This is a genomic window from Phenylobacterium sp. FG114 (genome assembly GCF_057809855.1).
Genome location: NZ_JBMDKU010000024.1, coordinates 1 through 41,232, shown reverse-complemented (window position 1 = coordinate 41,232; position 41,232 = coordinate 1). Strand labels below are relative to the sequence as shown.

The following is a 41,232-nucleotide window of genomic DNA, read 5'->3' as shown; positions in this document are numbered from 1 at the left end:
GCGGTGGCCGCGGCGGCTTCGGCGGCGGCGGCGGCGGCGGCGGCGATCGTCCGCGCGGCGTGGTCTCCGGCTCCGGCACGGGCGAAGTGAAGTGGTTCAACCCCACCAAGGGCTTCGGCTTCATCAAGCCGGAAGGTGGCGGCCAGGACATCTTCGTCCACATCTCGGCGGTCGAGCAGGCCGGCCTGTCGGGCCTGAATGAAGGCCAGCGGGTGAATTTCGACCTCGAGCAGGACCGTCGCAGCGGCAAGACCTCCGCGACCAACCTGAAGGTCAGCGGCTAAGCTTACAGGCGGGCCCATCCCCGGATGGGCCCTCCGAACCTCGGCCGGCGTGAACCGCCCGGCCTCCGACGCGTTGAAGGCGCTCAGTTCGAGGTGATCCTCGCGGAGCGTTGAGAATGCGTGCGTTTTTGCCCTTCGCCGTCAGCACCGCCCTGGTCTTGCCGGGTCTTGCGATCGCGCAGGATGTCCCAAGTCTCGCCCTGCCGCCGGCCGGCGCCGATCCGACCACGGTCGCGCCGGTCGACGTGACCGCCGCGCCGACGCTGGCGCCGCTGCCCGCCGTGCAGCCTACCGTCGAGGCCCCGCCTCCGGTCAGCGCCAAGCCGGCGCCGGCCCCCGTGGCCGATGCGGTCGACCCCGCCCTGCCCGACGAGCCCACGAAGGCCGCCCCGATCATCACGCCCAAGGACGAGGGCAGCGGCCTGGGAGGCAAGGTCGGCACGATCGCGGTCGGTGTCGCCGGCGGGGCGGCGGGCGCTGCCGTGGCCGGCCCGGTCGGCAAGTTCGCCGGCAGCTTCCTCGGCAAGACCATCGGCCGGGGCCTGTTCGGCAAGGACAAGACGCCCGAGGTGACTGTCGCCGAGGCTCCTCCGTCCGCCGACACGGCGGCCACGCCGGCGGTGGCGCAGCCCGCGACCGCGCCGCCGCTGGAGGAGAAAGTGGCCGTCGCGCCCAGCTCCTAGGGCTGGACCGGAGAGAGCCTCGCCACGCCGCCGCCCGGCAGTTTCGCCACGTAGGGCCCGAAGCGAGTGTCGGGCCTCATGTAGTCCGTCGAGACGTACTGCGCGCCCGAGGCGAAGGCCGCCGTCTGGCGGCTGGTGTCGTTGGCGCGGGCTTCCCGCGTGTCCGCGTCGGCTCGCGTGCGCACGAGGAGGCCCGCCTTGATCGCCGCCGCGATCCGCTCGGACAGTTCCTGGGGCTCGTTCAACGTGATGTAGCCGGCGGCCGGCGAGGTCTCCTCGATGTTCACGAAGGCCGCCCGGCCTTCTAGGACCTTGCGCTGGCCGCGATAGATCGCGACCTGGCTCGGCGGGGCGTCCAGGGCGAACATCACCCGCCCGCGGGCCGTCTTCAGCCGGGGCCAGCCGCCGGCGGCGACCGCCTCGCGGAGGCTGGCGTGCTTGCCCTGCACCTGGTCGGGGGTGATCAACTCGGCCTCGGGGAAGACCGAGCGGATTTCGGCGTCGACCTGATCCATCGCCTTGGCGTCGAACACCGGAGCCTTGACGGCGCCCGGGAGGCCGATGCCGCCTTCCTTCAGGTTCATCAGGATCAGCAACGGCACGTGGTCGGGATGCGCCTTCGACCAGGCCCGGACCTCCTTCAGGCAGGCCGTGAAGAGTTGGCAGACCGCGCGGTAGTCCACCGAAGGCTCGTGCAGCACCTTCAGCCCCGGCTGCTTCAGCGCGGAGAAGTCGTAAGGCACGGCGTTGGCGCCAGCCATCTTGAACCCGAGCGGAGTCGCGTAGAGCCCCGTCGCGGGATCGTAGGCCACGTCGATCTCGAGCTGCCGGGCGCCGGCCTCGAGCTGCTGGCTGAGCGGCGGATGGCTGTAGTCGAGGCCGTCGGCCTCCCTGGGGTTCACCGCGCGGATCGCCGCCATCTCGTTGGGCGCGATGGCCATCTTGTAGCTGTTGTGCGTGCCGATGGCCTGCAGGGCGTTCATGGGCAGGGCGTCGACGGCGGCGCGGGTGCATCCCGGCTTGCCCGAGGGCGCCTCCAGATCGCAGGCGGCGGACACGGCGGCGGCGGCGAGCAGGGCGGCGATCATGGCGTGGTCCTAATGAATCGCCGCGACAGTAGCGTGACCGGTCATTTCCAGGGAATGCGCTCCGGCTCCTTGGGCAGTCGCCCGTTGATGATCGGCGGCAGGCGACCGACGAATCCTGGAGGAACCACCCGATCCGCCGTGGTCAGCAGTTCGGGCAACGTCCACCAGCGGATGTCGTCGATCAGTTCGTGCTCGTTCGCCTGCCAGCCGTCGCGCTTCGGATCCGCGCCCTCGCAGCGCGCGACGAAGTACTGCTCCTTGAACAGGGTCGGCTCGGGCATCAGCATCACGCCCTCGCGGAGCCACACCACCGGCCCCAGGATGAAGTCCTCGATGCCCGTTTCCTCGCGTACTTCGCGCGACGCGGCCTGGGCGTAGGTTTCACCCGCCTCCACCCCGCCCCCGACCGTGAACCAGATGCCCGGCCGGTCGCGCGCGCTGGGCAGGCGTCCCTTCATCAGCAGGATGCGATTGTAGGCATCGAACAGGAGAACGCGCGCCGTCGGACGTTCCGGTTGTGTGCGACTCAACTTTTCCGTCATGCTTCCTTAGGCTGCTATCGAAAGCTTAAGCACTCTCTCCCCAATTTGCCGGCCGCCCCACGGCCGGAAAGTCTGGAACCATCGCATGTCGGACGATGTCTCCACCAGCAAGCGGGATCTCGTGGCCCGCGTCGCCACACTAGAACTCCTCGTGGCGGACCTGATCCATGCGCTGTGGCGGGTGGATCCAAAAGGCATGGAGCGGATGGCCGCCGAAGCCGAGCAGGACCTGGAGCTGCCCCACGGCCGCGAGGCCTTGCCGGTTGGCGAGCCGGAACGAGAACGCCTCTACACGGTGCTGGAGACGCGGCGCCGCATGCTCCGGCGGGCCAAGGCCGACGCCTGAGGCCCCCAAATTGGGTGACTCGACCTCTCCGCCTCGCGAGATGTCCATCGGCGAACACGCGATCTTAAGCGCCTGGGCCGCAGCCTAAGTCCTTCCGGGGACTAAAGTTATCTTGTCGACACCGCACCGCTTCCTGGCCTTCGGCTTCGCCGCCGCCGACCTCCTCGTCGAGGTCGGTGTCGACGGCAGCGTGACCTTCGCGCTGGGTGCAGGCGAGGCTGTGCTGGGCGTGGCCGACCGCGCGATGGCGGGGCGACCCTGGCAGTCGCTGTTCTGCCCCGACGACGAGGCGATGGTGCAGGCCCTGTTCTCCGGCCTCAGCGACGGCACGCGCGCCGGTCCGGTGGTGGCCTGCGTGGCCGGCGGCGGCCGCTACGCCAGCCTCACCGCCGTCCGCCTGCCGCAAAACGGCGGCGCCATCTCCTGCGCGCTGTCCCGGGCCACCGCCGGCGGCGCCACCGGCCTGCAGAGCCGCGAGAATTTCGAAAGCCGCGCCACCGAACTCCTGGCAGGTTCGTCCGAAGCCCTGGATCTTGCATTTATCGAGTTCACCGGTCTGTCGCAGTCGCCGATGGCCCGGAGCGACCCCGCCCGGCTGGAGGCGCTGCTGGCGGGCGCCCTGCGCGCCCAGGCCTATCGTGGCGAGGCGGCCACCGCGGTCGGCCCGGACCGCTACGCCCTGGTGCACGCCAGCCACGAGGCGCCCGAGGTCCTGACCGACCGGATCGAACGCGTGCTGGCCAGCGCGGGCGTTGACGGCGTGGCGGCCGAGGCGACCTCGATGCCGCTCACCGGCGTCGCCCGTCCCAAGCAGATGGCGCAGGCCCTGCGCTTCGCCCTCGGTCAGGTGCTCGACGATGGCCTGACCCGCCCGCTGCCCGTCGACCTCGCCCAGGCCCTCGACCGCGCCATGCAGGCGACGCTGGCCAAGGCCGGGCAGCTGGGCGCCGCGATCAAGCACCGGCGCTTCACCCTGGCCTACCAGCCGGTGGTGTCGCTGCATGACGGCGCCCTGCACCATCACGAGGTGCTGGTCCGCTTCGGTTCGACCGGCAGTCCGTTCCCCACCATCCGCATGGCGGAAGAGATGGATCTGATCGAGCCGCTGGACCTGGCGATCCTGGAGGAGACCCTGTCCGCCCTTCAGAAGGATGCGAAGCTGGTGCTGGCGGTCAACGTCTCGGGCCGCAGCCTGATGAGCGACAGCTACGTCTCGGGCGTGCTCGCCATGTTGAAGAGCCGCCCGTGGGCCAAGGGCCGCCTGATGTTCGAACTCACCGAGTCCGCCGCGGTCGAGGACCTGGCCCAGGCCGACCGCCGCATCCAGAGCCTGCGCGCGGCCGGATGCGAGGTCTGCCTCGACGATTTCGGCGCCGGCGCCGCCTCGCTGGCCTACCTTCAGCAACTCACCCTGGACCTGCTGAAGATCGACGGCCGCTATATCCGCGACCTGCAGCACGGCGGGCGCGAGGCCACCTTCGTCAAGCATCTGGTCAACATGTGTGGCGAGCTAGGCGTTCGTACGTTGGCCGAGATGGTGGAAACCACCGACGCCGAGGAAGCGGTGCGCCAGGCCGGCGTCGACTACGCCCAGGGCTGGCTCTACGGCCGCGCCCGCGAGACCCCGGCGGACGAGGGCAGCATCGCCGCCCGCGGCCGGGCCCGCGCCGGCGCGCTGGCCATCCGTTCGGCCCTGGATCGCTGACTTCGGGGCAGACTCTCCTCACCCGTAGGGCGAGGAGAACGCCTCTTCAGCCCTCCGCCCTCACGACTTCTTGAGGCGCGCCCCGCAAAACTTGGGGCGTAGGGTTTCCCCGTAAGGGCGGCGTCGACCGGCCCCACACTGGTCCGCGACCGCTCACAACCGCGCGCATGGGCGCCACGACCTCCCGCATGGCGGGGCGCCCTCGGCGCCTTCGGTGATGGGAGAACGCGACCATGGCAATCCGAGACACGAGGTCGGTTCGAGCGCTGGCGCTCGTCGGCCCCACGAGCGCCGGCAAGACCGCCCTCATGGAGGCCCTGCTGGAAGCCGCGACCGGCCAGGCGGTGCGCCCCGGCGAGGTGGGCGACAGCAGTCCCGAGGCCAAGGCCCGCGGCCATTCCGTCGAGCTGAACCTCGCTGGCTTCGAGTTCATGGGCGACCGCTACGTGGTCGTCGACTGCCCCGGATCGCTGGAGTTCTGCTGCGAGATCGACAAGGCCCTCCCGGCCGTCGACCTGGCCATCGTGGTCGCCGAGCCAGATCCGGCCAAGGCGGTCCTGCTTCAGCCCACGCTGCGCGAACTCGAGCGTCTCGGCGTGCCCCACGCCCTCTTCATCAACAAGACCGACCAAGCCCGCGGCTCGCTGCAGGAGCTCCTGGAAGCCCTGGCCCCGGTGTCGTCCGCGCCCCTGGTGGCGCGCCAGATCCCCACCTGGAGCGGCGACAAGGTCACCGGTTACATCGACCTGGCGCTGGAGCGGTGCTTCGTCTACCGGCCCGGCAAGCCCAGCGAACTGGTCGACATCCCCACCGACCTGCAGCAGCAGGAAGCCGACGCGCGCTTCCACATGCTGGAGCAGATCGCCGACTTCGACGACGAGCTGCTGGAACAGCTCCTGTCCGACGTCCAGCCCAGCCGCGACGCCGTCTTCTCGGACCTGGTCCGCGAAATGAACGACGGCCTGATCGTGCCGGTGTTCTTCGGCTCGGCCCAGAACGGCTTCGGCGTCCGCCGCCTGCTGAAAGCGCTGCGCCACGAGACGCCGCCAGTGGAGAAGGCCGCGGCGCGGATCGGCATCACCAGCGGCGCCTATGTGCTCAAGGCCGCCTACGCCGGCCAGTCCGGCAAGCTCGCCTATGCGCGCGTCTTCGGCGGCAAGCTGGCCGACGGCGCGGACTTCGTCATGACCGATGGCACGAGGAGCCGCGCGGGCGGTCTCAGCCAGGTGCAGGGCTCGTCGCTGAAAAAGATCGCCGAGGCGCCGCTGGGCGACATCTCCGCCATCGGCAAGGTCGACCAGGCGGCCGCGGGCCAGATCCTCTCCACCACCGGCCAGCCGCAGGTGGTGAAGGAAGCCGCCAGGGCCCGGCCGCCGCTGTTCGCCGTGGCCCTGATGGCCAAGAACCGCAACGACGACGTCCGCCTGTCGGGCGCGCTGGGCAAGCTGGTGGAGGAAGACCCGGGCCTGTCGCTCACCCACGACGCCGAGCAGCGGCAGGTGCTGCTGGCCGGCCAGGGCGAAGGCCACGTGCGGCTCGCGCTGGAGCGGCTGAAGCGCCGCTACGGCGTCGAGATCGACACTGTCCAGCCCCGGACGCCCTATCGCGAGACCGTCGCGCGCGGGACAACGCAGCGGGCGCGGCACAAGAAGCAGTCCGGCGGCCATGGCCAGTTCGCCGACGTGACAATCGAGGTGAAGCCGCTGCCTCGCGGTTCCGGCTTCGTCTTCCAGTCGCGCGTGGTCGGCGGCGCGGTGCCCAAGCAGTGGATCCCGGCCGTCGAGACCGGCGTCCGCGACGGCCTCGCCAAGGGTCCGCTGGGGTTCCCGGTCACCGACCTGGAGGTCACGCTCACCGATGGCATGACCCACGCCGTCGACAGCTCGGAAATGGCCTTCCGCACCGCAGGGCGCCTGGGCATCGAAGAGGCGCTGAAGGCGGTGGGCACCGTGCTGCTGGAGCCGATCGAGAAGCTGACGGTCTATTCGCCCTCGAACAGCGCCAGTCACGTGACCTCGGCCCTGACCGCCCGGCGGGGCCAGATTCTGGGGCTCAGCCCTCGCGAGGATTGGCGCGGCTGGGAACGCATCGAGGCCTACTTGCCGCAACGCGAGCGGCAGGACCTGATCGCCGAGCTGCGCGGCCTGACGCAGGGCCTGGGGGCTTTCGAAGCCGACTTCGACCACATGAGCGAGCTGCACGGCCGCCTGGCCGAGGAAGCCGCCCAGGAGGCGCGGGCGGGGGCCTGAGGTGAATCGGGCTAGGCGTGACGCATGCAACGCCTGGCCCTCACCGCCCTCCTCGTTCGCGAGTACGACGAGGCGATCGACTTCTACGTCCGCATGGCCGGCTTCGACCTCGTGGAGGACACCGACATGGGCGGCGGCAAGCGCTGGGTCGTGGTGCGGCCGCCGGGGTCCGACGCCGCCCTCCTGCTGGCCCGCGCCGTGGGGGAGCAGGCGCGGGCCGTGGGCGACCAGGCTGGGGGACGCGTCTTCCTGTTCCTGGAGACCGACGACTTCGCCCGCGACCATGCACGGATGAGCGCCGCCGGCGTCCGCTTCCTCGAGGAGCCCCGCCACGAGCCCTATGGAACCGTGGCGGTGTTCGAGGACCTCTACGGAACCCGGTTCGACCTCATTCAGCGGGCTGCGGCTGCGCCTTCGCGATGAGGTCGTCGTCGATCTGCACCGCGCGCTTCGCCGCCGGCCGGCTGTCGTGCAGCTCGACGTAGCGCTCGAAGTTCGGCCGCTTCTCGATGGTCCCGAACTGCATGCCCCACCCCAGGTGGGAGGCCAGGTAGAGGTCGGCCGCGGTGAACGTGTCGCCGGCCACGTGATCGCGGCCGTCCAGCGCGCCTTCGATGGCGTCCAGCACGTGGTCCATCGACCCGCAGCCCAGCATCCGTTCGCGCTCGGCCGGGATCTCGACGCCCAGAGCCTTGAGCCCCACGGCCTGCTCGATCGGACCGGCCCCGAAGAACAGCCAGCGGTAGTAGGGGCCGCGATCCTTGCTGCCGTGCGCGGGCGCCAGGCCGGCCTCCGGGAACGCGTCGGCGAGATAGGCGCAGATCGCGCCGCATTCGGTGACCACGGTGTCGCCGTGCTTGATGGCCGGCACCTTGCCCATCGGGTTCACCGACAGGAATTCGGGGCTTTTGATCGAATCCTCGAAGCCCAGGATCTTGGTGTCGTAGGGCTGGCCCACTTCCTCCAGCATCCAGCGGATGATGCGGCCGCGGGACATCGGGTGGGTGTAGAAGGTCAGGTCGGTCATTGGGAGCGCCTCCGTTCGCCCCCATTCAACGCCCGGGCTGCTGACAGGGCGATGTCAGCAGTGTGGCGTTAGGCGACGACGGGTGTCGCGCGCGCCAGCCCCCGGCGCAGGTACAGCTCGACCAGCAGCAGGTTGGGGATCCAGCAAAGCCAGGCGATGGCGCGATAGGCCGGCAAGCCGTCCAGCCCCGCCAGATCGCCCAGCGGCATGTAGAGCCTGAGGGTGACCGCCGCGAAGGTCAGGGCGAACGAGCGCATCATCCAGCGGCGATGCTCGTCGAAGCGACCCGCGCGGGCGGTCAGCCAGCCCTGTGCCGTCACATGGATCCAGATGACGGCCAGGAGGCCGAACCCCCAGCCGGCGATGGGACCGGCCGTCGAGCCGAACGCCAGGCCGAGCCCGGCGAATCCGCCGACGATGCAGCCGGTCGCATAGACCCGCCCCAGCCAGCGGTGCAGCGTCCGGTTCCGGCGCAGCGCCGGGATGAACTGGAACCCGCCGACCAGCAGCGCCGTCGCGGCCCCGGCCGCGTGCACCACGAGCCACGGCATGGCGAACGGATTGCCTGTGATGTTCGGCGCCTGCAGCGGGCCATTCGGGCTGAGATAGCGATACGAGAAGATCGCGATCGCCACGCTGAGGAAGATGGCCAGGCCCAACAGGGCGGGAGCGATACGGCGGGTCATGTCGGGGTCCGTCTGTGTCGGTGACGGCCAACGGATGACCTGCGCCTCCCCCTCCGCCCAGGGGCGTTCTCGCGAATGGCGCCAATCCTGCGCGAACGGATGACCCGGAATCGCCAGTCGTGGCAGTGTCGCGCGAACGACTCTGCAGCGAGACGCGATGCCCGCCCTGACCGCCCCGCCCTGGGTCCGCCGACTGACCGCCGACCTGGCGCTATGGACGGCCGTCGGCGTGGTGATGGCGTTCCTGGGGCCGTATGGGACGGCCGAGCACCCGCTTGGCCGGCGGCTGATCTACTGGCTGGCGTGCATGGTGGGCGGGGGCATGATCGGCGTGGCCGTGGACGAGCCGCTGCGCCGCTGGGTCGATCACTTCTGGCTCCGGCTGGTCGCCGCCAGCGTGCTGATGACGCCGCCGGTCACGGTGCTGGTTGGCCTGGTGAACCATTTCATGTTCGGCCAATGGCTCGGCTGGCGGAACCTGTGGCAGCCGACCTTCCAGGTCTTCATCATCTGCATCGCCACCATGTGCCTGCGCCAATTGGCCTGGGCCCAGGCCGAGGCCCCCGCCATCGCGCCGCCTCCCGAGCCGGAGACCGACCCCACCGAGACGTTCCGGCAGCGGTTGTCGGCCAAGCGCCGCGCCGCCAGCCTGTTCGCGGTCGAGGCCGAGGACCACTACCTGCGCGTCCACACCGACGCCGGCGACGAACTGATCACCGCCCGCTTCGGCGACGCCCTGGCGGAACTGGCCGCCGCACCGGGCTTCCAGACACACCGCTCATGGTGGATCGCCGCCGACGCCATCGACGACGTCACTTGGCTGCGCGGCCGCGGCGAGGCGAAGCTGAAGTGCGGCCTCACCGTCCCGATCAGCCGCAGCAACGCAGGGCCGCTGAAGCAGGCGGGGTGGTTCTAGCTCAGAGCCGCGAGGTCGCGATCTGGGTGTCCGCCCGCCGCCAGGCCTCGCCGAACTCGGCGCCCACTTTCTGCATCTCGGCGGTCTTGCCCTGAGCCTGCAGCGCCTTGGCGAGGCCCATCAGCGCCCAGCCGTCGCGGCGGTAGTGGTGCAGGCTTTCGCGGTAGACCGCCTCGGCCTCGGCGGGCTTGCCAGCCTCGAGCAGAGCGGCGCCCAACAGGTGCGCGATCGGCCGATGCCAGTAGGGCGGTTCGTAGTAGGGCAGCGCCCGTTCCAGCTGCATCGCCGTCTGGAAGTGGGCCACCGCGCCGGGCAGGTCGCCCGCCTTCCGCGCGATCTCGCCATCGACCGCCGCCAGCGCCACCTGCACGATCTGGGCGACCGGCATGCCGAAAGCGTCGTAGCGCGTGAAGTTCGCTTTCTGCAGCGCCGCGAGCTTCGCGCGGTCGGCTTGCGCGGCCTTCAGGTCGCCGAGGTTGGCTTCGGCCGAGGCGCGGGCGTAGAGCCACATGGCGCTGTCGAGCACCAGGCGTTTGTCGGGCTGCGGTTCGGCCAGCACCTCGCGGTACCTTCCGAAGCGGAGCTGGGTGACCACCGGCGTGAAGGTGTATACCTCGGCCGGCGGCAGCTGCAGGGCCACCTTGTCGGCATCCACCGCCTTGACTAGTCGTCGCGCGGCGTCGAGCGCGGTCTGGTAGCGGCCCTCCATCTCGGCCGAAGTCCAGAGGAAGTGGATGTTGTGGCCGTAGTAGCCGGCCGGATAGAAGCCCTGCGCCCGGCAGGCGGCGACATAGTCCTCGTCCAGCTTGGCGGCGACCTCGTTGGCCGCAGAGGCGTCGGCATAGCGGCCGACCCGGTAGTAGATGTGGCTGGGCATGTGCACGATGTGCCCCGAACCCGGCATCAGCTTCAGCAGCTTGTCCGCCGCCGGCTCGGCTCGTTCCGGCGTGGTCGAGGCCTCGACCGCGTGAATGTAGAGGTGCAGCGCGCCGGGGTGTTCGGGCGCCTTGGCCATGACCGTCTCCAGCGTCCTGACGATTTCGCCGCCGTTGCCCTTGGGCGTGACCCCGTCGGCCTGCCAGTAGTCCCAGGGCTGCGTATCCATCATCGCCTCGGCCCAGAAGGTCCGGATATCCACGTCGTCCGGATACTTGCGGGAGAGGTCACCCATCGCCGTGGCGAAGGCCGTGTTCAACGCCGCCCGGTCGGCGGACTTCTTCTCGGCGTAGCGGGTGGCGAGCGCGGCGATCCAGTCCTGCTCCTTCTGGGTCGCCTTCGGAGCCAGCGTCTGGGCGTTCCGAATCGCCATCCACGCCGGGATGACCGCGTCGTCCTGCATCGGCAGGTTGATGTTGGGGCCCAGCGCGAAGGCCACGCCCCACCAGCACATGGCGCAGTTCGGATCGAGCCTGGCCGCCTCGCGGAACGAGCGGATCGCCTCGGCGTGGTTGAACCCGAACATCAGGTTCACGCCCTGGTCGAAGAATTTCTGGGCCTCCGCATTCGCGGTGATCGTCATGCGGTGGGCGCCCAGGTCCTTGAACACCGGCGCCCTGGGCTTGTCCGCCTGGCCGCCGTAGATGCTGGGCATGGGCGGCAAGCCCATGCTCATCGGCGCCATCTTCGACATGTCGTGCTGGGCGGCGGCCGGCCCGGCCGTCACGCTAGCGGCGACGAGGCTCAGGGCTCCGATGAAAGCTACGCGCACACGCATCCGGCGTCCCTCCCCGGGCTAGCTTTGCCGGGAGGTTGACCCAGAACGTCACAAGTTACGAGTCCGCGGTCAGGCGGAGAGGTTCACCGCAGCGCCCGGAGCGTAGGGCGCGGGCGGGCTCTGCTGCGAGGTCGGCGACGACAGCTGGCCGCCGAAGGTGACGGCCGGACCGAACTCGGCCCTCGCGCCTTTGGTCTTCGCCTCATCGGTCTTGCCGTCGGCGTAGGCGCCTTGCGGCCCGTCCTTGGGATGGGCCGGGTCCACGCCTTTCTTGGCGTATTCTACGTCCGTGCAGTTCCTGCAGACGTAGCCGTTGACGACTTCCATGGCCATCGCGCCGGCATCCTGCCACGGCCAAGGTTAAGCGCGGGTTCGCAGATCGCCGAGGAAGCCGAGGATCGCCGCGTTGAACGCCTCCGGCCGGTCGATGTTGGCCGCGTGGCCGGCGCCCTCGATCACCGCCTTCTTCGCACCCGGGATCTTCGAGGCCATGTAGTCGCTGGCCGCGAGGAACGGCGTGTCCTCCGAGCCCACCACCACGATCGACGGCGCGCCGATGCCCGGCAGCGAGGTGATCACGCCGGCGTCGCGCTGGGTGAGCATCCCGCGCGCCGCCAGCGCCAAGCCCCTGGCGCTGGTGTGTCGGGCGGTCCGGCGCTCGGCACTGCCGGCCTCCAGCACGCTCAGTCCTTCGGTCTCGTAGCGCTCGGCGGTGCGGATGGCGTTGCGGTTCCAGCCCTCTCGCGCCTCGTCGTTCTTGTACCCCGGGCCGGTGTCGATGATCAGCAGCGCGCGCACCCGCTCGGGATGCACGCGGTTGAAGGCGAGCGACATGTAACCGCCCAGCGACAGGCCGCCGACGATCGCCTGCGTGGCGCCCACCACGTCCAGCAACGCGGCCATGTCGGCCACCGTCGCGGCCTCCGAATAGAGCGTCGGATCTTCCGGACTGTCGGACCGGCCATGGCCCCGCATGTCCCAGGTGACCAGCGTGTGGTCCTGGCTGAGGGGGCCGACCTGCCCCGCCCACATCTGCGAGGTCGCCGAATAGCCGTGGGTCAGCAGGAGCACCGGTCCCTGCCCGTGGACCTCGTAGTAGAGGCTGACCCCGTCGTCGCGCTTCAGCGTCGCCATACCGTCCTCCCGCGCTTCCATTTGGGCAGTATGGAAGTCGCTTTACCCGGGCGTGTCGACCCTAGGCCTGCGAGGCGACCCAGTCCTGTACGTGCCGCTCGAGCACCGTCAGGGGCATGGCGCCCGAGAGCAGGACGGCGTCGTGATAGGCCTTCAGGTCGAACTTGGCGCCCAACTTCTTCCGGGCGTCCTCGCGCACCTTGGCCCACACGGTGTGGCCGACCTTGTAGCTGTTGGCCTGGCCGGGCGAGGAGAAGTAGCGCTCGACCTCGCGCTGCGCGCGGCTCTCGGTGTTGCCGATGGTGTCGACCATGTACTGCGTCGCTTTGGCCCGGCCCCAGCGCTTGTAGTGGATGCCCGTGTCGGTCACGAGGCGCGCGGCGCGGAACAGCAGCGACTGCAGGTATCCCGCCTGGCCCAGGGGATCGCCGTCGTAGGCGCCCAACTCGTCCGAGAGCTGCTCGGCGTACAGCGCCCAACCTTCCGAGAAGGCCGAGAAGCCGAAGCCCGCCCGGCGAATCATGGGGATGCGGCTGCTCTCCTGGGCCAGGGCGATCTGCAGGTGGTGGCCGGGAACCGTCTCGTGCGCCGCGAGGGTCTTGAGGTTGTAGCGCGGCCAGTCGCCCGTCTCTTTGAGGTTGATGTAGAAGGCCGCCGGCCGCGAGCCATCCAGGGCCGCCGACTGATAGTAGCCGTTCGCCGCGCCGTCCTGGATGAAGACCGGCACGCGCCGCACCTCCACCTTGGCCTTGGGCAGGGTGTTGAACGCCTTCGGCAGCAGGCCGTAGAGGTCGGCGACGTCCTTGTTGAGGTCGGCCAGCATCTGCTCGCGGCCGGCGTCGGTGGCCGGATAGACCTGCTTGGGGTCCTCGTTCAGCTTCATGAGCCGCTGGGCGATCGTGCCCTGCGTCAGCCCCTGGGCCTTCAGGATCGCGTCCAGCCGCGCGCCGATCTCGGCCACCTGGGTCAGGCCGAGCTGGTGGACCTCCTCCGGCGAGTAGTTGGTCGTGGTCGAGGCCTTAACCGCGTCCGCGTAGTAGGCCTCGCCGCCCGGCAGGGCCCAGACGCCGGTGTCCGGCTTCGCCTTGGCGCGTACGGCCTGCATGGCGGCGATCTGGCGGTCGAGCGCCGGATAGACCTCCGTCTCGACGATCTTCTGCGCGCGGGCGGCCCAATCACCCTCCAGCTTCGCCGCCGCGACCTTCTTGGCCAGCGAGGTGGTCAGGATCACCTTGTCGGCAGGCTGGTTGCGCAGCGCCTTCATCTGGCCCAGCGACAGGTCGCAGACGAAGTCGGGCGGGATGACGCCGGCGGCCACGTCGGCCGTCTGCCGGGCCACGTCGTTGTCCATCGCCTTGGCGAAGGCCGAGAGGCGCGAAAGATAGGCCTGCGCGTCGTCGGCGTTCGCAACCTTGTGCTGGCTGTCCAGGAAGTCGGGGACGTTGGCATAGGCCCCGCCCCGCTGGCTGATGACATAGGGGCTGAAGTTCCCGCCCACGTCGCCGAACCTGTACTTGTCGCCGTTCCGCACGGCCTGCTCGTTGGCGTAGAGCACGACGTCCAGGTCGATCTTCGAGCCGGCCGAGAGCTTCGCCCGATCGATGGCCTTCAGCTCGCCCACCCATTTGCGGGCGCGCTCCAGCCGCTTGGCCTTGCCCGCGGCGGAGTTGTCGTCCAGCTGGCTTTTCAGCGCTGCGCGGGCGCCCTTGTCGAGCCCCAGCGAGGTGGCGAACCGCGGACTGTCGTCGACCGTCTGCTCGAACATCCTGTCGAGCTGCGCGCGAAGCTTGGCGTCTTCGGAGCCGGCCTGGGCGAACGCGGGCGCGGCGGTCGCAAGCGCGGCCCCCGCAGTGGTGACGAGGAAGCTGCGGCGGTCGATGTGCTTGGTCACGTGGTGCTCAACCCTTGGTCTTCGCGATATAGAGGTCGACGACGTTCTCCAGGGCGGTCAGCGGCATGGAGCCCGACAGCAGGATGGCGTCGTGGAACTTGCGGGGATCGTACTTCGGCCCCAGCGCCTTCTTCGCCTTCTCGCGCAGCTGCAGGATGGTGACCTTGCCCACCATGTAGCTGCAGGCCTGGCCCGGCCAGACGGAGTAGCGCTCGATCTCCTGGGCGGCGAGCGGCTCGGGATCGCCCTCGATGCCGCGCATCTCGGCGATGGCCTTTTCTCGCGTCCACTTCAGGTGATGCAGGCCGCTGTCGGTGACCAGGCGGGCCGAGCGCAGCAGGGCGTCGTGGATGTAGCCCAGCTCGTTCAGCGGCTCGCCCTTGTAGGCGCCCATCTCCTGGACGACCTGCTCGGAATAGAGCGCCCAGCCCTCGGCATAGGCGCCGAAGCCCATGACCCGGCGGATCATCGGCAGGTCGGCCTCACGCTGCAGGGTGATCTGCATGTGATGGCCCGGGATGCCCTCGTGATAGGTGGTCGTGGGCAGGAACCAGTACGGGCTCTCGGCCGTGTCGCGCAGGTTCAGCCAGTAGACGCCGGGCCGCTTGCCGTCGAGGCTGGCGCCCTCGTAGTGGGTCGACGCGCCGCCCTCGGTGGCGGCGGGGATGCGGCGGATCTCGAGCGGCGCCTTGGGCAGCGTGCCGAACTGCTCGGGCAGGCGCTTCTGCATCGCCTGCACCACATGGTTCAGGTCGGCGATGATCTTGGCCTTGCCGGCGTCGGTGTTGGGATAGACGCCCTTCTTGCTCTCATAGAGCGCGATGTAGCGCTCACCCACCGTGCCCTTGGTGAAGCCGACTTGCTTGAAGAGCACATCGGCCCGCGCCGACAGCTCCTTGGTCACGTCCCAGCCCAGCTTGTGCACCTCGTCGGGCGTTATGCGGCTGGTGGTCTGCGACGCCAGCATGTGGGCGTAGTAGGCGTCGCCGTCGGGCAGCTTCCAGCATCCGGCGTCGTGATTGGCCTTCGGCTTCAGGCTCTCCAGCAGCGCCATCTGGCGGTCCAGCGCCGGGACCACCTTGCCGTCGTAAAGCGCGGTGGCCTGGGCGGCCCAGTCGCCTGCGATCCCCTTCGCCTTGGCGCGGCCCGTAAGCGAGCTCACCAGGGTCGACTTGTCGGCCGGCTGCCGCAGCACCTTCATCCCCGCGAGCGCGCCGGTCAGGGCGAAGTCCGGTGGCACCACGCCCAGTCCGACGTCGCGGCGCACGCGTTCGATCTCGGCGTCCATGGTCGCGGCGAAGGCTTCCAGGCGCGAGAGGTAGGCCTGACAGTCCTCGCGGATCTCGATGGTGTGCTGGCTGTCGAGGAAGTCCGGCACCTCCTGCCAGGCGCCGCAGATCTGGGCCAGGACGTAGGGGCTGCCGCCGGACGGATAGGCGAAACGCCTGTTGCCGTCCTCGGTGGTCTGCAGTTCGAACAGCAGGGTGTCGTAGTTCACCGCCGCCATGCCCGAGAGCTTGCTGCGGTCGATGGCCTTCAGCCGGCGGAGCTGGTCCGAGTTGCGCGCCTTTCGCTTCTCCACGCCCGCCAGCGAGGCGTCGTGCAACTGGGCCTTGGCGGCGGCGCGCTCGCCCTTGTCGAGACCCAGCGAGGTGACCAGCTCGGGGCTGTCGTCCAGGGTCTCTTTGAACACCTCGTCCAGGAACGTCGCGAGCTGGGCCTCGGCTCCGCTCGGCTGAGCCAGCGCGCCACTCGACGACAGGGCGGCCAGCGCGCCTGCGGCCAACATCACTTGCCGTCGGTTCTGCACGGCGGACCTCCCCGTTACACGATTGTGACGCGAAGGCTTAGAGGTCGCGGCCCGGACCCGGCAAGCGACGGGGCACGGATCGTCGCATTAATTCCCGGTAATGCGGTTGAACCTGCCCTTCCGCCCTAGCGAAGGGCGGTGGGATCGGCTGAAATGGCGGCGCTCGCACGCAAGGATTCCATCACGATGTTACGCGTCTCGCGGCCTGCCATGGTCGCTATCCTCTCGTTCACCCTGGCCTCCGGCGCCGCCGCGGCGACGAAGTCCTCGCGCGCCGAGCGGGCAGTCGCGGACATCCGAGCGAGCCAGGGCTTCGAGGAAGCCATGAAGACGCTGGACCGCGAGCACGACCGCATCGTCCAGGACACCATCACCCTCACCGAAATTCCCGCGCCGCCGTTCAAGGAACAGAAGCGGGCCGAAGCGTACATGGCCATGCTGAAGGCCCACGGCCTGACCGACGTCGAAATGGACGCCGAGGGCAATGTCATGGGCCTGCGCCGTGGGACCGGGCCGGCCGGCGCCCCGCTGGTCGTCATCGCCGCCCACCTCGACACCGTCTTCCCGGAGGGGACCGACGTGAAGGTTCGGCGCGAGGGGACCAAGCTGCACGCGCCGGGCGTGGGCGACGACACCCACTCGCTGGCCGTCCTGCTAGGCTACATCCGCGCGCTCGAGGCGGGGAAGGTGAAGACCAGGAAGGACATCCTCTTCGTCGGCAACGTGGGCGAAGAAGGGCCCGGTGACCTGCGCGGCGTCCGCTACATCTTCTCGAAGGGCAAGTATAAGGACCGCATCGCAGCGTTCTTCTCGATGGACGGAACCAGCGCCGAACGTGTCACCTTCGGCGCCGTCGGCTCCAAGCGCTACCGTGTCACCTTCAAGGGCCCGGGCGGCCACAGCTACGGCGCCTACGGCCTGGTGAACCCGATGGCCGCCATGGGGACCACGGTAGTCGAGATGAACAAGATCGTCACCCCGACCAACCCCAAGACCACCTACGCCACCAGCGTCGTGGGCGGCGGCACGTCGGTGAATTCGATCCCTGACGCCATCTGGCTCGAGGTCGACATGCGCTCCGAGAGCAAGGAAGAGCTCGCCAAGGTCGACGGCCGATTCCTGCAGATCGTGGAGAACGCGGTAAAGGCGGAAAACGCGGCGCGCTCCACCCATGCCGGGGCGATCACCGCCGACATCAAGCAGATTGGCGAGCGGCCGACGGGCGCGACCAAGGAAGACGCCGAGATCGTGCAGATGACATCGGCCGCCGTCCGGGCCGCGGGGTACACGCCGGTGCTGGGCGCCAGCTCCACCGACAGCAACATCCCGATCAGCCTCGGCATCCCGGCGGTGACGATCGGATCCGGTGGCGTGGGTGGCCGCGCGCACGCCGTGGACGAGTGGATCGACGTCGCCAAGCCCGGCAGCCTGAAGGGGATGTCGGTCGGCCTGGCCGCCCTGCTGGCGATGGCCGGGGCCGACTAGGCCATGGCCGCCGTCGCGGTCATCGGCGGTGGGCCCGCGGGCCTGTTCGCGGCCGAGACCCTGGCGGCGGCGGGCCATGTGGTCACCGTCCACGACCGGATGCCGTCGGTGGGCCGCAAGTTCCTGATGGCCGGCCGGGGCGGGCTGAACCTCACCCACTCCGAGGATTTCGAGGCCTTCGCCGCGCGCTATGGCCCGGCGGCGCATTGGCTGCGACCGACGCTGGACGCCTTCCCACCGTCGGCGCTCATCGCCTGGGCCGAGAGCCTGGGCCAGCCGACGTTCGTGGGCTCGTCGGGCCGCGTGTTTCCCAAGGCCCTGAAGGCCTCGCCGTTGCTCCGCGCCTGGCTCCGCCGGTTGGCCGGCCTGGGCGTGACCATCCGCACGCGCAGCGAGTGGCTGGGCTGGAGCGACGAAGGCGCGCTGCGTTTCCGCACGCCCGACGGCGAGACCACCGAACGTCCCGACGCCGCGATCCTCGCTCTCGGCGGCGCGAGCTGGCCCAAGCTGGGCTCGGACGGCGGCTGGGCGGCCTGGCTGGGCGACGTCGCGCCCTTCCGCCCGGCGAACATGGGCTTCGACGTCGCCTGGAGCCCGGTGATGCAGGGCTTCGCGGGACAGCCGCTCAAGGGGATCGCCCTCACCTTCGGCGATCGCACCGTCCGCGGCGAGGCCATGGTGGCCCGCTACGGCCTGGAAGGCGGCGCCCTCTACGCCCTCTCCGCCCCGCTCCGCGACGCCATCGAGGCCGAAGGGTCGGTAACGGTGACCCTCGACCTGCGGCCCGAAATGACCGCGGGCGCGCTCACCGACCGCCTGAGCCGGGGCCGTGGAAGCCAGTCGCTCGCCAACCACCTGCGCAAGGCGCTCAAGCTCTCACCCATCGAGACGAACCTGCTGCGCGAAGCGCACGGCAAGGACCTGCCGTCGGATCCCGGCCCACTGGCCCGGGCGATCAAGGCCGCGCCCATCCGCCTGACCGGCGTCCAGCCCCTCGCCCGCGCGATCTCGTCGGCAGGGGGCGTGCGCCTCGACGCCGTGGATGAGAACCTGATGCTGAAAGCCCGGCCCGGCGTCTTCGTGGCTGGCGAGATGCTGGACTGGGAAGCCCCCACCGGCGGCTACCTCCTCCAGGCGAGCTTCGCGACGGGGCTGGCGGCGGCGCGGGGAGTCGACGCGTGGCTCGCTACTCCGCCGCGATAGACGCCTTCGCCGCGGGCCACGGATCCACCGTCACGCGGCGCATATGCCGCCGCTGGCCAGGGTAGTCGTTGAGCGCGAAGTGCCAGACCGACCGGTTGTCCCAGAACGCCACCGAGCCCGGCCGCCACGAGAAGCGGCAGGTGAAGGCCTCGTAACGGCAGTGGTTGAACAGGTAGTCGAGCAACGCCTTGGATTCGCTGGTCTTCCACCCTTCGATCTTCAGCGTGAAGGCCGGGTTCACATACAACGCCTTGCGGCCGGTCTCGGGATGGACCAGCACCATCGGGTGGACGTATTCGCCGACATAGCCGTCGGCCTCGGCCACGTTCATCGAGCCGCGCTTCTGCGCCGAATGGCCCTGGGACGAGTACTCGCGGCTGGCGGAGTGCACCGCGTTCAGGCCCTCCAGCGTCTTCTGCAGGCCGGGCGACAGGGCCTCGAACGCCGCTGCCTGGCTGGCGAACAGCGTATCGCCGCCCCAGTCCGGCAGCTCGACCGCATAGAGGATCGAGCCGATGGCCGGAGTCTCCAGGAAGCTCATGTCCGAGTGCCAGCCGCCGCCGAAATTGATCCTGTCGGACGGCTCCTTGATGATCTCCATCACCTCGGGCTGCTCGGCCATGCCGGCGACGTAGGGGTGGATGTTCAGTGGTCCGAACCGCGCCCCGAACGCCACCTGCTGGGCCGGGGTCAGGTCCTGGTCGCGGAAGAAGATTACCTGATGCTCGGTGAGCGCCGCCCTGATCGCGCCGACGGTGTCGTCGGCCAGCGGCTGCGACAGGTCCACGCCCGAGATCTCGGCCCCAAGGGCGCCCGCCACGCGGCGGATGTTCAGGGTCTGGCTCATCGGCGATCCTCGCGTGCTATGCCTGGAGAATAGGGAGGCCGAGCGAGATGGACAAATCCACCGCATTCTTCGACGCCGACGCCCACGCCGCCGAGATCCGCGAGCAGGGCTTCACGGTGATCCGCGACTTCATGGACCAGGCGACGCTGCAGGCCGTGCGCGACGGGCTCGCGCCCTACATGGGCCAGCATCATGGCCGGAACGCCTTCGAAGGTTTCTCCACCGAGCGCATCTACACCCTGGTCGCCCGCGCCAAGGTGTTTGAAGACCTGACCGCCGACGCGCGCGTCCTGGCGGTGCTCGACCGGTTCCTGCAGCCGGGCTACCTACTCACTGCCAGCCAGTCGATCCAGATCAACCCCGGCGAGGCCGCGCAAGACCTCCACACCGACGACGGCTTCTACCGCCAGCCCCGGCCGCGCAAGCCGATCAGCATGACCCTGATCGCCGCCGTCGACGCCTTCACCGCCGAGAACGGCGGCACCGAGGTCATTCCCGGCAGCCACCTGTGGGGCGATCATGGCGACGCGCTGCGCCCCAATGGCCATGACGAGATGGAGAAGCTGCTGGTCCCGATGGAGATCCCGGCCGGCGCCTGCTTCATCATGGCCGGCACGGCCATCCACCGCGGCGGCGCCAACCGCAGCGACAAGCCGCGCCTGGCCTTCACCAACCAGTACTGCGAGCCCTGGGCCCGGACGCAGGAGAACTTCTTCCTCGGCATCCCGCCCGAGCGGGCCCGGACCATGTCGCCCCGCCTGCAGACGCTGCTCGGCTATGAAATCTGGCCGCCGTTCATGGGCATGATCAGCTCCGTCCACCCGAAGAAGGCCCTGGAGCCCGGCTGGGTCCCGCCGGTGGTCGCCCAGGCGCCTACCTGAGATTCCGCCGGAACAGGGCAAACAGCCGCTCCCAATGCCGTTCGGCCGCCGGCTTGTCGTAGACGGCGCGCTGCGGGAAGGCGAAGCCGTGGTGGACGCCGTGGTAGATCTCCACCTCGGCGTTGGCGTTGGCCGCCTTCAGCGACGCGTCGAGCGCCTCCACCATCTCCAGCGGCGCATAGGTGTCGTGCTCGGCGCAGGCGAAGTAGAGCTCGGCGCCGGTCTTCTGCGCGGCCAGGTGAGGGCTGTCGGGCCGATCGGTCACCAACTGCACGCCATAGAGCGAAGCCGCGCAGGTGATCCGCTCGGGATGACGGGCGGCGGCGTTGATCGCGTACTGCCCGCTCATGCAATAGCCGATAGCCCCGGCCGGGCCGCGGCTGGCGGCGGGGTCGCGACCCGCGTAGTCCAGCAGCGCGTCGGCGTCGTCCATCACCATGCCGATATTGATCGAGCCCATCAGGTCGAACATCCGCGCCCGGGCCTCGGCCTCCGGCAGCGGCGGCAGGTCGGCCAGCTCCAGCACGCCCTTGCGGTAGTAGAGGTTGGGCAGCATCACATAGTGGCCGACCGCGGCGATGCGCCGGGCCATGTCTCGCAGCTCCTCGCGGATCGCGGGGGCGTCCATGAAGAACAGGACGACGGGATGCGGCCCGTCCCGCTCCGGGTGGACGATGAAGGTGGTGGCCTTGCCGTCCTTGGTGGCGATGTCGATCGTCTGTTCGATCATGGGTCTCAGGCCAGTTCGGTGGGAGCGATCCCCAATTCTTTCAGCAATGGCTCGGCATAGTCGATACGTCCCGTCATCGTCTTCGGGTCGCCGCTGGCCAGCCGATAGACCGCCTCGGCGATGAACTCGATCGGCTGCACTCTGTCCTTGGTCTGCTCGTTGATCAGCCCGTGCACCGCCACCCCCGGCGTGTCCACCAGGCCGGGCGAGACCACGTTCACCGCGATGCCGTCGTCGAAGACCTCCGACGCCAGGCCGGTGGTAAAGCGCTCCAGCGCCGCCTTGCACATGCCGTAGACCGTCCCGCCGCCGCGGCGGTTGTAGGGCTGCTTGGGATGGATTCCCGCCGGCGAGGAGATGTTGACGATCCAGCCCGCCTTGCGCTCGCGCATCGACGGCAGGACCAGCTGGCTCAGGTGGAAGGGCGCCCAGACCTGTACCTCCATCATCAGGTCGAAGCGCTTCTTCGGGAAGGTCTCGACCGGGATGAAGAACGTCACCGCCGCGTTGTTGACCAGGATGTCGATGGGCCCGAAATGCCCGACGGCCTCATCCACGAGCCGCTCCCGATCCGCCTCGCTGGACAGGTCCGCCTTCACAAACGCGGCCTGCCCGCCCAGGGCGCGGATACGGTCGATCGTGTCGTGCAGCGTGCCGGGCAGCTTGCTCTCGCCGTCCTCGGCCGTGCGCGCCGAGACCACGACCCTCGCGCCCTCCATCGCCAGGCGCACGGCGATCGCCTCGCCGATGCCGCGGCTCGCGCCGGTGACCAGCGCGGTCTTGCCCTTCAGCGTCCCATTGGGGTTCACGCCCGCCATGATCGCCATCCTCCCATACCGTTCTTTCTGATTGACGGCACGGTCGCGCGATGGCGCGCGCGGCGCAAGCCCCGGTGGGCTAGTCGCGCTCTCGGACCACCAGTCGGCCCACGGTCAGTTCGTCGACTTCGAGGCGGCGTATGCGCATCCGCCTGACCGTGAGGCGGCCCACCGCCAGCCGCCCGATGGTCACCGCGCCGACCGCGAATGCGCCGAGGGCCAGCGCGCCCAGCATCGCCGATCCCAGCGCAGAGGTCCCCACGGCGGCAGCGCCGACCGAGACGGCGGGAAGGCGGCGGCGCTCGGCGACCTCGCGCATGGGGATCTCCTGACAGGTCCGTCCCCATCCTGCGCGCCGGGATGGCCGGCGCACAAGCACGCTCAGTGGCCGCGGGCGTCCAGCGCCTTGCGCACCTCGGCCAGGACGCTGGCCCAGTCGCCCGGCGCGGGCTGACGGAACAGGCGCAGCGACGGATACCAGGGGCTGTCGGTGCGGTCGCGCATCCAGCGCCAGTCCGGGTTGAACGGCAGCATGAGGAAGCAGGGCTTGCCCATGGCGCCCGCCAGGTGCGCGACGGCGGTGTCGACCGTCACCACCACGTCCAGGTCCTCGACGATCCGGCGGGTGTCCTCCATGTCGGCGGCGCCGGTGGCTTCCGGCGCCAGGTTCCGCGCCCCACGCCAATCCAGGATCTGCGCCGCCAGTTCCGCCGGCAGCGACCGGCTGCGGTCGTTGACGTGCTCGACCCGGCCGGCGGTCATCACGCCGATCCCGGCCCCGCCCGCCTTGCTGGCCAGATAGGCCCTCGACGGCCGCTCGCCCGAAAGGAAGGGCATCGACGGGCCCATGGCCCAGGCGTCGCAGTTCGGCAGCGCGACCCGGCCCTGCCCCGGGATCACTCGCACGGCCGGGGTGAGGTGTTCGAACAGCCGGGCCAGCAGCGGATGGCAGAGGATCGCCGCCGCGATGCCCCGCTCCTGCGCCCAGGCGGCGTAGCGGGCGAACATGATCTGGTCGCCCATCCCCTGCTCCTGCAGGATCAGCAGCGACGTGATCGGCCGGCCGTCCCACTCCGGGAACGAGAACGATGGCTTGCCGGCCGCGCGGCCCCCCATGTGGATCGGACGGCGCTCCCACAGCGGCAGGCCCTCGTCGAACCGTCCCTCGCGCATCAACAGGACGCCCAGTCGCCAGGCCACCTCATCCTCGCCGGGAAACCGCCCCAGCGCCGCTTCCAGCGCGGCGATGGCGTCGTCGAAACGGCCCTGTTGCTCCAGGCCGTAGGAGGCATTGATGGCCGCGACGACGTCGGGCGGGAGATGGGCGTGAGGGTCGGTCATGAGCCAGTCGGGTCAGCGCGTGTGGGCGTAGAGGGCGGCGCGGACATCGGCGACGACGCTGGTCCAGTCGCCCGCCGCCGGCTGGCGGAAGAGACGCAGGGACGGATACCAGGGCGTGTCGGCACGGTCGCGCAGCCAGCGCCAGTCGGGGTTGAACGGCAGCATCAGGAAGCAGGGCTTGCCCATGGCGCCCGCCAGGTGGGCGACCGCGGTGTCGACCGAGATCACGACTTCCAGGCCTTCGATGATCCGGCGCGTGTCCTCGAAGTCGGCGGCTCCGGTGATCGACGGCGACAGGTCGCGCACACCCGGCCAGCTCCGGATTTCGTCCGCCAGGTCGGTGGGCAAGGAACGGTGGCGGTCGTTCACATGGTCCGCGCTGCCGGCGGCCATGAAGCCGATCCCTGCGCCACCGGGCGCGCTGGGCAGGTACGGCGCGGGCGGAATGGTCTCCAGCGTCGTCCCAAGGCGGTACGGCAGCGAGCCGGCCAGGATCCAGGCGTCGTGGCGAGGGATCGAAACCTCGCCGCTGCCGGTCAGGATATTCACGCCCAGCGACTGGAAGAGCCGCGTCAGGGGCGGCCGCGCCGTCAGCGTCACCTCGATGTCGCGTTCCTTCAGGGGCCGCACATAGCGGGCGAACATGATCTGGTCGCCCAGGCCCTGTTCCTGCAGCACCAGCAGGCTGCCCACTGGCTCGCCCATCCACTCGGGGAAGCTGAGCTGCGGCTTCTTCTGCCCCGGCCGGATGCGGTGTTCGTAGAGCGGCCACCCCTCGGCGTAGCGGCCGCTGCGCAGCAGGATGAACGACAGCCGCCTCAGGAAGGCCGGGTCCGCGGGCCGTTTCGCCAGTTCGCCGCGATAGAACGCCTCGGCCTCGTCGTAGCGGCCCAGGTCCTCCAGCACGAGGCCCAGGTTCAGGATCACCTCGGGCGGAGTCTCTGCGACGATGAGGGCGCGGTACATCCGCTCGGCCTCGGCGAAGCGGCCTTCATGCGCCGCGGCCTTGGCCATCTCGAAGACCTGGGCGTAGGTGAATTTCTGGGGGGCGTTCGGCTCGGACACGCGGGATCAATGCCGAGGTCGCCCTGGAAACACAAGCTTGGCTCGGGGCGGTCGGCCTAAGCGCCCTCGCCCCGCCGCTTCTTGCCACGCGCGACCTCGGTGGCCAGCGCCTCCAGCTTGGGGGTCCAGAACATCCGGAACCTGTCCAGCCACACGTCGACCTCGCGCATCGGCCCGGCCTCCACCGCGTAGATCCGGCGCGGCCCATCGATCCGGACGGTCGCGAAGCCCGCGTCGCGCAGGACCTTCAGGTGCTGCGACACCGCCGGCTGGGTGATGCCGAACTCCGCCTGGACGATGGCGCTCATGTCGCCGGACGACCGCTCGCTCTCCGCCAGCAGCTCCAGGAGCCGGCGGCGAACGGGATCGCCCAGGACGTCGAACGCATGCATCAGCCGCCGGTGTAGAACGACGCGGTCGTCGTCGCCATCCGCCGCGCGGTCTCGGGATCCTCGCCGGACGCGATGTGGGCGTTGGCCCAGGCGTCCGCGCTGCCCCGCATGAACGCCCTGGCCTCGTCCGACGCCCCCCAGGCGGGATCGGTTTCCGGCGGCTTCCCACCTCCCGAGGCGATGTGCAGGCCGAGGCCCAGGAAGCTCAGGTCCCAGCCCACGCCCACGGCGGCTGGCCCGTACTTCCGCCAGTGCTCGCCGTCGAGGTCGCTGGCCGGGATGATGTGCTCCAGCGTCAGCCGCGTGCCCTCGCCCTCCGGCGCCAGGCGCACGGTCACCCAGCTTGTGGCGCCAGCGAACTCCCAGGTGAGGTCCAGCGCCTCGCCGGGATCGCAGCGCAGCACAGTGCCGCCGGCGTTTCCCTGGATCTGGTAGCGCCCGCCCAGCTTCAGGTCGCCGGTGACCGGCGAGAACCACCGCGGCAGCCGCTCGGGGTTGGTCAGGGCGTCCCACAGGTCGTGGGGATCGGCTTCGTAGACCCGCGCGGCGACCACCGCCTTGGCCGGCTGGCCATCCCAGGTCCGGTCGGCGACGTCTCGAAACTCGGCTCCGATTGCGTTCGAAAGCATGCAGCACTCCTCCGCTCGGGAGGTTCTATATCAAGACCGACTTATATAAGTCGAATCTAAAATATCCTAAGCCGCCTTCTGCAGTTCCTGTTTCACGCGTTCGGCGAGGGTCTTGATGTCGATCGGCTTGGGCAGGAACGACACGTTGCGCTCGCCCTCCAGCAGGTCCGAGAACTCGCTCTCGGCATAGCCCGAGATGAACATCACTGGCGCGGCGCCCAGGTACTGGCGGGCCTGTTTCAGGAGGTCCGGCCCCTGCATGCCCGGCATCACCACGTCCGAGATCATCAGGTCGATCTGCCCGGCGTTCTCCTCGGCGATCTCGAGGGCCTCCTCGCCGCTGGCCGCCTCGATGACCTCGTAGCCCCGCGCCCGCAGCAGCTTGGCCGCGACGCCGCGGACGGCGTCCTCGTCCTCGACGAACAGGATGCGGCCGGCGCCCGACAGGTCTCGCGCGGCCGGGCGCTTCGGCGCGGCCGGCTCCGCGGGCGGCGGCGCGGCGGCCTCCGCGGCGCTGGGCACATGCACAGGCAGGAAGATGCGGAACGCCGCGCCCTCGCCGGGCTTGGAGTCCACCGCGATCCATCCGTCGGACTGCTTCACGATGCCATAGACCGTGGCCAGGCCGAGCCCAGTGCCCTCGCCCACCGCCTTGGTGGTGAAGAACGGCTCGAAGATCTTCTCCTTGACCGCCGGAGGAATCCCCGGGCCGTCGTCGGACACCTCGATCATCGCCTGGTCGCCCTGGGCGGTCGGATAGCCCAGGCCGCGAGCCTCCTCCTGGGTGACGCGCGCGGTGCGGATGCGGATGACGCCGCCGCCATGGCTGCGGATCGCGTCCCGGGCGTTGACCACCAGGTTCATCACCGCCGTGTCCAGCTGGCCGCGGTCGGCGCGCACATGCGGCAGGTTGCGGCCATAGTCGGTGACCAGCTTCACGTCCTCGTAGAGCAGGCGGCGCAGCAGCACCTCGGACTCCGAGACCATCTCGCCCACGTCCAGGATCTCGCGCTGGACGGTCTGCTTGCGCGAGAAGGCGAGCAACTTGCGGACCAGGTCCGCGGCGCGCATCGAGGTCTGCTTGATCTCGTTCAGGCCTTCGTACGACGGGTCCCCCACCGGGTGGCGCGTCGACAGCACGTCGAGCTGCATCAGGATCGCGGTCAGCAGGTTGTTGAAGTCGTGCGCCACGCCGCCGGCCAGCTGGCCGATAGCCTGCATCTTCTGGCTCTGCGAGAGCTGCAGCTCGACCTGCTTCTGCTCGGAGACGTCCACCAGATAGGCCACCCACCGGCCCGAGCTCTGCGACAGGTAGAGGTGCGCGATCCGCGTGGGGTCGTGGGCCAGGCGAACCTCGAGCGGCGCATGGCCGTCGCGCGCCTCGCTCAGGCGCATCGCCGCGTCCAACCGGCTGGCGGGTTCGATCAGGTCGCCGAAGGTCTGGCCCGGCTGGCCCCCGTGGGCCACGGCCGCCAGCGCGGGGTTCGCCTCGACGATCTTGGCCTCGAAGGGGTCTTCCCCGTCCAGCAGGGCGGCGCCGAACGGCGAGGCGGCGGCGAAGGCGTCGAGCACCTTGGGCGGCGGCGCCTTGGCGCCTGCCACCGCGTTCAGCACGTCCAGCGCCGACGACGGCAGGGCCAGGGGCCCGTTCCCGCGACCGGTGAGCCGCACCAGGAAGCGGCGCGGCCCCAAGGGCGAGACCAGGGCCTCGCGTTCCTGGCCGCCCGTCTTGACCATCGCCCGGCCCAGGTCGCCCCGGCGCGCCGTCGCCAGGGCGGCGAACAGGCTGGACGCCGCGGCGCCGCTCTTGGGCAGGCGCGGCGCCGTGCCCATGGCTTCGCGCCACGCGGGATTGGTGATCAGCAGCCGCCCGTCCGGCGCGACCACCGCGGCCGGTTCGTCCAACGCCGCGAGGAAGGCCTCCCCGCCCGCCTCCGTCTCGGCCGGCGCCTCGGCAGGGCCCCGCAGCACGAACAGGCCCAGGCAGCACACGCCCGCCAGCCCCACCAGCAGCATCGTGCCGGCCAGGGTCTCGAGCCCCGCGTTTAGCGCCGGCGCGACGGCGAACGCCGTGGCGAGCAGGAAGAAGAACACCGCGAGCGCGGTGAACGGGTCCACGTGGCGGGTCTTGGACGGCGGCTCGGCCATAGCGAGCGTCAGCGCCTCCGGCGAATCGTTGGTCTGCATTGTGTCACAACGGTTTAGAGCGACAGAGGGCCAAAGTCGGCGAGCGAACCTAGCGGTGCGAGGCCCGGCGTTTGCCGGCCCCCAGGATGAAGCCGATGATCTTGGCGACGGCTTCGAAATGGGCGGGCGGGATCATCTCGTCGATGTCGACGGCGGCGTAGAGGGCGCGGGCCAGAGGCGGGTCCTCGATCACCGGAACGCCAGCTTCCTCCGCGATCGCGCGGATCTTGAGCGCCAGGCTGTCCAGCCCCTTGGCGACGCAGGTCGGCGCGGCCGACTGCCCCTGCTCGTACTTCAGCGCCACGGCGTAGTGGGTCGGGTTCATCACCACCACGGTGGCGTCCGGCACCGCCTGCATCATCCGCCGGCGCGCGCGCTCCATGCGGATCTGCTTCTGGCGCGCCTTCACATGCGGATCGCCTTCCGAGTTCTTGTAGTCTTCCTTCACCTCTTCCTTGGTCATCCGCATGCGGATCAGGAAGCGGCGGCGCTGCCACATCCAGTCCGCCCCGGCCACCGCCAGGCTGACGCCGACCACCGAGAACACCAGGCGTTTCAGGACGTCGATGCAGAATGGCAGCAGCGCGCCGACGTCGAGGGCGGACAACGACGAGAACTTCGGAACGACGGGCTTGAGGACCCACCAGACCAGCAGCGAGATCACCGCCACCTTGGCCACCGACTTGAAGAACTGCATGAGGCCATCGACCCCGAACAGCCGCTCCAGGCCCTTCTTGATCGACAGCTTGGAGAAGTCTGGCTTCAGCTTCTCCGCGCTCATGCGCAGGCCGCTCTGCATCAGGCTGGCGCTCGTTCCCGCGAACGCCGCGGTCAGAGCGACCATCACCGTGGCGGGGGCCGCGGCCAGCACGACGTAGCGCATGATCTCCATGCCGCCGTGGCCCTCGAGCGCCATGGAATCGGGATGCGCCAGGAAGGGCGTGAGCTTGACGGCCAGGTTCCGCGCGAGCCAGCCGCCGGCCAGGATCAGGACACCCGATACCGACGCGAGGACCATGGCGGGTCCGAGGTCCATCGTCTTGACGCCGTCGCCCTTTTCCCTCGCCTTCTCAAGCTTCTGGGGTGTGGCTTCTTCTGTCTTGGAGTCTTTTTCGGGCGCTTCGCTCATGTGCCGGTGAACGTCCCGACCAGTTCACGGAAGCGGTCCAGCCAGACGATGCCGATGACGCCCATGCTGAGGGCGAAGATCGACAGGCCCAGCACCACGATGAGCGGCGTGGCCACGAAGAACACCTGGAACTGCGGCATCACCCGCGCCACCAGGCCGATGGCGACGTTGAAGATCAGCGAGAAGACCACCACGGGCGCGGCGAGCTGGAAGCCCAGGGCGAACGACTTGCTCATGGTCTGCACGGCCAGCTGCCCGGCGTCGGCCACCGGCACGTCGCGCGTGAAGGGGAACAGGTCGAAGGAATTGACCACCGCGGCCAGGAACAGGTGGTCGAGATTCGTGGCGAAGATCAGCACCAGGCCCATGGTCCCCAGCAGGGTGCTCAGCGACGTCGACGGCTGGGCCTGCATCGGGTTGGTGGTCTGGGAGAACGACAGGGTCGTGGCCATCGAAACGACCTCGCCCGCGGTCGCCAGAGAGGTCATGAACAGGCGCAGGATCGAGCCGATCAGCAGGCCGATCAGCACCTCCTTGATCACCGCCCCGCCCAGGTCGGCCGCGCCCGCCGGGATGGGCGGCACGCTGCGGCTGATCAGCGGGAACATCATCAGCGTGAAGGCCAGGGCGAAGGACAGGCGGATCCGCGGCGGGACGAACGTCTCGCCGAAGCCGGGGATCACCATGATCACGGCGCCGATGCGCGCGAATACCAGTCCGGCGGCAAACACCTGCTGGGCGGTGGCGTAGGACTCCACGGGGACGGTCCCTCCCCGCCTACATGCCCGCGATGCGGGCCGCGATCTGGCGCATGAAGCCACTCATCAGCGCGCCCATCATCGGCAGGAAGACCAGCAGCGAGACGAAGATGGCGACGATCTTCGGCGCGAAGACCAGGGTCTGTTCCTGGATCTGGGTCAGCGCCTGCAGCAGGCCGATCCCCACGCCCACAACCAGGCCGACCAGCAGCACCGGAGCGCACATCTGGATCGTGAGCCAGATCGCGTCGCGCCCGACGTCCAGAACCTCGGCGCCGCTCATGGAAGACCTCGTGAGAAACGGATTGGGCGGCGCACTCCGCCGACGCCCCAATCTGCCCTGGCATGGTTAACGAAAGGCTAGAGGCCATTAACGAACGAACCCCCGGCGTCGCCGCCGGGGGTCCTTTTCGTCGCAGCCTTGCAGCGGCTGGATCAGGCCAGCGCGGCCTTGCGGCGGCGGATCACCGAACCCAGGCCGAAGACGCCCAGGATCATCATCGCCCAGGTGGAGGGCTCGGGCACGGCGACCGCCACGCCCAGGCCGCCCGCCAAGGAGCCGCTCTGGTTCGAGACCATCATCACGTCGCTCGCGCCCGCCGCCTGCAGCTGGTCCGCGACGCTGGCGTCGCCCAGTCCATAGTAGAAGGTGAAGCTCTTCGTCGCGCCGGCGGCCAACGTGCCGAGGTTCAGGCGGAAGCCCGCGCCGCCGTCGTAGGGATCGGCCTGGCAGCACGGAAAGAACCAGTCGCCCGAGGTCGAGGCATCGTCGAAGCCGACGATCGTCGTCTGGATGCCGGTGCTGTAGGGATTGGTCTCGTACTCCTCGCCGGGCCGGTCGATGTGGAACTCGGCCAGGCGCTGGAACACCGCCAGCAGGTCGCCGCCCGTGATGTTCGTCAGGTCGGTCTCGATCGCCAGGATGTTCGGGGCGACGAAGCTGAAAGTCTGGGTGACCGAGAAGCCGCTGTCCGTGGTGACCGACGCCACCGCGCTGTCGGCCGTCGAGCTGAACGCGCCGGCGGTGACGCCGCTCAGGCCGTAGAAGCCGTCGTCGGCGTAGTCGCCGTTCACGCCCCAGGAGTCCCGCTGCGCATCGGTCGCGATCATGTCGACGCCGTCACTGTCACGGCGGAAGCCCACGCCCGAGGCGTCGTACAGCTGCCCGAAGTCGTTGATGCCGACACTGATCGTGCCGTTGGTGATCACCGCGGCGCCCGCAGACCCCGCGAAGGCCACCGTTCCCAGCGCCGCGAGCGCGGCTCCGGCGACCAAACCCTTGAAGCTCATAACCAATCCCCCAACGACGGGCCCCGGCCCGCGTAAACACTCCGTTTACCCTACAACGGGCGCATGACGCTTCGGCAACAGGGTTCGCGCCTGAGGCGTGGATGTCGCGGGCCGCGCCTCAATTTGCGGCGATGGCGCGCTCCAGCGCCCGCGCCGCGTCCGCCGGCGTGGATTTCCCCTGGTCGCGATCGACGCTGTAGTTCGCCGCCCGCATCGCCTCGACCGAGACCCCGCCCACCAGTGGCCGCAACGCCTCGACCAGCCGCCCGTCGGCCGCCGCCTTGGGCGAGACCAGGATCACCGCATCGTAGGGCGGGATCGCGCCCTTGGGATCGGTGAGCACCACCAGCCGGTCGGCGGCGATGCGTCCATCCGACGAGAAGGCGCTGATGACGTCCGCGTCCCCCGCCGCCAGCGCCCGGTACATGAACGTGGGCTGGTAGGAGCGTTCGGAGCGGAACGCGAACCCGTAGGCGGTGTCCACCGCCTTCCACTCCGGCCGCGACAGGAACTCCAGGTCGGACCCCAGCTTCAGCCGCGGCGCCTCCCGGGCCAGGTCGGCCAGGCTGGCGACGCCCAGCGCCTGGGCGCGGTCCGGGCGCATGACGAAGGCGTAGGCGTTCTCGAACCCCAGCGACCCCAGCACCACCACGCCGTCGCGGCGCTTCAGCTCGGACGTGAGCTGGTCCAGCACCGCCTTGCGGCCGGGGTTGTCGGTGCGCCCGAGCACATTGGTCCAGAGCGTGCCGGAATAGTCGACGTAGACGTCGATCTCGCCGGCCGCGAGCGCCCGATAGGCCACCGCCGAGCCCAGGTCTTCCTTGCGCGAGACGGCGGCGCCCGCCCTTTCCAGTCGCGCCGCCATCAGCTCAGCCAGGATGTACTGCTCGGAGAAGTTCTTGGCTCCAACGGTATAGGCCGCGTGGTGGCCAAACGACGCCAGCGGCGCCAGCGCCGCCCCAGCGCCCACCACGAGGCCTACCAGCCCCGCCGCCACCAGCCCGCGCCGGCGAAGCCGCACGCCGGTCTCCACCAGCCCCAGCAACTGGTCCGCCGCGAGAGCCAGCACCGCCGACGCCGCGCAGCCGAACAGCACGAACACCCAGTTCTCGGTCTGCAGGCCGGCGAAGATGTAGTTGCCCAGGCTGGTCTGGCCGACCGGCGTCGAGAGCGTGGCGGCCCCGATGGTCCAGACCGCCGCCGTCCGCACGCCCGCCATGATCACCGGCGCGGCCAGCGGCAGCTCGACCTGGACCAGCTTCTGGCGCGAGGTCATGCCCACGCCGTCCGCCGCCTCGGAGATCGCCGGATCGACGCCGGTGATCCCGGCCACTCCGTTCCGCAGGATCGGCAGCACCGAATAGAGCGTCAGCGCCAGCAGGGACGGCAGGAAGCCCAGCGCCGAAAAGCCCTTTCCGATCAGCCCCGCGCTGAGCGCCGACAGGGCCAGCAGCAGCGGATAGAACAGCGCCAGCAGCGCCAGGCTCGGAATGGTCTGGATCAGGCTCGCCAGGGCCAACACCGGCCAGCGCAGCCGCGGGCTGCGGCTCGCCGCCACCGCCAGCGGCAGGCTGATGGCCAGGCCCAGCACCAGCGCGCTGAGGCTCAGCAGCACGTGCCAGCCCAGGTATTCCGGCAGCAGCTCGAAGGCGGCGTGAAGGCGCGGGCTCATGCGCCCAGCCTTTCGCGCAGGCGCTCGGCCTGACGGCGCGGGGCCTCGAGCAGGGCGCGCACGTCGGGATCGCTTGTCGCGGCCAGCAAGTCGGCCGGCGCGCCGTCGGCCAGGATCCGCCCGCCCTTCAACACCACGATCCGATCAGCCAGCAGCACGGCCTCGGCCATGTCGTGGGTGACCATCACCGTGGTCAGGCCCAGCCGTTCGTGCAGCGCACGGTAGTCGGCGCCCAGCGCGTCGCGCGTGAGGGGGTCCAGCGCGCCGAACGGTTCGTCCATCAGCATCAGCCGCGGCTCGGCCGCCAGGGCGCGCGCCACGCCGACCCGCTGTCGCTGGCCGCCGGATAGCGCGGACGGCGCACGCCCACCGATGTCCGCCGGCAGCGCGACGAGCTCCAGAAGCGAGGCGACCCGCGCCGCGATCCGGGCCTTGTCCCAGCCCAGCAGCCGCGGGGTGACCCCGATGTTCTCGGCCACCGTCAGGTGCGGGAAGAGCCCCACCTCCTGGAAGACGTAGCCGATGCGTCGGCGCAGCATGTGCGGCTCGGCCCTGGCCACCTCCTCGCCGGCCACCATGACGCGGCCGGCGTCGGCCGGGTTCAGCCCGTTGACGGTCTTCAGGAGCGTCGTCTTGCCCGAGCCCGAGCCGCCAACCAGGGCCACGAACTCGCCTTCCGCCACCCGGAGGTCGACCGCGTCGAGGGCGGCGTGGGCGCCGTAGCGCTTGGAAACGCCTGCCAAGTCGATGATCGGTGCGGCCATCGCCCAGCCGTAGCATCCCGATCGGCCTTGGGGGAGCCGCCAAGCGGGGCTAGACGTTGTCTCACCAAGCCGAACCGAACCGGAGTGTCCCCATGTCCCCCCGCCTGCTCGCTCTAACCGCCGCCCTCGCCGTCATCGCCGCGCCCGCCGTGGCCCAGGCCCCGCAGACCACGGCCGAGCTCAAGAACGGGACCGGCCAGGTGGTCGGTAAGGTGACCCTGGTCGAAGCCCCGAAGGGCGTGCTGCTGAAGGTCGAAGCCAAGGGTCTGACCCCGGGTTGGCACGGGCTGCACTTCCACGAGAAGGCCGATTGCTCGAAGGCCGACTTCACCTCGGCCGGCGGCCACACTCACGGCGGCGGCGACCGCGTGCACGGCCTGCTGAATCCCAAGGCCAACGAGACCGGGGACCTGCCGAACCTCTACGTCGCGGCCGACGGCACGGGCGTGACCGAGGTCTTCTCGTCGCTGACCACTCTGACCGCGCTGAAGGATTCCGATGGCTCGGCGGTGTTGATCCACGCCGGCGCCGACGACCATCAGACCCAGCCCATCGGCGGCGCGGGCGCGCGAGTGGCCTGCGCGGAGATCAAATAGCGCCCCTTCCCTCCCCCTCGTGGGGAGGGAGAGATGCCTCAGATCGGCATCCGCATGATCTCTTGATACGCCGAGATCACCTGGTCGCGGACGGCCATGACCGTCTCCAGGCTGGCCTCGGCGGCCGAGATCGCGGTGACCACGTCGACCAGTTCGGTCTTGCCCGCCACCTGGGCGGCCATCTGGTGTTCGGCGTTCTTCGAGGCGTGGACCGCGTCGGTCATCGCCGACTTCAGGATATCGGCGAACCCGCCGGCCTGGGGCGCGGCCTGGGTCCCCACCGAGCCCATGCCGTCGCCGATCCCCATCCCCTTCTGGGCGGTGGCGTAGGCCTTGGCGGCGGCGAGCGGCGTCATCATCGGTCAGGCCCTACTTCTTCAGGAGGTCCAGCGTGCGCATCTCCATCGCGCGCGCCGTCTCGATGACGTTGAGGTTGGCTTCGTAGGCGCGCTGCGCCTCCTTCATGTCCATCGCCTCGACCAGGCTGTTCACATTGGGCAGCTTCACATAGCCCCTGGCGTCGGCCGACGGATGGCCTGGGTCGTATTCCTGGCGGAAGTCGGACTGGTCGGGCTCGACCTTGCTCATCCGCACGCCCTTGGCGCCGCCGGCCACCTTGGTCGGCTCGAACACGGGGGCCTGCCGGCGGTACGGGTCGCCGCCGGCGGTCTTGGACGTGGAGTCCACGTTGGCCAGGTTCTCGGCGATGATCCGCATCCGCGCCTGCTGGGCGCGCAGGGCCGAGGCGGCGACCGCCTGGGCAATGCCGGACACGGGCTTGATCTCGGGCATCTAGCTTCCCCTACGCGCCGGGCTTGCGCGCGGCCAGGCGCAGCAGCCCCAGCGATTTCTGATAGAAGGTGATGGCGGCGTCGTAGTTCATCCGCGCCTCGCTCATCTTGATCATCTCGTCCTCGAGCACCACGGAATTGCCGTTCATGGTGGTCTCGGAGTCGGGCGACTTCACCGACTTGTACTGCGCGCCCAGGCCCTTGCGCTCGTTCTTCGGCGTCATGTGCCCGGCCTGGGTGGCGGCCATGGTCGAGGCTCCGCCGCCGGCCTGGGCCATCTTCTGCGCCTGCATGGTGGCGTCGAAGCTGAAGGGCTTCAGGTCGTTGGGAGTGAACCGGGCGGTGTCGGTATTGGCGACGTTTTCGGCGATGAGCTTCTGCCGCTCGCTCAGGTAGCCCATCCGGCCCCGGAGCATGTTGAAGAGCGGAATCTGGGCCAGGTCCATGGAGCCGCATCCTTAATCAACAGGGTTAATCCGCGCTTAAGAGACTCAACGGCGAATGGCCCCCACACCCGCAGAAGCGCCGCCGATGGACATTTCCAACTTCCTGCGAGCCGTGTTCGCGCTCGCGCTGACCCTGGGCCTCATCGGCCTCGCCGCCGTGGCGCTGCGCAAGTACGGGCCCGACGCCATGGCCCGCCTGGCGTCGCAGAAGAAGGACCGCCGTCTGCGGGTGGTCGAGACGCTGGTTCTGGACCCGGCCCGCCGGCTGCTGATCGTCGAATGCGACGGACGCGAGCGGCTCGTGCTGCTGGGCGAGGGCAGCGTCGTCGCCGACCTGGCCGCCAAGGACGCCCGCGATGCGTGAGCTCTGGAAGGCGATCCGCCAGATGCCGGCCGAGGACTGGCGCCGCGCGGCCCTGCTCGCGGCGATCACCACCTGCGCGGCGATGATCTTCCCCGCCGCGGCCATCGCCCAGACGCTGAACGTCAACCTCGGCACCGGCGCCGGCCTGACCGAGCGCGTGGTCCAGTTGGTCGGCCTGCTGACCGTGCTGTCCCTGGCTCCGTCCATCGTGATCATGACCACCTCGTTCGTGCGCATCGTGGTGGTGCTGTCGCTGCTGCGCACGGCGCTGGGGCTTCAGCAGAGCCCGCCGAACGCGGTGATCATCTCGCTCAGCCTGTTCCTCACGGCCATCGTCATGGGCCCCACCTTCGAGCGGTCCTACAACGAGGGCGTCCGCCCGCTGCTCGAACAGCAGATGGAGCTGCCAGCCGCCTTCGACGCCGCGGGCGCGCCGGTGAAGCAGTTCATGCTCACCCAGGTGGACCGCGAGGATCTAGCCTTCTTCATCCGCCTGTCCAAAATCCCCCGCCCGGCGAGCCTGCAGGAGACCCCGATCCGGGTCGTCACGCCGGCCTTCATGATCTCGGAGCTGAAGCGCGCCTTCGAGATCGGCTTCCTGCTGTTCATCCCGTTCCTGGTCATCGACCTGGTGGTCGCCAGCGTCCTGATGAGCATGGGCATGATGATGCTGCCGCCCGTGGTGATCAGCATGCCGTTCAAGCTGATCTTCTTCGTCCTCGTGGACGGCTGGCGGTTGGTCTGCGGCAGCCTGGTCGAGAGCTTCCAGCGCGGCGCGGGCGGGGGCTAGGGCTTCCAGCCGCTCGCGGCCAGGATCGCCTTGGCGTCCTTCATGGCGATCAGGTCGGCCAGCGCCTGCCGCTTGTCCTTCGCCCGGTCGTAATAGGCGTGCGCGATCCGCCAGCCCTGCCAGTAGCCCAGGTCGCCCGGCGCCTGCGGCGTCCCGATCCCGTTGTAGAGCCACGCCGACAGGTCGGTCCTGTCGGCGTCGCGCAGGAAGGCCCCGCCCAGCTCCGCTTCCCGGCCCTTCGTCCAGGCGATCAGGTGGTGGTTGGCGATCCGGCCGGTGGTGAGTTCGGCCATCAGCTCGGCTGTGCCCTCGATAAGAGACGCCTGCAGCACCGTGGGCTTCGGGAAGTCGTCCAGCGGCTGCTGCACGTGCCCGTACTCGTGGGCGATCAGGTGCGTGAAGCGGTCGGCCGCCGTCTCGTCGGGCTGCACCGTGGCGCAGACCACCTCCATCCCGATCAGTACGCCGCTGGGGCCTGTCGTGCCGCCCGACGTGTTGCGCCCGATCAGCACCGTCACCGGCGGGAACTGCGCCTTGGGATAGAGCTTCGCCAGCTTGCGGAAGGCCGGCTTGAGCCGCCGGCGCGCGTCCGGCAGGGCCACGGCGCAGGTCCGCGCGCGCTCATAGACTTCCGGCTTCTCCGCAATGCGCTGCGCCAGCCGCTCGGCCGACAGGATTCTTTCCGGGATGAACTCGCGCACGCCCGGCGATCCGGTGTCCAGGTAGTCCCGCTGCAGGACGGTCGCCGTCGGATGACCGTTCGCCGCCTCGTAGACACGGTAGAACAGGTCCACGTCCGAGGTCCGCACCTCGGCCTCGCCGCGCCCCGCGGCCGCCACCGGCGAGGCGGCGAGCGCGATCAGCGTGCCCAGGACGGCGAGTCGAACCATGCCCCACGATGGCCGATCGCCCTCCTCGCGGCTAGGCCAGGCCTGGGCGCTCGTTTGCACCCAGGCCCGGTCTTGATCACGCCGCGGCGGCCGTCCGGCGGCGGCGCAGCATGGCTCCGGATGCGCCGAAGCCCAGGATCATCAACGCCCAGGCGCCCGGCTCGGGAACCTGCGCGACTTCGAAGTCGAAGCTGGTGGTTTGGCCGTTCACGGTGAAGCTGACGTTGTCCACGGCGCCGGCGAAGACGCCGTCCCAGCCCGACCCGATGCCGGTCGAGATGCCGACGATCTTCGCCGCCGGGTTCGACGCCTGCCAAGCCGAAAGCGTGGCGCACTGGCCGCTGGGCGTGCAGCTCTGCAGGCCCGGCGTCGAGATGCCGCCGCCGGTGTTGTTGGCCCACAGGTAGGTGCCCGCGCCGATCGTTGAAGTGACCCAGCTGTCGGTGGTCGCGGTGGCGGCGCCGTTATAGACGCCTTCGAAGATCAGGTAGGTGTTCTGGTCCGTCAGGAACCGCAGCGACGGATGCTGGGCGCCCGGGTTGGTCGAGCTGGAGTCGCGGTACCAGTCGTAGGACGCCCCTTCCAGATCCGAGAGCAGGAACGGCGTGGAGAAGTAGTACTCCATGTCGGCCTTGGAACCGGCGCCGGGGCCGGTCCCGCTGATCCCGTAGAACGAGATCGAGCCGTTGCCGGCGCCGTTGTCGCCGAAGTCCGTCGTGATGCCCACCTCGGCGCCGCCACGCAGGTTGGTCTGCAGCCACTTGTCGGCCACGAGCGTCTCGCTGACGTTGCCGTTGCCGGCCTTCGTCGAGCGCGTCCCGGTGGCGTCGGTCGTCGTCACGCCCGGCGCGCCCACGGACCCCAGCGTGGTGTTGAGCACGGTGTCGGCTTGGGCGGCCGATACGCACGCGAAGGCGAGCGCCGCGGCAGCGGCGAGGTAGGTTGTCTTCATTGTTCGTTTCCCGTCCCTGTGCGGCCACACCCCGCGGCCGCGCGCGAACGTTGAAAGGTTAACGCGCAGTAACCAACCCTTCGCGCTTGAGGGGGGAATAGCACTCTCGCCATGCGCGCAGCCGGCGGGCCGGCCAGTATGAATAGCCGGAAGGGTCTAGCCCTTGGCGGCGGGCGTCGTGGGGGCGGCCTGGGCCTGCTTGGCGGGGGCGGCCGGCTTGGCGGCGCCCGCGGGCGCGGCGCGGGTCTTGAAGCGCCCCTTCATCTTCTCGACCCAGCCCGAGAAGGCCTCGTTGTCGGCCGAGACCCGGCCGAAGTCCGCGACGCTCATGCGGCCCGACGGCAGCCCGGTCAGCGCAATGCGCAGCGCCTCGGGATTGTTGGCCTTGTCGTAGAAGCCGGCATAGCGCTGCTGCAGCCGCGTGAGCGCGGCCTCGTCGCCGGCCAGGCTGTAGGCCACGCCGGCCCGCAGCAGGCGTCCCTCCTCGTCGCTGGAGAGCTGCGTGGGGTTCTTCCAGCGATCGCCCAGCGACTTCTCGAACAGCGGGCCGGCCGCGGCCCAGTTCTTCTGCTTCCAGGTGATCTCGCTGCGCAGCTCGGTCCCGTCCTTCGACGCGTCGTTCCCCAGGATCTCCAGGGCGCTGTCGAACCTGCCGAGGCCCGTCCAGGCGCGGGCTTCGATCAGCCGGCGCTCGGCGTTGAGCGCGCTCGGCAGCACCGTGGTGCGCGAGCTGTTGATCGCCTCCAGCGCCAACTCGGGCTTGCGGTCCATCAGGTAGATCACGGCGAGGTCGGTCGACACCTGGGCCTTGGGCACGCCGTCCAGGCGGTTCTCGGCTTGGTATTTCAGGAGTTCGGCCGCCTGGGGCAAGAGGTCCACGTCGACCAGGCGCCGCACGATCTTGCGCACCATCAGGTCGCCGTCGGCGCCGATCGGAGCCAGCTCGCGGAAGTCGAAGAACAGCGCCAGCGCCTGCAACGGCTCCAGCCCGTCCGCCAGGCCGTCGAGGAAGAGGCCGCGGAACGCCGCGTTCAGGTCGGCCTGGAGCTGCTGGGCCTCGGGCAGGGCGGGCAGGCGCACCCCGGCCGAGCGCAGCGCCTCCAGCGCCTCGCGATACCGCCCCTGGCCCAGGTAGAGCTGGCCCAAGGCCCGAATGGTCTCGAGTTCGGTGGAATCCCCACGCCAGCGATAGCGCAGGCCGTCGAATACGCTGGCCGCCTGGACCGCGTTGATCTGGCCGAGCTGCAGGCGGATCTGAGTCGCGCGCAGCACCGCCGGCGCGGCGACAGAGTCCATCGGGGCCGTGGCGATGGCCTTGTAGACGCGTAATGCCCGGTCCTGGAAACCCCGCAGCTCGATGATGCGCGCCTGGATCAACCGGCTGCGCAGCTGCTCTTCAGCCGGGACCTTTTCCTCGAGCGACATCTTGATGCGGCCCTCGGCGGCGACGAGATCGCCCTGCGCCAAGGCGGCCTGCGCGTCGGCGCGGGCGAAGCGGGCCTTCCACAACGGCGGCATCAGCCCATAGGCCTCGACGCCGCGTACGAACTGGGCGCGGGCCTCGGGATACTGGGCGATCTGGGTGTTGACGTAGGCGCGCCACAGGGCGGTGGACGGATCGTCCGCGAGGGACGGCGAGGAGAAGTCGGCGTCAGCCTCGGCGTAACGGCGCGCCAGGGTGCGGGCCACGCCGCGCAGCGCCCGGAACTCCGGGTCGTCCAGCATCTCCTGATGCTCGCGGGCCAGGGCGTTCAGCACGCCGATCGCCTCGTAGGTCAGCTCCGATGCGACGAGGAAGCGCGCCAGGCCCATGCGCGCGGCGACCGGCGCCTCGCGGTCCTTGTTGCCCCCCTCGATGGTCGCGGCCGACAGCAGGCTGTCGTAGCGGCGCAGGAAGCCGACCGACCCGACGTTGGCCCACTCCGCCGGAATGATCGCCGGCATGATCGCGGGCTGCGGCGCGCCGAGCTGGGCCTCCTCGCGGTCGCGGGTGGCCCAGGCGGGCGAGAGGGTCAGGCCGGCCGCCTGGGCCCGGCTGATCCGCACCAGTTCGCCGTCGCGCTGGACGCTGACATTGTCGGCCAGCGGCTGGACGGCCAACCCCTGGATCGAGGGCAGGAGAACAGCGTCGACGAAGTCGCGGCGACTGGGCACGCCCTTCGGCGGCCCGAGCGCGGTCACCACGGTCAGCGTGTCGCCGACGGCGGGGTCCGGCAGGTTGACGACCCGCGTCGCGCCGGCCACGGGCGCCTTCAGCGTGGCGGGACCGCCGGCGGGGTCACGGCTCACGCGGACGATGGCGGGCTGGGCCTGCGGGCCGGGCCCCAGCGAGATGGTCCAGGTCGATCCCTGCGACGCCACGAAGATCGGCGCGTCGGGGTCGGCCTCGATCCGAAGCGCCGCGTGGTCGGCGCCCTTGAAGGCCTGAATGCTGCGCAGCGGCCGCACGCCCTTTGGCGCGCTGGAGACGTCCAGCGTGGCCGGCGCGTCGAACACGACCCAGATCGCGTCGCCCCGGCGGAACACCGCGGCCCCGGCCGGATTGGCCCAGGTGAAGGCGAGCTGGGTCTGGCCGTTGCCGGTCTTCGACGCCATCCGAACCACGCCGCCGGCCGGCAGCGGGTTTGGACGCGGCGGCTCAGGCTCGGCCACGGCCACCTCGGCGGGCTCGGCCGTCGTCATGCCAGGCGGCGGAGCGGCCTTTTCGAAGAAGTTGGCGAATATGGCGCCGTCGGCCTGGCCGATGAGAGTGTCGGCGTTCTCCGCCAGGGTGATCACGATCTGCGGCTTGCCGGCGACCGGCAGGCGCACGGCGCTCTTCACCCACCGGGGCGGCGAGGTCAGCAGGCGGCCGATATCCGGATCGTCGTCGCGTTCCACCGTCAGCACGACGGTGGAGCCTTCCCTGCGTAGAGTTCCCCCTTTGCCGACTTCGATGCGCGAGAAGGTCTCGGTCGTGGCCACGCGCACGTCGACGCCGCCGCGCTGGGCGGCGGCTTTGACGGCGGGAGCCGCGATGCCCGCGGGGGCGGCGACGCTGGCGATACAGGCCGCGGCGACCCCGGAGCGGAGGACCTTCTTCAGCGCCATCGGCTATCCGGCGGGCGCGGCCGCGGCTGCGGCGGGCGGAGCCGCGG

At 69.9% G+C, this 41,232-nt stretch carries 43 protein-coding genes; 13 read left to right on the top strand and 30 right to left on the bottom strand.

What is annotated here, in order from left to right:
* Both ACODSY_RS25240 and ACODSY_RS25235 read left to right on the top strand, forming a co-directional pair.
* A partial coding sequence (locus ACODSY_RS25240) for a cold-shock protein (RefSeq protein ID WP_488954668.1) occupies window positions 1–284 on the top strand: 284 nt, incomplete at its 5' end.
* 116 nt (window positions 285–400) lie between these two features.
* On the top strand, window positions 401–967 hold the full coding sequence (locus tag ACODSY_RS25235; RefSeq protein WP_488954667.1) for a hypothetical protein: 567 nt from the start codon (window positions 401–403) through the stop codon (window positions 965–967).
* Here ACODSY_RS25235 and ACODSY_RS25230 read toward each other — a convergent pair.
* Complete coding sequence (locus ACODSY_RS25230; RefSeq protein ID WP_488954666.1) at window positions 964–2,055, bottom strand: phosphatidylinositol-specific phospholipase C1-like protein; 1,092 nt, start codon at window positions 2,053–2,055, stop codon at window positions 964–966. The genes ACODSY_RS25235 and ACODSY_RS25230 overlap by 4 nt on opposite strands.
* Before the next feature lie 41 nt (window positions 2,056–2,096).
* The gene (locus ACODSY_RS25225) at window positions 2,097–2,585 is read right to left on the bottom strand and encodes an NUDIX hydrolase (protein ID WP_488954664.1); all 489 of its coding nucleotides are present in this window, start codon (window positions 2,583–2,585) and stop codon (window positions 2,097–2,099) included.
* 97 nt (window positions 2,586–2,682) lie between these two features.
* Here ACODSY_RS25225 and ACODSY_RS25220 point away from each other — a divergent pair, with 97 nt between their 5' ends.
* The 4 genes from ACODSY_RS25220 to ACODSY_RS25205 all read left to right on the top strand — a co-directional run bounded on the left by ACODSY_RS25220 (window position 2,683) and on the right by ACODSY_RS25205 (window position 7,320).
* Entirely contained in the window at window positions 2,683–2,943 is a 261-nt protein-coding gene (locus ACODSY_RS25220) for a hypothetical protein (protein ID WP_488954663.1), read from the top strand.
* 112 nt (window positions 2,944–3,055) lie between these two features.
* Window positions 3,056–4,648: an EAL domain-containing protein gene (locus tag ACODSY_RS25215; protein ID WP_488954662.1), complete on the top strand. Its 1,593-nt coding sequence runs from the start codon at window positions 3,056–3,058 to the stop codon at window positions 4,646–4,648.
* Window positions 4,649–4,881: 233 nt separating this feature from the next.
* Complete coding sequence (locus ACODSY_RS25210; protein WP_488954661.1) at window positions 4,882–6,897, top strand: elongation factor G; 2,016 nt, start codon at window positions 4,882–4,884, stop codon at window positions 6,895–6,897.
* A 24-nt stretch (window positions 6,898–6,921) separates the two neighbouring features.
* Window positions 6,922–7,320: a VOC family protein gene (locus ACODSY_RS25205; RefSeq protein WP_488954660.1), complete on the top strand. Its 399-nt coding sequence runs from the start codon at window positions 6,922–6,924 to the stop codon at window positions 7,318–7,320.
* On the opposite strand, the gene ACODSY_RS25200 is transcribed toward ACODSY_RS25205, so the two are convergent.
* Both ACODSY_RS25200 and ACODSY_RS25195 read right to left on the bottom strand, forming a co-directional pair.
* A complete protein-coding gene (locus ACODSY_RS25200) occupies window positions 7,286–7,924 on the bottom strand; it encodes a glutathione S-transferase family protein (RefSeq protein WP_488954658.1) in 639 nt (212 codons plus the stop codon). The two genes, ACODSY_RS25205 and ACODSY_RS25200, sit on opposite strands and share 35 nt — an antisense overlap.
* Window positions 7,925–7,992: 68 nt before the next feature.
* A complete protein-coding gene (locus tag ACODSY_RS25195) occupies window positions 7,993–8,610 on the bottom strand; it encodes a DUF2306 domain-containing protein (RefSeq protein ID WP_488954657.1) in 618 nt (205 codons plus the stop codon).
* A 157-nt stretch (window positions 8,611–8,767) separates the two neighbouring features.
* Here ACODSY_RS25195 and ACODSY_RS25190 point away from each other — a divergent pair, with 157 nt between their 5' ends.
* On the top strand, window positions 8,768–9,526 hold the full coding sequence (locus ACODSY_RS25190; RefSeq protein ID WP_488954656.1) for a LytTR family DNA-binding domain-containing protein: 759 nt from the start codon (window positions 8,768–8,770) through the stop codon (window positions 9,524–9,526).
* Between the two features lies 1 nt (window position 9,527).
* Here the strand turns inward: ACODSY_RS25190 and ACODSY_RS25185 are convergent, their stop codons facing one another.
* The 5 genes from ACODSY_RS25185 to ACODSY_RS25165 form a co-directional block, all read right to left on the bottom strand.
* Window positions 9,528–11,240 carry a tetratricopeptide repeat protein gene (locus tag ACODSY_RS25185; RefSeq protein WP_488954655.1) on the bottom strand — a complete coding sequence of 571 codons (1,713 nt, stop codon included), beginning with the start codon at window positions 11,238–11,240 and terminating at the stop codon, window positions 9,528–9,530.
* A 69-nt stretch (window positions 11,241–11,309) separates the two neighbouring features.
* Window positions 11,310–11,573, bottom strand: coding sequence for a hypothetical protein (locus ACODSY_RS25180; protein ID WP_488954654.1), 264 nt, complete (start codon window positions 11,571–11,573; stop codon window positions 11,310–11,312).
* A 27-nt stretch (window positions 11,574–11,600) separates the two neighbouring features.
* Window positions 11,601–12,374 carry an alpha/beta fold hydrolase gene (locus ACODSY_RS25175; RefSeq protein WP_488954653.1) on the bottom strand — a complete coding sequence of 258 codons (774 nt, stop codon included), beginning with the start codon at window positions 12,372–12,374 and terminating at the stop codon, window positions 11,601–11,603.
* A gap of 61 nt (window positions 12,375–12,435) precedes the next feature.
* On the bottom strand, window positions 12,436–14,265 hold the full coding sequence (locus tag ACODSY_RS25170; RefSeq protein WP_488954652.1) for a DUF885 domain-containing protein: 1,830 nt from the start codon (window positions 14,263–14,265) through the stop codon (window positions 12,436–12,438).
* 7 nt (window positions 14,266–14,272) lie between these two features.
* Window positions 14,273–16,054, bottom strand: coding sequence for a DUF885 domain-containing protein (locus ACODSY_RS25165; protein WP_488954670.1), 1,782 nt, complete (start codon window positions 16,052–16,054; stop codon window positions 14,273–14,275).
* 231 nt (window positions 16,055–16,285) lie between these two features.
* Between ACODSY_RS25165 and ACODSY_RS25160 the strand changes: the two genes are divergently transcribed.
* Both ACODSY_RS25160 and ACODSY_RS25155 read left to right on the top strand, forming a co-directional pair.
* A complete protein-coding gene (locus ACODSY_RS25160) occupies window positions 16,286–17,560 on the top strand; it encodes a M20/M25/M40 family metallo-hydrolase (RefSeq protein WP_488954651.1) in 1,275 nt (424 codons plus the stop codon).
* 3 nt (window positions 17,561–17,563) lie between these two features.
* Complete coding sequence (locus tag ACODSY_RS25155; protein WP_488954650.1) at window positions 17,564–18,763, top strand: TIGR03862 family flavoprotein; 1,200 nt, start codon at window positions 17,564–17,566, stop codon at window positions 18,761–18,763.
* Here the strand turns inward: ACODSY_RS25155 and ACODSY_RS25150 are convergent.
* On the bottom strand, window positions 18,747–19,610 hold the full coding sequence (locus ACODSY_RS25150) for a TauD/TfdA dioxygenase family protein (RefSeq protein ID WP_488954649.1): 864 nt from the start codon (window positions 19,608–19,610) through the stop codon (window positions 18,747–18,749). The two genes, ACODSY_RS25155 and ACODSY_RS25150, sit on opposite strands and share 17 nt — an antisense overlap.
* Window positions 19,611–19,657: 47 nt before the next feature.
* Here ACODSY_RS25150 and ACODSY_RS25145 point away from each other — a divergent pair, with 47 nt between their 5' ends.
* A complete protein-coding gene (locus tag ACODSY_RS25145; protein WP_488954648.1) occupies window positions 19,658–20,491 on the top strand; it encodes a phytanoyl-CoA dioxygenase family protein in 834 nt (277 codons plus the stop codon).
* Here the strand turns inward: ACODSY_RS25145 and ACODSY_RS25140 are convergent.
* The 14 genes from ACODSY_RS25140 to ACODSY_RS25075 form a co-directional block, all read right to left on the bottom strand.
* Window positions 20,484–21,221 carry a dienelactone hydrolase family protein gene (locus ACODSY_RS25140; protein ID WP_488954647.1) on the bottom strand — a complete coding sequence of 246 codons (738 nt, stop codon included), beginning with the start codon at window positions 21,219–21,221 and terminating at the stop codon, window positions 20,484–20,486. The genes ACODSY_RS25145 and ACODSY_RS25140 overlap by 8 nt on opposite strands.
* A 5-nt stretch (window positions 21,222–21,226) precedes the next feature.
* Window positions 21,227–22,048: an SDR family NAD(P)-dependent oxidoreductase gene (locus tag ACODSY_RS25135; RefSeq protein WP_488954646.1), complete on the bottom strand. Its 822-nt coding sequence runs from the start codon at window positions 22,046–22,048 to the stop codon at window positions 21,227–21,229.
* Between the two features lie 70 nt (window positions 22,049–22,118).
* Window positions 22,119–22,358, bottom strand: coding sequence for a hypothetical protein (locus ACODSY_RS25130; RefSeq protein ID WP_488954645.1), 240 nt, complete (start codon window positions 22,356–22,358; stop codon window positions 22,119–22,121).
* Between the two features lie 62 nt (window positions 22,359–22,420).
* Window positions 22,421–23,380, bottom strand: a complete 960-nt coding sequence (locus ACODSY_RS25125) for a tetratricopeptide repeat protein (RefSeq protein WP_488954644.1) — start codon at window positions 23,378–23,380, stop codon at window positions 22,421–22,423.
* Window positions 23,381–23,392: 12 nt separating this feature from the next.
* Window positions 23,393–24,445 carry a tetratricopeptide repeat protein gene (locus ACODSY_RS25120; protein ID WP_488954643.1) on the bottom strand — a complete coding sequence of 351 codons (1,053 nt, stop codon included), beginning with the start codon at window positions 24,443–24,445 and terminating at the stop codon, window positions 23,393–23,395.
* Between the two features lie 56 nt (window positions 24,446–24,501).
* Complete coding sequence (locus tag ACODSY_RS25115) at window positions 24,502–24,837, bottom strand: ArsR/SmtB family transcription factor (protein WP_488954642.1); 336 nt, start codon at window positions 24,835–24,837, stop codon at window positions 24,502–24,504.
* Window positions 24,837–25,466, bottom strand: coding sequence for an SRPBCC family protein (locus ACODSY_RS25110; RefSeq protein ID WP_488954641.1), 630 nt, complete (start codon window positions 25,464–25,466; stop codon window positions 24,837–24,839). The genes ACODSY_RS25115 and ACODSY_RS25110 overlap by 1 nt, the downstream gene beginning before the upstream one ends.
* 66 nt (window positions 25,467–25,532) lie before the next feature.
* The gene (gene cckA, locus ACODSY_RS25105; protein ID WP_488954640.1) at window positions 25,533–27,653 is read right to left on the bottom strand and encodes a cell cycle histidine kinase CckA; all 2,121 of its coding nucleotides are present in this window, start codon (window positions 27,651–27,653) and stop codon (window positions 25,533–25,535) included.
* 49 nt (window positions 27,654–27,702) lie between these two features.
* Window positions 27,703–28,782, bottom strand: a complete 1,080-nt coding sequence (flhB, locus tag ACODSY_RS25100; protein ID WP_488954639.1) for a flagellar biosynthesis protein FlhB — start codon at window positions 28,780–28,782, stop codon at window positions 27,703–27,705.
* Window positions 28,779–29,540: a flagellar biosynthetic protein FliR gene (fliR, locus tag ACODSY_RS25095; RefSeq protein ID WP_488954638.1), complete on the bottom strand. Its 762-nt coding sequence runs from the start codon at window positions 29,538–29,540 to the stop codon at window positions 28,779–28,781. Before fliR ends, flhB begins: the two co-directional genes overlap by 4 nt.
* A 19-nt stretch (window positions 29,541–29,559) precedes the next feature.
* A complete protein-coding gene (gene fliQ / locus ACODSY_RS25090) occupies window positions 29,560–29,823 on the bottom strand; it encodes a flagellar biosynthesis protein FliQ (RefSeq protein WP_488954637.1) in 264 nt (87 codons plus the stop codon).
* Window positions 29,824–29,975: 152 nt separating this feature from the next.
* Window positions 29,976–30,830 (bottom strand): PEPxxWA-CTERM sorting domain-containing protein, encoded by an 855-nt coding sequence (locus tag ACODSY_RS25085; RefSeq protein WP_488954636.1) that lies wholly within the window; start codon window positions 30,828–30,830, stop codon window positions 29,976–29,978.
* Between the two features lie 118 nt (window positions 30,831–30,948).
* Complete coding sequence (locus tag ACODSY_RS25080; RefSeq protein WP_488954635.1) at window positions 30,949–32,502, bottom strand: ABC transporter permease/substrate-binding protein; 1,554 nt, start codon at window positions 32,500–32,502, stop codon at window positions 30,949–30,951.
* Window positions 32,499–33,266 (bottom strand): ATP-binding cassette domain-containing protein, encoded by a 768-nt coding sequence (locus tag ACODSY_RS25075; RefSeq protein WP_488954634.1) that lies wholly within the window; start codon window positions 33,264–33,266, stop codon window positions 32,499–32,501. The genes ACODSY_RS25080 and ACODSY_RS25075 overlap by 4 nt, the downstream gene beginning before the upstream one ends.
* A 92-nt stretch (window positions 33,267–33,358) precedes the next feature.
* Between ACODSY_RS25075 and ACODSY_RS25070 the strand changes: the two genes are divergently transcribed.
* Window positions 33,359–33,862, top strand: coding sequence for a superoxide dismutase family protein (locus ACODSY_RS25070; RefSeq protein WP_488954633.1), 504 nt, complete (start codon window positions 33,359–33,361; stop codon window positions 33,860–33,862).
* 38 nt (window positions 33,863–33,900) lie between these two features.
* Here ACODSY_RS25070 and fliE read toward each other — a convergent pair whose 3' ends face one another.
* The 3 genes from fliE to flgB form a co-directional block, all read right to left on the bottom strand.
* Window positions 33,901–34,170, bottom strand: coding sequence for a flagellar hook-basal body complex protein FliE (gene fliE, locus ACODSY_RS25065; protein ID WP_488954669.1), 270 nt, complete (start codon window positions 34,168–34,170; stop codon window positions 33,901–33,903).
* A 61-nt stretch (window positions 34,171–34,231) separates the two neighbouring features.
* Complete coding sequence (gene flgC / locus ACODSY_RS25060; RefSeq protein WP_488954632.1) at window positions 34,232–34,654, bottom strand: flagellar basal body rod protein FlgC; 423 nt, start codon at window positions 34,652–34,654, stop codon at window positions 34,232–34,234.
* 10 nt (window positions 34,655–34,664) lie between these two features.
* Entirely contained in the window at window positions 34,665–35,099 is a 435-nt protein-coding gene (gene flgB, locus ACODSY_RS25055; protein WP_488954631.1) for a flagellar basal body rod protein FlgB, read from the bottom strand.
* A gap of 85 nt (window positions 35,100–35,184) precedes the next feature.
* Between flgB and ACODSY_RS25050 the strand changes: the two genes are divergently transcribed.
* Both ACODSY_RS25050 and fliP read left to right on the top strand, forming a co-directional pair.
* Entirely contained in the window at window positions 35,185–35,463 is a 279-nt protein-coding gene (locus ACODSY_RS25050) for a flagellar biosynthetic protein FliO (RefSeq protein WP_488954630.1), read from the top strand.
* Window positions 35,456–36,253: a flagellar type III secretion system pore protein FliP gene (gene fliP / locus ACODSY_RS25045; protein WP_488954629.1), complete on the top strand. Its 798-nt coding sequence runs from the start codon at window positions 35,456–35,458 to the stop codon at window positions 36,251–36,253. Before ACODSY_RS25050 ends, fliP begins: the two co-directional genes overlap by 8 nt.
* Here the strand turns inward: fliP and ACODSY_RS25040 are convergent.
* The 3 genes from ACODSY_RS25040 to ACODSY_RS25030 form a co-directional block, all read right to left on the bottom strand.
* Window positions 36,250–37,143 carry a gliding motility protein GldB-related protein gene (locus ACODSY_RS25040; protein ID WP_488954628.1) on the bottom strand — a complete coding sequence of 298 codons (894 nt, stop codon included), beginning with the start codon at window positions 37,141–37,143 and terminating at the stop codon, window positions 36,250–36,252. The genes fliP and ACODSY_RS25040 overlap by 4 nt on opposite strands.
* Window positions 37,144–37,219: 76 nt before the next feature.
* Window positions 37,220–38,095, bottom strand: coding sequence for a PEPxxWA-CTERM sorting domain-containing protein (locus tag ACODSY_RS25035; protein WP_488954626.1), 876 nt, complete (start codon window positions 38,093–38,095; stop codon window positions 37,220–37,222).
* Window positions 38,096–38,251: 156 nt separating this feature from the next.
* The gene (locus ACODSY_RS25030; RefSeq protein ID WP_488954625.1) at window positions 38,252–41,185 is read right to left on the bottom strand and encodes a tetratricopeptide repeat protein; all 2,934 of its coding nucleotides are present in this window, start codon (window positions 41,183–41,185) and stop codon (window positions 38,252–38,254) included.
* Between the last annotated feature and the right edge of the window lie 47 nt (window positions 41,186–41,232).

Coding starts and splice junctions, on each gene's coding strand:
- ACODSY_RS25235 (WP_488954667.1), top strand. CDS start 401: ATGCGTGCGTTTTTGCCCTTCGCCGTCAGCACCGCCCTGGTCTTGCCG.
- ACODSY_RS25230 (WP_488954666.1), bottom strand. CDS start 2,055: ATGATCGCCGCCCTGCTCGCCGCCGCCGCCGTGTCCGCCGCCTGCGAT.
- ACODSY_RS25220 (WP_488954663.1), top strand. CDS start 2,683: ATGTCGGACGATGTCTCCACCAGCAAGCGGGATCTCGTGGCCCGCGTC.
- ACODSY_RS25210 (WP_488954661.1), top strand. CDS start 4,882: ATGGCAATCCGAGACACGAGGTCGGTTCGAGCGCTGGCGCTCGTCGGC.
- ACODSY_RS25205 (WP_488954660.1), top strand. CDS start 6,922: ATGCAACGCCTGGCCCTCACCGCCCTCCTCGTTCGCGAGTACGACGAG.
- ACODSY_RS25200 (WP_488954658.1), bottom strand. CDS start 7,924: ATGACCGACCTGACCTTCTACACCCACCCGATGTCCCGCGGCCGCATC.
- ACODSY_RS25195 (WP_488954657.1), bottom strand. CDS start 8,610: ATGACCCGCCGTATCGCTCCCGCCCTGTTGGGCCTGGCCATCTTCCTC.
- ACODSY_RS25190 (WP_488954656.1), top strand. CDS start 8,768: ATGCCCGCCCTGACCGCCCCGCCCTGGGTCCGCCGACTGACCGCCGAC.
- ACODSY_RS25185 (WP_488954655.1), bottom strand. CDS start 11,240: ATGCGTGTGCGCGTAGCTTTCATCGGAGCCCTGAGCCTCGTCGCCGCT.
- ACODSY_RS25180 (WP_488954654.1), bottom strand. CDS start 11,573: ATGGCCATGGAAGTCGTCAACGGCTACGTCTGCAGGAACTGCACGGAC.
- ACODSY_RS25175 (WP_488954653.1), bottom strand. CDS start 12,374: ATGGCGACGCTGAAGCGCGACGACGGGGTCAGCCTCTACTACGAGGTC.
- ACODSY_RS25165 (WP_488954670.1), bottom strand. CDS start 16,054: ATGTTGGCCGCAGGCGCGCTGGCCGCCCTGTCGTCGAGTGGCGCGCTG.
- ACODSY_RS25160 (WP_488954651.1), top strand. CDS start 16,286: ATGGTCGCTATCCTCTCGTTCACCCTGGCCTCCGGCGCCGCCGCGGCG.
- ACODSY_RS25155 (WP_488954650.1), top strand. CDS start 17,564: ATGGCCGCCGTCGCGGTCATCGGCGGTGGGCCCGCGGGCCTGTTCGCG.
- ACODSY_RS25150 (WP_488954649.1), bottom strand. CDS start 19,610: ATGAGCCAGACCCTGAACATCCGCCGCGTGGCGGGCGCCCTTGGGGCC.
- ACODSY_RS25145 (WP_488954648.1), top strand. CDS start 19,658: ATGGACAAATCCACCGCATTCTTCGACGCCGACGCCCACGCCGCCGAG.
- ACODSY_RS25140 (WP_488954647.1), bottom strand. CDS start 21,221: ATGATCGAACAGACGATCGACATCGCCACCAAGGACGGCAAGGCCACC.
- ACODSY_RS25135 (WP_488954646.1), bottom strand. CDS start 22,048: ATGGCGATCATGGCGGGCGTGAACCCCAATGGGACGCTGAAGGGCAAG.
- ACODSY_RS25130 (WP_488954645.1), bottom strand. CDS start 22,358: ATGCGCGAGGTCGCCGAGCGCCGCCGCCTTCCCGCCGTCTCGGTCGGC.
- ACODSY_RS25125 (WP_488954644.1), bottom strand. CDS start 23,380: ATGACCGACCCTCACGCCCATCTCCCGCCCGACGTCGTCGCGGCCATC.
- ACODSY_RS25115 (WP_488954642.1), bottom strand. CDS start 24,837: ATGCATGCGTTCGACGTCCTGGGCGATCCCGTTCGCCGCCGGCTCCTG.
- ACODSY_RS25110 (WP_488954641.1), bottom strand. CDS start 25,466: ATGCTTTCGAACGCAATCGGAGCCGAGTTTCGAGACGTCGCCGACCGG.
- cckA (WP_488954640.1), bottom strand. CDS start 27,653: ATGCAGACCAACGATTCGCCGGAGGCGCTGACGCTCGCTATGGCCGAG.
- flhB (WP_488954639.1), bottom strand. CDS start 28,782: ATGAGCGAAGCGCCCGAAAAAGACTCCAAGACAGAAGAAGCCACACCC.
- fliQ (WP_488954637.1), bottom strand. CDS start 29,823: ATGAGCGGCGCCGAGGTTCTGGACGTCGGGCGCGACGCGATCTGGCTC.
- ACODSY_RS25085 (WP_488954636.1), bottom strand. CDS start 30,830: ATGAGCTTCAAGGGTTTGGTCGCCGGAGCCGCGCTCGCGGCGCTGGGA.
- ACODSY_RS25080 (WP_488954635.1), bottom strand. CDS start 32,502: ATGAGCCCGCGCCTTCACGCCGCCTTCGAGCTGCTGCCGGAATACCTG.
- ACODSY_RS25075 (WP_488954634.1), bottom strand. CDS start 33,266: ATGGCCGCACCGATCATCGACTTGGCAGGCGTTTCCAAGCGCTACGGC.
- ACODSY_RS25070 (WP_488954633.1), top strand. CDS start 33,359: ATGTCCCCCCGCCTGCTCGCTCTAACCGCCGCCCTCGCCGTCATCGCC.
- fliE (WP_488954669.1), bottom strand. CDS start 34,170: ATGGGGATCGGCGACGGCATGGGCTCGGTGGGGACCCAGGCCGCGCCC.
- flgC (WP_488954632.1), bottom strand. CDS start 34,654: ATGCCCGAGATCAAGCCCGTGTCCGGCATTGCCCAGGCGGTCGCCGCC.
- flgB (WP_488954631.1), bottom strand. CDS start 35,099: ATGGACCTGGCCCAGATTCCGCTCTTCAACATGCTCCGGGGCCGGATG.
- ACODSY_RS25050 (WP_488954630.1), top strand. CDS start 35,185: ATGGACATTTCCAACTTCCTGCGAGCCGTGTTCGCGCTCGCGCTGACC.
- fliP (WP_488954629.1), top strand. CDS start 35,456: ATGCGTGAGCTCTGGAAGGCGATCCGCCAGATGCCGGCCGAGGACTGG.
- ACODSY_RS25040 (WP_488954628.1), bottom strand. CDS start 37,143: ATGGTTCGACTCGCCGTCCTGGGCACGCTGATCGCGCTCGCCGCCTCG.
- ACODSY_RS25035 (WP_488954626.1), bottom strand. CDS start 38,095: ATGAAGACAACCTACCTCGCCGCTGCCGCGGCGCTCGCCTTCGCGTGC.
- ACODSY_RS25030 (WP_488954625.1), bottom strand. CDS start 41,185: ATGGCGCTGAAGAAGGTCCTCCGCTCCGGGGTCGCCGCGGCCTGTATC.